52 protein-coding genes (1 of these 52 cut by a window edge) are annotated in these 56,350 nt (G+C 65.4%); 22 read left to right on the forward strand and 30 right to left on the reverse strand.

The window, feature by feature from the left end; translation table 11 throughout:
• Positions 1 to 126: 126 nt before the first annotated feature.
• Positions 127 to 2,880 carry a DNA polymerase I gene (gene polA / locus HAV22_RS23420; protein WP_166862338.1) on the reverse strand — a complete coding sequence of 918 codons (2,754 nt, stop codon included), beginning with the start codon at positions 2,878 to 2,880 and terminating at the stop codon, positions 127 to 129.
• Positions 2,881 to 3,053: 173 nt separating this feature from the next.
• On the opposite strand from polA, the gene HAV22_RS23425 reads away from it, so the two are divergent.
• The 3 genes from HAV22_RS23425 (at position 3,054) to HAV22_RS23435 (ending at position 5,283) form a co-directional block, all read left to right on the forward strand.
• The gene (locus HAV22_RS23425; RefSeq protein ID WP_166862340.1) at positions 3,054 to 3,497 is read left to right on the forward strand and encodes a DUF2782 domain-containing protein; all 444 of its coding nucleotides are present in this window, start codon (positions 3,054 to 3,056) and stop codon (positions 3,495 to 3,497) included.
• Positions 3,498 to 3,559: 62 nt separating this feature from the next.
• Positions 3,560 to 4,519 carry a homoserine kinase gene (locus tag HAV22_RS23430; protein ID WP_166862342.1) on the forward strand — a complete coding sequence of 320 codons (960 nt, stop codon included), beginning with the start codon at positions 3,560 to 3,562 and terminating at the stop codon, positions 4,517 to 4,519.
• Positions 4,516 to 5,283 carry a BPSS1780 family membrane protein gene (locus HAV22_RS23435; protein ID WP_166862344.1) on the forward strand — a complete coding sequence of 256 codons (768 nt, stop codon included), beginning with the start codon at positions 4,516 to 4,518 and terminating at the stop codon, positions 5,281 to 5,283. The genes HAV22_RS23430 and HAV22_RS23435 overlap by 4 nt, the downstream gene beginning before the upstream one ends.
• 116 nt (positions 5,284 to 5,399) lie before the next feature.
• Here HAV22_RS23435 and HAV22_RS23440 read toward each other — a convergent pair whose 3' ends face one another.
• On the reverse strand, positions 5,400 to 7,718 hold the full coding sequence (locus HAV22_RS23440) for a UvrD-helicase domain-containing protein (protein ID WP_166862346.1): 2,319 nt from the start codon (positions 7,716 to 7,718) through the stop codon (positions 5,400 to 5,402).
• A 291-nt stretch (positions 7,719 to 8,009) separates the two neighbouring features.
• Here HAV22_RS23440 and HAV22_RS23445 point away from each other — a divergent pair, with 291 nt between their 5' ends.
• Both HAV22_RS23445 and HAV22_RS23450 read left to right on the forward strand, forming a co-directional pair.
• Positions 8,010 to 8,552, forward strand: a complete 543-nt coding sequence (locus HAV22_RS23445; protein WP_166862348.1) for an SRPBCC family protein — start codon at positions 8,010 to 8,012, stop codon at positions 8,550 to 8,552.
• Positions 8,553 to 8,726: 174 nt separating this feature from the next.
• The gene (locus tag HAV22_RS23450; RefSeq protein WP_166862350.1) at positions 8,727 to 9,239 is read left to right on the forward strand and encodes a hemerythrin domain-containing protein; all 513 of its coding nucleotides are present in this window, start codon (positions 8,727 to 8,729) and stop codon (positions 9,237 to 9,239) included.
• A gap of 66 nt (positions 9,240 to 9,305) precedes the next feature.
• Here the strand turns inward: HAV22_RS23450 and HAV22_RS23455 are convergent, their stop codons facing one another.
• The 8 genes from HAV22_RS23455 to HAV22_RS23490 all read right to left on the reverse strand — a co-directional run bounded on the left by HAV22_RS23455 (position 9,306) and on the right by HAV22_RS23490 (position 16,784).
• Entirely contained in the window at positions 9,306 to 11,396 is a 2,091-nt protein-coding gene (locus HAV22_RS23455) for a M13 family metallopeptidase (RefSeq protein ID WP_229421388.1), read from the reverse strand.
• 99 nt (positions 11,397 to 11,495) lie between these two features.
• A complete protein-coding gene (locus tag HAV22_RS23460) occupies positions 11,496 to 12,284 on the reverse strand; it encodes a hypothetical protein (protein WP_166862352.1) in 789 nt (262 codons plus the stop codon).
• 23 nt (positions 12,285 to 12,307) lie between these two features.
• Positions 12,308 to 13,108: a hypothetical protein gene (locus HAV22_RS23465; protein ID WP_166862354.1), complete on the reverse strand. Its 801-nt coding sequence runs from the start codon at positions 13,106 to 13,108 to the stop codon at positions 12,308 to 12,310.
• Between the two features lie 34 nt (positions 13,109 to 13,142).
• Positions 13,143 to 13,643, reverse strand: coding sequence for a hypothetical protein (locus HAV22_RS23470; RefSeq protein ID WP_166862356.1), 501 nt, complete (start codon positions 13,641 to 13,643; stop codon positions 13,143 to 13,145).
• Positions 13,640 to 14,221 (reverse strand): RNA polymerase sigma factor, encoded by a 582-nt coding sequence (locus tag HAV22_RS23475; protein WP_166862358.1) that lies wholly within the window; start codon positions 14,219 to 14,221, stop codon positions 13,640 to 13,642. Before HAV22_RS23475 ends, HAV22_RS23470 begins: the two co-directional genes overlap by 4 nt.
• A gap of 120 nt (positions 14,222 to 14,341) precedes the next feature.
• Positions 14,342 to 14,854 (reverse strand): outer membrane beta-barrel protein, encoded by a 513-nt coding sequence (locus HAV22_RS23480; RefSeq protein ID WP_166862360.1) that lies wholly within the window; start codon positions 14,852 to 14,854, stop codon positions 14,342 to 14,344.
• 109 nt (positions 14,855 to 14,963) lie between these two features.
• Positions 14,964 to 16,070 carry an S-(hydroxymethyl)glutathione dehydrogenase/class III alcohol dehydrogenase gene (locus HAV22_RS23485; protein ID WP_166862362.1) on the reverse strand — a complete coding sequence of 369 codons (1,107 nt, stop codon included), beginning with the start codon at positions 16,068 to 16,070 and terminating at the stop codon, positions 14,964 to 14,966.
• A 75-nt stretch (positions 16,071 to 16,145) separates the two neighbouring features.
• Positions 16,146 to 16,784 carry an ANTAR domain-containing response regulator gene (locus tag HAV22_RS23490; protein ID WP_166862364.1) on the reverse strand — a complete coding sequence of 213 codons (639 nt, stop codon included), beginning with the start codon at positions 16,782 to 16,784 and terminating at the stop codon, positions 16,146 to 16,148.
• Positions 16,785 to 17,120: 336 nt separating this feature from the next.
• Between HAV22_RS23490 and HAV22_RS23495 the strand changes: the two genes are divergently transcribed.
• The 5 genes from HAV22_RS23495 to HAV22_RS23515 all read left to right on the forward strand — a co-directional run bounded on the left by HAV22_RS23495 (position 17,121) and on the right by HAV22_RS23515 (position 23,393).
• Complete coding sequence (locus tag HAV22_RS23495) at positions 17,121 to 18,695, forward strand: S8 family serine peptidase (protein WP_166862366.1); 1,575 nt, start codon at positions 17,121 to 17,123, stop codon at positions 18,693 to 18,695.
• A gap of 210 nt (positions 18,696 to 18,905) precedes the next feature.
• A complete protein-coding gene (locus HAV22_RS23500; RefSeq protein ID WP_166862368.1) occupies positions 18,906 to 21,704 on the forward strand; it encodes a valine--tRNA ligase in 2,799 nt (932 codons plus the stop codon).
• Positions 21,705 to 21,773: 69 nt separating this feature from the next.
• Entirely contained in the window at positions 21,774 to 22,310 is a 537-nt protein-coding gene (locus HAV22_RS23505; RefSeq protein WP_208296345.1) for a DinB family protein, read from the forward strand.
• A gap of 83 nt (positions 22,311 to 22,393) precedes the next feature.
• On the forward strand, positions 22,394 to 22,843 hold the full coding sequence (locus HAV22_RS23510) for a DUF2147 domain-containing protein (protein WP_166862372.1): 450 nt from the start codon (positions 22,394 to 22,396) through the stop codon (positions 22,841 to 22,843).
• A 142-nt stretch (positions 22,844 to 22,985) separates the two neighbouring features.
• Positions 22,986 to 23,393: a hypothetical protein gene (locus HAV22_RS23515; protein WP_166862374.1), complete on the forward strand. Its 408-nt coding sequence runs from the start codon at positions 22,986 to 22,988 to the stop codon at positions 23,391 to 23,393.
• A 42-nt stretch (positions 23,394 to 23,435) separates the two neighbouring features.
• Here HAV22_RS23515 and ruvB read toward each other — a convergent pair whose 3' ends face one another.
• The 10 genes from ruvB to tyrS form a co-directional block, all read right to left on the reverse strand.
• Positions 23,436 to 24,503, reverse strand: coding sequence for a Holliday junction branch migration DNA helicase RuvB (gene ruvB, locus HAV22_RS23520; RefSeq protein ID WP_166862376.1), 1,068 nt, complete (start codon positions 24,501 to 24,503; stop codon positions 23,436 to 23,438).
• A gap of 110 nt (positions 24,504 to 24,613) precedes the next feature.
• Positions 24,614 to 25,192, reverse strand: coding sequence for a Holliday junction branch migration protein RuvA (gene ruvA, locus HAV22_RS23525; protein ID WP_166862377.1), 579 nt, complete (start codon positions 25,190 to 25,192; stop codon positions 24,614 to 24,616).
• A 14-nt stretch (positions 25,193 to 25,206) separates the two neighbouring features.
• Positions 25,207 to 25,752 (reverse strand): crossover junction endodeoxyribonuclease RuvC, encoded by a 546-nt coding sequence (gene ruvC / locus HAV22_RS23530; RefSeq protein ID WP_166862379.1) that lies wholly within the window; start codon positions 25,750 to 25,752, stop codon positions 25,207 to 25,209.
• A 189-nt stretch (positions 25,753 to 25,941) separates the two neighbouring features.
• The gene (purH, locus tag HAV22_RS23535) at positions 25,942 to 27,528 is read right to left on the reverse strand and encodes a bifunctional phosphoribosylaminoimidazolecarboxamide formyltransferase/IMP cyclohydrolase (protein WP_166862381.1); all 1,587 of its coding nucleotides are present in this window, start codon (positions 27,526 to 27,528) and stop codon (positions 25,942 to 25,944) included.
• 95 nt (positions 27,529 to 27,623) lie between these two features.
• Positions 27,624 to 27,857 carry a helix-turn-helix domain-containing protein gene (locus HAV22_RS23540; RefSeq protein WP_056447956.1) on the reverse strand — a complete coding sequence of 78 codons (234 nt, stop codon included), beginning with the start codon at positions 27,855 to 27,857 and terminating at the stop codon, positions 27,624 to 27,626.
• A gap of 77 nt (positions 27,858 to 27,934) precedes the next feature.
• Positions 27,935 to 28,957, reverse strand: a complete 1,023-nt coding sequence (gene dusB, locus HAV22_RS23545; protein ID WP_166862383.1) for a tRNA dihydrouridine synthase DusB — start codon at positions 28,955 to 28,957, stop codon at positions 27,935 to 27,937.
• Between the two features lie 130 nt (positions 28,958 to 29,087).
• Positions 29,088 to 29,756 carry a histidine phosphatase family protein gene (locus tag HAV22_RS23550; protein WP_166862385.1) on the reverse strand — a complete coding sequence of 223 codons (669 nt, stop codon included), beginning with the start codon at positions 29,754 to 29,756 and terminating at the stop codon, positions 29,088 to 29,090.
• A 49-nt stretch (positions 29,757 to 29,805) separates the two neighbouring features.
• A complete protein-coding gene (locus HAV22_RS23555) occupies positions 29,806 to 30,480 on the reverse strand; it encodes a YbhB/YbcL family Raf kinase inhibitor-like protein (protein ID WP_166862387.1) in 675 nt (224 codons plus the stop codon).
• A gap of 61 nt (positions 30,481 to 30,541) precedes the next feature.
• On the reverse strand, positions 30,542 to 31,000 hold the full coding sequence (gene dtd / locus HAV22_RS23560; protein WP_166862389.1) for a D-aminoacyl-tRNA deacylase: 459 nt from the start codon (positions 30,998 to 31,000) through the stop codon (positions 30,542 to 30,544).
• Positions 30,997 to 32,271, reverse strand: coding sequence for a tyrosine--tRNA ligase (tyrS, locus tag HAV22_RS23565; protein ID WP_166862392.1), 1,275 nt, complete (start codon positions 32,269 to 32,271; stop codon positions 30,997 to 30,999). The genes dtd and tyrS overlap by 4 nt, the downstream gene beginning before the upstream one ends.
• Positions 32,272 to 32,431: 160 nt before the next feature.
• Between tyrS and HAV22_RS23570 the strand changes: the two genes are divergently transcribed.
• A complete protein-coding gene (locus tag HAV22_RS23570) occupies positions 32,432 to 33,790 on the forward strand; it encodes a peptidoglycan DD-metalloendopeptidase family protein (protein ID WP_166862394.1) in 1,359 nt (452 codons plus the stop codon).
• A gap of 75 nt (positions 33,791 to 33,865) precedes the next feature.
• Positions 33,866 to 34,957, forward strand: coding sequence for an anhydro-N-acetylmuramic acid kinase (locus HAV22_RS23575; RefSeq protein ID WP_166862396.1), 1,092 nt, complete (start codon positions 33,866 to 33,868; stop codon positions 34,955 to 34,957).
• A gap of 18 nt (positions 34,958 to 34,975) precedes the next feature.
• On the opposite strand, the gene HAV22_RS23580 is transcribed toward HAV22_RS23575, so the two are convergent.
• A complete protein-coding gene (locus HAV22_RS23580; protein ID WP_166862398.1) occupies positions 34,976 to 35,893 on the reverse strand; it encodes a LysR family transcriptional regulator in 918 nt (305 codons plus the stop codon).
• 97 nt (positions 35,894 to 35,990) lie between these two features.
• On the opposite strand from HAV22_RS23580, the gene HAV22_RS23585 reads away from it, so the two are divergent.
• From HAV22_RS23585 to HAV22_RS23595, 3 genes are all read left to right on the forward strand, one after another.
• Positions 35,991 to 36,626 (forward strand): NAD(P)H-dependent oxidoreductase, encoded by a 636-nt coding sequence (locus tag HAV22_RS23585; RefSeq protein WP_166862400.1) that lies wholly within the window; start codon positions 35,991 to 35,993, stop codon positions 36,624 to 36,626.
• A 101-nt stretch (positions 36,627 to 36,727) separates the two neighbouring features.
• Positions 36,728 to 37,195: a hypothetical protein gene (locus HAV22_RS23590; RefSeq protein ID WP_166862402.1), complete on the forward strand. Its 468-nt coding sequence runs from the start codon at positions 36,728 to 36,730 to the stop codon at positions 37,193 to 37,195.
• Positions 37,195 to 38,097, forward strand: coding sequence for a DUF2145 domain-containing protein (locus HAV22_RS23595; protein WP_166862404.1), 903 nt, complete (start codon positions 37,195 to 37,197; stop codon positions 38,095 to 38,097). The genes HAV22_RS23590 and HAV22_RS23595 overlap by 1 nt, the downstream gene beginning before the upstream one ends.
• Before the next feature lie 189 nt (positions 38,098 to 38,286).
• Here HAV22_RS23595 and HAV22_RS23600 read toward each other — a convergent pair whose 3' ends face one another.
• The 5 genes from HAV22_RS23600 to HAV22_RS23620 all read right to left on the reverse strand — a co-directional run bounded on the left by HAV22_RS23600 (position 38,287) and on the right by HAV22_RS23620 (position 42,993).
• On the reverse strand, positions 38,287 to 40,530 hold the full coding sequence (locus HAV22_RS23600; RefSeq protein ID WP_208296346.1) for a beta-glucosidase: 2,244 nt from the start codon (positions 40,528 to 40,530) through the stop codon (positions 38,287 to 38,289).
• 263 nt (positions 40,531 to 40,793) lie between these two features.
• The gene (gene erpA, locus HAV22_RS23605) at positions 40,794 to 41,165 is read right to left on the reverse strand and encodes an iron-sulfur cluster insertion protein ErpA (protein WP_166862406.1); all 372 of its coding nucleotides are present in this window, start codon (positions 41,163 to 41,165) and stop codon (positions 40,794 to 40,796) included.
• A gap of 54 nt (positions 41,166 to 41,219) precedes the next feature.
• Positions 41,220 to 41,636: a bactofilin family protein gene (locus HAV22_RS23610; protein WP_166862408.1), complete on the reverse strand. Its 417-nt coding sequence runs from the start codon at positions 41,634 to 41,636 to the stop codon at positions 41,220 to 41,222.
• Positions 41,637 to 41,764: 128 nt separating this feature from the next.
• The gene (gene argC, locus HAV22_RS23615; protein ID WP_166862410.1) at positions 41,765 to 42,802 is read right to left on the reverse strand and encodes an N-acetyl-gamma-glutamyl-phosphate reductase; all 1,038 of its coding nucleotides are present in this window, start codon (positions 42,800 to 42,802) and stop codon (positions 41,765 to 41,767) included.
• Positions 42,799 to 42,993 (reverse strand): hypothetical protein, encoded by a 195-nt coding sequence (locus HAV22_RS23620; RefSeq protein WP_166862412.1) that lies wholly within the window; start codon positions 42,991 to 42,993, stop codon positions 42,799 to 42,801. Before HAV22_RS23620 ends, argC begins: the two co-directional genes overlap by 4 nt.
• On the opposite strand from HAV22_RS23620, the gene HAV22_RS23625 reads away from it, so the two are divergent.
• Entirely contained in the window at positions 42,992 to 45,223 is a 2,232-nt protein-coding gene (locus tag HAV22_RS23625; RefSeq protein ID WP_166862414.1) for a TonB-dependent receptor, read from the forward strand. The genes HAV22_RS23620 and HAV22_RS23625 overlap by 2 nt on opposite strands.
• 276 nt (positions 45,224 to 45,499) lie before the next feature.
• Here the strand turns inward: HAV22_RS23625 and rpsI are convergent, their stop codons facing one another.
• Together rpsI and rplM are read right to left on the reverse strand one after the other, a co-directional pair.
• On the reverse strand, positions 45,500 to 45,892 hold the full coding sequence (gene rpsI, locus HAV22_RS23630; protein WP_028102305.1) for a 30S ribosomal protein S9: 393 nt from the start codon (positions 45,890 to 45,892) through the stop codon (positions 45,500 to 45,502).
• Positions 45,893 to 45,905: 13 nt separating this feature from the next.
• A complete protein-coding gene (gene rplM, locus HAV22_RS23635; protein WP_036235400.1) occupies positions 45,906 to 46,334 on the reverse strand; it encodes a 50S ribosomal protein L13 in 429 nt (142 codons plus the stop codon).
• 282 nt (positions 46,335 to 46,616) lie between these two features.
• Between rplM and HAV22_RS23640 the strand changes: the two genes are divergently transcribed.
• The 4 genes from HAV22_RS23640 (at position 46,617) to HAV22_RS23655 (ending at position 50,468) form a co-directional block, all read left to right on the forward strand.
• The gene (locus tag HAV22_RS23640; RefSeq protein WP_229421389.1) at positions 46,617 to 48,044 is read left to right on the forward strand and encodes an alpha/beta hydrolase; all 1,428 of its coding nucleotides are present in this window, start codon (positions 46,617 to 46,619) and stop codon (positions 48,042 to 48,044) included.
• Positions 48,045 to 48,058: 14 nt separating this feature from the next.
• Entirely contained in the window at positions 48,059 to 48,793 is a 735-nt protein-coding gene (locus HAV22_RS23645) for an ABC transporter ATP-binding protein (protein ID WP_166862416.1), read from the forward strand.
• Positions 48,790 to 49,971: an ABC transporter permease gene (locus HAV22_RS23650; RefSeq protein ID WP_166862418.1), complete on the forward strand. Its 1,182-nt coding sequence runs from the start codon at positions 48,790 to 48,792 to the stop codon at positions 49,969 to 49,971. Before HAV22_RS23645 ends, HAV22_RS23650 begins: the two co-directional genes overlap by 4 nt.
• A 74-nt stretch (positions 49,972 to 50,045) precedes the next feature.
• Positions 50,046 to 50,468, forward strand: a complete 423-nt coding sequence (locus HAV22_RS23655; RefSeq protein WP_166862420.1) for an OsmC family protein — start codon at positions 50,046 to 50,048, stop codon at positions 50,466 to 50,468.
• 94 nt (positions 50,469 to 50,562) lie between these two features.
• Here HAV22_RS23655 and coq7 read toward each other — a convergent pair whose 3' ends face one another.
• Entirely contained in the window at positions 50,563 to 51,210 is a 648-nt protein-coding gene (coq7, locus tag HAV22_RS23660; RefSeq protein WP_166862422.1) for a 2-polyprenyl-3-methyl-6-methoxy-1,4-benzoquinone monooxygenase, read from the reverse strand.
• A gap of 36 nt (positions 51,211 to 51,246) precedes the next feature.
• Entirely contained in the window at positions 51,247 to 51,699 is a 453-nt protein-coding gene (locus HAV22_RS23665) for a hypothetical protein (protein WP_166862425.1), read from the reverse strand.
• 237 nt (positions 51,700 to 51,936) lie between these two features.
• Between HAV22_RS23665 and HAV22_RS23670 the strand changes: the two genes are divergently transcribed.
• Positions 51,937 to 52,830 (forward strand): ABC transporter ATP-binding protein, encoded by an 894-nt coding sequence (locus HAV22_RS23670; protein WP_166862427.1) that lies wholly within the window; start codon positions 51,937 to 51,939, stop codon positions 52,828 to 52,830.
• A 3-nt stretch (positions 52,831 to 52,833) separates the two neighbouring features.
• Positions 52,834 to 56,350, forward strand: the 5' portion of a protein-coding gene (locus HAV22_RS23675) for a M1 family aminopeptidase (protein ID WP_166862429.1). It continues 65 nt past the right edge of the window; the window shows 3,517 of its 3,582 coding nt (coding positions 1-3,517); its start codon is at positions 52,834 to 52,836; its stop codon lies off the right edge, out of view.

Raw genomic sequence — 56,350 nt, forward strand, 5'->3', positions numbered from 1 at the left:
GATCAAGGCTCTCAAGAAATTCGGTCTGATCGACCAACCTGCCTGAGTCGCGAGCTGCACAATTTTTGATGGCCTACCCCGGCCAGGCATCCGCACGTCTTTTGGATACGTTCTTTCACGTTACGATTAGTGAGCTTCTTCCCAGTTGGCTCCCACACCCGTCTCCGCCACCAGCGGCACCTTCAGCGCGGCCACGCCACCCATCAGCTCCGGCAGCTTCCGCTTGACGAGTTCCAGCTCCGCTTCCGGCACTTCGAGGACCAGCTCGTCGTGCACCTGCATCACCATGCGCGTCGCCAGGGCCTCCTGCTCGATCCAGTCCTGCACGGCAATCATCGCGAGCTTGATCAGGTCCGCCGCGGTGCCCTGCATGGGCGCGTTGATCGCGGCGCGTTCGGCGCCGGCGCGGCGCGGGCCGTTCGGCGAGTTGATCTCGGGGAGCCACAGGCGGCGGCCGAACACGGTCTCCACATAGCCCCGCTCCTTCGCCAGCAGGCGCGTCTCGTCCATGTAACGCTTGACGCCGGCAAAGCGCTGGAAGTAGCGCTCGATGTAGTTGCTGGCGGCGCCTCGTTCGATGCCCAGGTTCTGCGCGAGGCCGAACGCGCTCATCCCGTAGATCAGGCCGAAGTTGATGACCTTCGCGTAGCGCCGCTGCTCGCTCTGCACCTCTTCCGGCGGCACGCCGAAGATCTCGGCCGCGGTGGCGCGGTGGATGTCCTCGCCGGCCGCGAACGCGCGCAGCATCGCCTCGTCTTCCGAGATGTGGGCCATGATGCGCAACTCGATCTGCGAATAGTCGGCCGAGACGATCACGCTGCCCTGCGGCGCGACGAACGCTTCGCGGATGCGCCGGCCCTCGGCCGTGCGCACGGGGATGTTCTGCAGGTTCGGATCGTTCGACGCGAGGCGGCCCGTGATCGCCACGGCCTGCGCGTAGTTCGTGTGCACGCGGCCCGTGTTCGGGTTGACCATCTTCGGCAGCTTGTCCGTGTACGTCGACTTCAGTTTCGAGAGGCCCCGGTGCTCCAGCAGGATCTTCGGCAGCGGGTAATCCTCCGCCAGCTTCTGCAGCACTTCCTCGTCCGTCGACGGAGCGCCGGTCGCCGTCTTCTTGATGACGGGGAGCTGCAGCTTGCCGAAGAAGATCTCGCCGATCTGCTTGGGCGAACCGAGGTTGAACGGGCCGCCGGCCAGTTCATACGCCTGCTGCTCCAGTGCCATGATGCGCGCCGCGAGCTCGTTCGACTGCGCGGACAGTTTATCCGCGTCGATCAGCACGCCGTTGCGCTCGATCTTCTGCAGCACGACCGACGTCGGCAGCTCGATCTTGCGGTAGATGTGGTCGAGGCCCGTGTCGCTTTCCACGTGGCCGATCATCGCGTGATGCAGGCGCAGGGTGATGTCGGAGTCCTCTGCGGCGTATTCCGTCGCGCGCGCGAGCTCGACCTGGTCGAAGCAGATCTGGTTCGCGCCCTTGCCGCACACGTCGACGAACGGAATCGTCGTGTAGCCCAGGTGGCGCAGCGCCATCGTGTCCATGTCGTGCGGCTTGTGCGACTCGAACACGTACGATTGCAGCAAGGTGTCGTGCACGATGCCGCGCAGCTTGACGCCGTGGTTCTCGAAGATGTGGCTGTCGTACTTGAGGTTCTGGCCCAGCTTCGGCTTGTCCGGATTTTCCAGCCACGGTTTCATGCGCGCGAGGACCTCCTCGCGGTTCAGCTGCTCGGGCACGCCCGCGTAGCGGTGCGCGAGCGGGATGTACGCGCCCTTGCCCGGTTCGACGGACAGCGAGATGCCGACCATCTCCGCCATCATCGGGTCGAGCGACGTCGTCTCCGTGTCGACCGACGTCAGCGCCGCCTTGTCGATCAGGTCCAGCCAGCGTGCGAACGCTTCCTCGGTGGTGACGGTCTCGTACTCGCCCTTGATGATCGGCATGCCGGGTTGCGTGCCGCCTTCCGGCGAATTCAGCGCGGGCGCCGGCGCGCCGGGCGTGCCGTACTTGGCCGCGTTGCCGGGGCCGATCTCGCGCAGCATCGTCTTGAAGCCGTAGCGCTGGAAGAAGTCGCGCAGCGCGTCCTTGTCTTCCGGACGGCCGATCAAGGTCTCTTCGATCGACACGACATGGCCCACGAGGTCGCAGTCCGTCTTCACGGTGATCAGTTCGCGGCCCTTCGGCAGCCATTCAAGCGCGGCGCGCAGGTTCTCGCCGACGGCGCCCGTGATCGTGTGGGCGTTCTCGATGACGCCGTCCAGCGAGCCGTGCAGGGCCAGCCATTTGACGGCCGTCTTCGGGCCGCACTTGGTGACGCCGGGGACGTTGTCGACCGTGTCGCCGATGAGGGTCAGGTAGTCGATGATGCGGTTCGGCGGCACGCCGAACTTCGCGAGCACGCCCGCCTCGTCGAGCTTTTCGTTGCTCATCGTGTTGATCAGCATGACCTTGTCGTTCACGAGCTGGGCGAGGTCCTTGTCGCCGGTCGAGACGACCGTGTTGAGGCCGCGCGCCGTCGCCTGCGCGGCCAGGGTGCCGATGACGTCGTCCGCCTCGACGCCTTCGACCATCAGGATCGGCCAGCCCATGTGGCGCACGACTTCGTGGATCGGCTCGATCTGCCTGGCCAGGTCTTCCGGCATCGATGCGCGCGTTGCCTTGTATTCCGGGTACAGGTCGTCGCGGAACGTCTTGCCCTTGGCGTCGAACACGCAGGCGATGTACGCGGCCGGGAAGTCGGCGCGCAGGCGGCGCAGCATGTTGACCATGCCGTGCATCGCACCGGTCGGGTGGCCGTCCGGGCTGCGCAGGTCGGGCAGCGCGTGGAAGGCGCGATAGAGGTAGCTGGAACCGTCGACGAGAAGCAGGGTATTGTCCATGGGGCAGAATCGAAAATGGGCCGCGGCGGCACGGCAAACGTCCGCCATTATCGCAGAATCGGGAGTGGAAACAGGATGGTCCGGCTATGTTATCCAGATGGGGACGAAGCCACACTTTTCACAGAGAAGTTGCGTGGTTTGTTACAATGAACTAAACGACAAAGGTGACCATCATGCCGCGTACCCCGATCCGCTTCGCCACTCTCGCGCTGTTCCTGGCCACGCAGGCCGGCCTGGCCGCGGCCCAGCAGCAGCCCGCGCAGCCGACTCCGAGCCCGGCGCCGCCGAAGCTGGAGCGCATCGAGCCGGGCAGCGACATTCCCGCGACCACGATCCCGCCGAAGCGCGGCACCGAGATCAAGGAAACGCGCGAAGGCGGCCAGGTCACCGAAGTCGAAGTCACCACGCCCGGTGGCAGCCATTACTACATGAAACCGAACGCCCAGCCCGGCAATGCGCAGACGAATTCGATCCGCGCACCGCAGTGGAAAGTGGGTGAGTTCGACCTGTCGGGCAAGCGGAAAGCCACGAGCGAATCCGGCACCAACGCCCCGACGACGGCCGACGCGCCGCCTCCTCCTCCCATGCCGGCTACCACCGCGCCCGAGAAGAAGTAACCGCCGTCAACAGGACCGGCCACCCGAACGTGGCCGCTACAGCGACTTTTCTTTCTTACACAATGGCAGTCTTCACCCCGGTCACGCTGGATGACCTCTCGCAGTGGATCAAGCAGTTTCCTCTTGGTAAAGCCGTCGCCCTGAAGGGCATCGCGAGCGGCATCGAAAACAGTAACTTCTTCCTGACGACGGAACGCGGCGAGTACGTCCTCACCATCTTCGAAAATCTCGACTTCGAGCAACTGCCGTTCTACGTGCAGCTGATGCGCCACCTGGCCGACCGCGGCATTCCCGTGCCCGCGCCCGTCGCCAACGATGCGGGCGAACTCGTCGTCGCATTGCACGGCAAGCCGGCCGCCATCGTCAGCAAGCTCGACGGCAGCTCGCAGATGGATCCGCAACCCGTCCACTGCGCCGAAGTCGGCGCGATGCTGGCGAAGATGCACCTGGCCGGCCGCAACTTCCCCCTGCACCAGCCGAATCTGCGCGGGCTGGACTGGTGGATCGAGACGGTGCCGAAGGTGCTGCCGTATCTCGACGCCGGCACGGCCACGCTGCTGCAGGCCGAACTGGCCTTCCAGCGCGACTTCGCCGCCGGCACGACGTATGCTGCACTCGAGCGCGGCCCCGTCCACGCCGACCTGTTCCGCAACAACGTGATGTTCGTCGGCGAACGCCTGTCCGGCTGCTTCGATTTTTACTTTGCCGGCTGGGACACGTGGCTGTTCGACCTGGCCGTCACCGTCAACGACTGGTGCATCGACCTCGACACGGGCCGCCTCGACGACGCGCGCGTCGTCGCGTTGACGCGCGCGTACCATGCGGTCCGGCCGTTCACGGCAGCGGACCACGCGGCCTGGCAGCCGATGCTGCGCGCCGCGGCGCTGCGCTTCTGGCTGTCGCGCCTGTATGATTTCCACCGTCCGCGCGCGGCCGAAATGCTGACCCCGCACGATCCCACCCACTTCGAAAGAGTCCTGCGCGAACGCATCGCGCACGGCGCCCCCGACCTCACAGCATGAACGATTTACCCGCACGTACCGGATGGGAGTGGCTGAAGCAAGGCATCGGCCTGTTCCGCAAGCAGCCCGCCGCGCTGATGACGCTCCTCTTCGCCAACATCCTGTTCAGCATCGGCCTGTCGGCCGTGCCGTTCCTGGGTTCGGTACTTGCGGTCGTGCTGATCCCGTCGTTCTCGATGGCCTTCATGCAGGCCTGCCTGATGATCGAGAACGGCGACCGCGTCACCCCGGCCGTGCTGCTGACGGGTTTCCGCCGGCCGGTGGTGGCGGCGCTGTGCAAGCTGGGGCTCGTGTACCTGGGTGTGTCGCTGTTGATGATGGTCGTCACGCGCCTGGCGATCCCGCCCGAGGTGCTCGTGCAGATGATGCCGCCGCCCGATGCCAAGACCCCACCCGACATCCAGACGTCGCACATGCTTGCGCTGTTCGGCGTGTTCCTGCTGGACGTCGCGGTGCTGGTGACCTTGTGCTTCGCCGCCCCGCTCACCTACTGGAAGCACATGGGGCCGGGCAAGGCCACGTTCTACAGCTTCTTCGCCGTCATCCGCACGGCACGGCCATTCCTCGTGCTGCTGGCGACGTGGTTTGGCATCTTCTTCGGCGTGTGCATCGTGGCTGCGCTGGTGTTCCGCGACGCCGCCATCGGAAGAGTCGTGCTCATGTGGCTGATCTTCCTGTTCGTGCTGCTGCTGCAGTGCGCGATGTACGCGGGCTATCGCACGATCTTCGGCAAGCCGGCCGACGAGACGCCGCAGCCGGTGTGACCCCCTCGCGAACGCCAACGTGACGCACGCGTCACGCGTGGGCACGGGGTGCCCACCCTACGATTGCTGCGATGCCGTAGGGTGGGCGGACGTTTGAACACCGACCCGACGACCGGTTATCGGCCAATCCGTTCGAGCTTGGCCACCGACAGGTCGAGCACCTTCATTCCCGCCGCGCCGAAATTGATCTGCGCACGCGCATTGGTGCCACCGCCTTCGATATTGACGATCACGCCCTCGCCGAACCGGGCGTGACTCACCGACTCGCCGATACGCCAGCCGGTGCCGTTGCCATTGCTCGACTTCTGCGTGATCTGCTTGGCGATCTGGTTGTCGACGCCCCCTTCGCGGAACGTAGTATCGTCCCAGGCGGTCGTCGACTTGCGGCCGGCGAACCAGTTCGTCTGCACGCGCGGCGTCAGCCATTTGAGCGCGTGTTCCGGCAGCTCGTCGAAGAAGCGCGACTTCATGTTGAAGCGCGTCTGGCCGTGCAGCATCCGCTGCTGCGTGAAACTCATGTACAGCCGCCGGCGCGCGCGCGTGATCGCCACGTACATCAGCCGGCGTTCCTCATCGACGCCATCCATTTCGCGCGCGCTGCTCTCGTGCGGGAACAGGCCTTCTTCCAGGCCCGTGATGAACACGGCGTCGAATTCCAGGCCCTTCGCGGAGTGCACCGTCATCAGCTGGATCGCTTCCTGGCCCGCCTGCGCCTGCGCGTCGCCCGCTTCCAGCGACGCGTGCGCGAGGAAGGCCGACAGCGGCGACATCACGGTGGACAGCGGCGCGTCCGCGTCGAGCACGTCGATACCGTCGCCGTCGACGATCGCCGTGCCGCTCGCGGCCAATGCCTGCGGCCCGAGGTGTGCCGGCGTCTGCGTGCCGAAGCCCTCTTCCTGCACGAACTGCGTGGCGGCGCCGACCATCTGCTGCAAGTTCTCGATCCGTTCCTGGCCTTCTTTCTCGTTGGCGTAGTGCGCCAGCAAGGTACTGCGCTCGAGCACCACGCGCACCATCTCCGGCAGCGGCAGTTGCTGGGTCTCGAAGCGCGCGCTCTCGATCAGTTTGACGAAGTTGCCGAGCGCCGTGCCGGCCTTGCCCGTCATGTACGGTACGGCGGCGTACAGCGACACGCGGTACGTCTCGGCCGCCATTTGCAGCTGCTCGATCGAGCGGGCGCCGATGCCGCGCGTGGGGAAGTTCACGACGCGCAGGAAGGCGGAGTCGTTGTGCGGGTTGTCCATCAGCTGCAGGTAGGCGATGGCGTGCTTGACCTCGGCGCGCTGGAAGTAGCGCAGGCCGCCGTACACGGTGTACGGCAGGCCGGCCGCGAACAGCGCGTGCTCGATCACGCGGCTCTGCGCGTTGGAGCGGTACAGCACGGCGATCTCGCTCTTGCTGACGCCTTCCGCCATCAGGCTCTTGGCTTCGTCGATGATCCACTGCGCCTCTTCCAGGTCGGACGACGCTTCGTAGATGCGCACCGGCTCGCCCAGCCCCGCGTCCGTGCGCAGGTTCTTGCCGAGGCGTTTCGCGTTGTTCGAGATGAGGTGGTTGGCGCTGTCGAGGATGTTGCCGTGCGAGCGGTAGTTCTGCTCCAGCTTGATCAGGTTCTTGACCTCGAAGTCGCGCTCGAACGCCTGCATGTTGCCGACGTTCGCGCCGCGGAACGCATAGATGCTCTGGTCGTCGTCGCCGACGGCGAACAGGGCGCCGCCGCGCTGCTCGCCGTGGCCGGCCAGCAGTTTCAACAGGTTGTACTGCAGGTCGTTCGTGTCCTGGAACTCGTCGACGAGGATGTGGCGGAAGCGCATCTGGTAATGCTGGCGCAGCGGGTGGTTCCGCTGCAGCAGTTCGTAGGCGCGCAGCAACAGCTCGGCGAAGTCGACGACGCCTTCGCGCTGGCACTGCTGGTCGTACAGGTCGTACAGCTCGGCCATGCGCTTCTGCACGTGGTCGTACGCCTCGACCTCGTGCGCGCGCTGGCCCCGGTCCTTCGCGTTGTTGATGAAGTACATCAGGTCCTTCGCCGGATACTTCTCGTCGTCCACGTTCAGCGCCTTCAGCATGCGCTTGATCATCGACAGCTGGTCCTGCGAGTCGAGGATCTGGAACGTCTGCGGCAGCGCCGCGTCGCGGTGGTGCGTGCGCAGCAGGCGGTTGCACAGGCCATGGAACGTGCCGATCCACATGCCGCGTGTATTCACCGGCAGCATGGCCGACAGGCGCGTGAGCATCTCCTTGGCGGCCTTGTTGGTGAAGGTCACGGCCATGATGCCGGCCGGGGACACCTGCCCGGTCTGGATCAGCCAGGCGATGCGGGTCGTCAGCACCCGCGTCTTGCCGGACCCGGCGCCCGCAAGAATGAGCGCGCTCTGGGACGGCAGCGTGACGGCCGCCAGTTGTTCGGGATTCAGGTTGTCGAGGAGATTCATGCGGGCATTATAACGTCGGGACCCGCCCTCGGCATCGCCATGGCGGCATTTTTACTGATGATATATACAGTATCACAACACCCGCATGCTGGCCCGGCGCAAGCCCGGTTGGTGAACTTTCCAAAGCGTCGCGCATCGTCACTTAATATTTCCACACGGCTCGCGGGCGCCATGTTGGCAGCTTTTCACGTAAGTTAAAGACAGATGAAGTTTTTCATCGGTCCAGCCTTTTTCAGGCCTGGACCACTTTTGTATTTTGCAACCGAACGCTCTTGGCATAAGGAGGTAAAAATGCTGAACCGTGTAGTGACGGTCGCCGCGCTGGCCGTCGGCGGCATGATGCTGTCGAAAAAACTCAAAGGCAATAAATCGGGCATGGGCTCGTCGATCATCGAAACCATCGAGGTCAACGTCCCCGTGCGTACCGCCTACAACCAGTGGACCCAGTTCGAGGACTTCCCGCAATTCATGGGCAGCGTCCATGAGGTGCGCCAGCTGGACGACAAGCGCCTGCACTGGAAAGCCAACGTGGCCGGCGAGGAGAAGGAATGGGATGCCGAGATCACGGAACAGATCCCCGACAAGCGCATCGCCTGGCGCAGCACGAGCGGCGTGCCGAACGGCGGCGTGGTGACCTTCCACAAGCTGTCCGACGACGTCACCCGCATCACCTTGCAGATGGATTACCAGCCCGAAGGCGCGGCCGAGAAGATCGGCGACGCATTGGGTGCCGTCCGGCTGGAAGCCCGCGGCAACCTGCAGAAGTTCAAGGACATGCTCGAGAAACGCGGCAAGGAAACGGGCGCCTGGCGCGGCAGCATCTCGCAGCACTGAACGCCGTTCTCCCGCACAAACGCCGCCCGCGAGGCGGCGTTTTTTTGGTCAGGCGGGCGTTGCAGTCACGTGCGTTGGGTGCGTTCGCGAACATGCGACATGGGTGAACGGGGCGTAGGATGAAACCCTGACGGCATATCGGAATATGCCGGGCAACCGTTGAGGAGATTTCCCATGGCAACCACAGACGCCCCGACAAGGCCGACATTACGCGACTCGTTTCCGGTCGACAATCCGGTCCAGGCCCTGCTGCGCGACCACGACATGGTCCGCAAGCTCGCCGAGAAATACGAGAACACGCACAGCGCCGACGTCAAGAAGCAGGCGGCGACGCAACTGATCCAGGCCATCCACATGCATTCGCGCCTCGAGGAAGGCGTGTTCTACCCGGGCGTGCGGCGCGTCGACCCGAACCTGATCGCCCGCTTCGAGGAAGACCACCTCGCCGTCGACGACCTGCTGGCCACGCTGCAAGGCATGTCGATGGACGACGCGCGCGCGGAACCGCTCGTGCGCGAGATGCTGGATGCCGTCCTCAGCCACATTCGCCAGGAAGAAGAGCAACTGTTCCCGGAACTGCGGCAGGCCAAGCTCGACCTGACGTCGATCGGCCTCGAGATGCAGGCCTTCGAGGCCAACCTCGTGCACCTGCAGGCACAGCTCAGCGACCGCGCGGCGCGGCCCTGAACGTACTGCGTGCCATCGATGACGCCACCCGCGGGGTGGCGTTTTCATGTCGATGGCCGATGCCGGTCACCACACCCGGCAGCGCTTCTCCTTCACCATCGGCTGCCCCGCCTTGCACTGGAACGCCTGCTGGAACTGCGGCATGTTCACCATCAGCCCGTTGACGCGGTAGCGGCCCGGCGAGTGCGGATTCGTCATCGCGCTCACACGCAGGTTTTCCGGCCGATCGTTTTCACAAGCCCATTGCGCGTAACCGATGAAGAAGCGCTGTTCGGGCGTGAAGCCGTCGCGCCCCGCTTCCAGCTGCGCCTTCTGCGGCATGGCGGCCATCTCCGTCTGCCACGCCATCCACCCGAGGATCAGGCCGCCGAGGTCGGCCACGTCCTCGCCCAACGTCAGCTTGCTGTTGATCTTGATGTCGTCCACGACCGTGTACTGCGCGTACTGGTCGACGATGCACTGCGCCCGCTCCTCGAACGCCTTGGCGTCCTTCTTCGTCCACCAGTCCTTCAGGTTGCCGTGCGCGTCGAACTGGCGGCCTTCGTCGTCGAACGCGTGCGTCAGCTCGTGGCCGATCGTGCCGCCCGTGTTGCCGTAGTTCGGCGCGTCGTCCATTCGCGGATCGAACAGCGGCGGTTGCAGCACACCGGCCGGGAAATTAATGTCGTTCATCTGCGGATCGAAGTACGCGTTCACGGTCGGCGGCGTCATCGACCATTCCGCGCGATCCAGCGGCTTGCCGATCTTCGCGAACTGGCGCTGCATCTCGAAGCGGTTGCCCCGCTCGACGTTGCCGGCGAAGTCGCCCGGCTTGACGACGTAGGCGCCATAGTCGCGCCATTTGTCCGGGTAGCCGATCTTGTTGACGATGGCGGCCAGCTTCGTCAACGCCTGCTGCTTCGTCTCCGCGCTCATCCAGTCGAGTTCCTCGATGTCGCGCTTCATCGCGTCCTCGATCTGGCGCGTCATGTGCAGCGCCTTCTCCTTCAGCTCGGGCGAGAACGCGCGGCTGACGAATTCCTGGCCCAGCGCTTCGCCCAGCTGGCGGTCGACGAGGCCCACGCAGCGCTTCCAGCGCGGTTGCTGCTGCTGGACGCCGCGCAGCGTCCTGCTGAAGAAATCGAAGTGCTCGTTGTCGAAGTTCGACGCCAGCACGGGCGACATCGTGCGCGCCACGTGCCAGCGCAGATAGGTGCGCGTGGCGTCGGCGTCGCTCGTCTTCCACATCTTGCCGAGCGCCTTGAAGAACGCGGGTTCCGTGACATTGAACGTGGTGAGACCGCCCTGCCCCAGCGCGGCCAGGTAGGCGTGCCAGTCGAAGCCCGGGGTCAGCGCCTGCAGGCCGCGCGCATCGACCTTGTGGAACAATTTATACGGATCGCGCTTGTCGACGGCCGCCAGCGACGCCTTCGCGAGCGTCGTCTCCATCTGCATCACGCGCGCCGCGTTGCGTTGCGCCAGCGCGGGCGCGTCGCCCAGCAGCCGGAACGTGTTCGCGATGTGCGCGACGTACTTGGCGCGGATCTCTTTCGACTTGGCGTCCGTCTTGAAATAGGCGTCGCGGTCCGGCAGGCCCAGGCCGCCCGCGTACGCGAACGCGATCACGCGCGACGAATCGGCGTAGTCCTGGCTCGACGTGAGGCCGAAGAACAGGCCCGGATCGTCCAGGCCCAGTTTCAGCCGGGCCAGCACGCGCGGCAGGTCGCGGTTCGAGCGCAAGGTCGCGATCTCGTCGAAGTAAGGCTGCAACGGCGCGGCGCCCCGTGCCTCGATGGCGCGCTCGTCCATGCAGGCGCCGAAGTAGTCGCCGATCTTTTGCTGGTTCGCGTTGCGGCCGTCCTGGCGCTTGGCCAGGTCTTCCAGGATGCCCCACAGGTAGCGGCGGTTGTCCAGCGCGAGCTTGCCGTACACCGACCAGCGTGCCTGGTCGGCCGGGATCGGGTTGTTCTTCATCCAGCCGCCGCAGGCGTACTGGTAAAAGTCGACGCAGGGGTCGGCATTGCGGTCCATCGAGCTGACGTCCAGGCCGGGCGTGTACGGGAACGACGTGGCGGGACGCTCGGTGGCCGGCGCCGATGCGGCCGGCGCCTGGGCGGCGGCCATGGTGGCGCATCCGGAAAGAAAGGCGCAGACGGCGAGTCGGATGGAGAATCTCATGAATAATCCTGTCAAATGGCTGGAAGACGGTGCCACCTCGTGGGTGGCTCGTCATGCTGCCATGCTGTGGTCATTCATGCAATGCCGACAGGATGAATGCTATTTCGTCTCGGGCACGATGTCGCGCATCGCATACCCTTCGGGCAAGGCGAACGTGGAGGCCGGAACGTCGCCGAACTTGAGGTTTTCGACCCGTGTGATCATGTCGCCGAATTCCGGCATGGACAAATGCATGTAGACGGGCGTTGCCAGTTCGGTGGAAAACCACATTTCCGTCGTGTGCACGAGCGGCCTGTCGTTGCCCTGGGCGCCAGCGGGAATGGTGGTTTCCGACTTGCTTCCACGGGCCTTGACGCCGCCGATTTCTTTCTCGCCGAGGTCGGTGCTTGCAGCGAGCGTGGCCGCGTCCGGCAGCTGCGCTGCCGCCAGCGAGCCCGGTTGCAATGCCGACGTCAGGCCCGTCATGCGCAGGATCTCCTTGCGTTCCGGGCAGATGAGGTAGGCGGTCTGCGTGGCCGGGTCGGCGATGGCGATGCGTTCCACGCCGGCCTGCGTCCACGCGGTGCGGGAGCGGCCGGTCTTGTCGAAGGCGTGCGACTCCCTGGTCTGGGATTTCGTCGCGTTGCCGCCGGCAAGCGCCATGGTCGTGTCCGTCACGATGTCGTACGTGTACGCCCGTGGTTTGCCGTCACGACTCTTGAGCTTGGCGACCGCATAGTTGTACTCATTGCGCAGGCGCACCGGACCGAACTGGTCCATGGCGGCTAGGCTCATCGCGGCCCCGACCGCATTAGTGTCGTCGCTCTCCTGTGCGGCAGCGGCGTGCATCGCGATCGGCAGCGCTTGGCAGGCGATCGCCAGGCTGAACAGCATCGAGAAAACTTTCATGGTCTTTCCTTTCCTGGTTTGGTTCAGCGGCGCGCGACGTCGCGCACCGTGTAGTCGGCCGGTACGGTGAACAGGGCCGTCGGGGGTTCGAGGCGCGAGATGTCCTGCAGGCGCGTCACGCTTTCACCCATGAACGGGTGGTCCATCTTGAGCAGGATCGGCACCCGCAGGTCACGCGCGATCCACGTCTCGACCGTGCTGACCATCGGCAGGACGTTGCCGATGGCGCCGGCCGGCGTGGTCGTCGTGGCCTGGGTGCCCTCGGCCGACATGCCGTCGATCTGCTTCGTGCCGAGCGAACGCATCTGCGTCGTGGCCGCCGCCATGCCGCCCGCCAGCGCGGGTGACAGTTGCCCGGCCACGCGGGTGGCGCCGGCCGCTGCGGCCGTCGAACCGGTCACCGCCGCGCCGGCTGCGGCGGGTGCCGGCGCCGCGATGGCCATCCGGTAGCCCGTCTTCGTGTCCGGATACAGGCGGTAGCTCATGCCCGCGACCGGATCCTGGATCTGCACGAGAGGCTTGCCCTTCCATTCCGACTCTTCCCGCGTGCGTCCGTCGGAATCGCGGTACAGCTTTTCCGTGTGGCGCTGCACGATCCGGTTGCCGTCGGCCAGCACCTTGACCGACTCCGTCACCCGCTGCGCGGAATAGGGCAGGCCGCGCACCGCGCACCCGTCGGCGCAGCGCGACGACGCGCTGATCTTCAACAGCATCACTTCCAGCGCATCGCTCGCCGGCACCGCCGCCGCACCGCCCTGCTGCGCATGGGCCACCGGGGCCAGTGCGAGCAAGGCGAGTCCCGCGGACAAGAATATCCGTCTCATCACCACCTCCATGGAAAACATCAAACGCGAAGAATCAGTTCACGGCCAGCCGTATCGCCAGCGGCTCGCCCGTGGCCGCCACCATCATCTCGGTGTGCACGAGTTCGTCCGGCACGTTCGCCACGATCGGGATCCCCATCTGCACGAGGGCCGCGCGCGGCAGGTCGGCCTGCTTCAGCTGCGGGTCCACCGCGGCTGCCATGCGTTCCGGCGGCACGAGCGACACGAACCCGTCGTCGGCCGCCGCCAGCGCCGGCACGATGCGTGCCGACGGCGCCCCGCCGGACAGCAGGCTCATGCCGACGATGGCCAGCGCGCATCCGACCGCACCGATGCCCGCCCACGACGCCAGGTCTTCCGCGCTCCAGCGGCGATACCACGGCAACGGTGCGTGATGCCTGGCGAACGCGCGCAGCAATGCCTGCTCCACGGCGTCCGGCGGGGCCGCGTGCGCCAGCGTGCGGCGTGCGGCATCCCATTCGGGGGCCCGGCCCTGCCCGTTTTCGCGGCCGTCGTCGAATTCGAACATGTTCATGCGATGTCCTTTGCAATGGCCCGGTACGGCGCGAGCGCCTTCGCCAGGGCGGCGCGACCGCGCGCCAGGCGCGACCGCACGGTGCCGATCTCCAGCTGGCAGATCTCGGCGATTTCCTGATACGACTTTTCCTGCAACTCGAACAGAATCAGCACGTCGCGATAATGCGGCGCCAGGGCCGCGAGCGCGCGCCGCAGATGCTCGGCCGCCTCGTCGTCGAGCAGCCTCGCCAGCGGGCCGGCTGCCGTGTCGACCTGGTCGAACGCATCGTCCTCGTCATCGTCCGCAATGGGCTGCACCCAGCGGCTGTTGCGCCGCGCATGGCCCAGCACGAGGTTGCGCGCCACGCCGTACAGGAAGTTGGCCAGCATGCCCTTCAACGGATCGAAGCCGTAGCTGTCGCCCAGCAGGCCCATGAAGACTTCCTGCACGACGTCCGCCGCGACGTCCGGCGCGCCGCTGTGCAGCAACGCGAAGCTGTACAGGCCGCTCCTGTGGCGCCGGTAAAGACTCTGGAATGCGCCCGCGTCGCCCTGTCGGATCGCGCGCAGCAGTTCGATATCGTCGGATTCGTTCACGTCGGGTCCGTTCGTTCTTTTCTTATATTTGAACGGCACCGCCGAAAAGTTCCCGGATATTTACAAGAAATAAATGGCGCTGGGGGAACAGCGCCGGAGGGATCGGTCAGTGACCGATGATCAGAACTTGACGACGACGCCGAGGCTGAAGTTCGTCGAATCGCTCGACGGCTTCTGGAATTCGACGCGGCCGGACACGGTCGGCGTGAAGTGGTAGGCCAGGCCCACGCCATACAGGGTGCCGCCTTTGCTATCCGGGTTATAGGTCCGGCCCCGCGCCGACCACTCGGTCGACAGGTCGTTGAAGCCGCCGCGGCCGAAGATGTCCAGCTGCGGCGTCAGCGGGTAAGAACCGACCACCGTCAGCTGTATCTGGTCGATTTTCACGGTGCCGCCGTCGAACCCGCCGCCGTAGACATCCCAGGTGCCCAGCCGGCGATAGCCGAATTCAAAGGCGACGTTCGGATTGACGCCATAGCCCATCAGGGCACCGAAACTGGTGCCATGGACGTTGACGTTGTCGACGTGGGTCGAACCGGCGTCCACGCCGCCATAAAAGCCCGTCGGACCCGCGGCAAACGCCGAAGACGCGATTGCGGCCAGTGCTGCCGCCACTGCAAATTTCTTGAACATGTTTTCCGATCTCTTTGTCATTGAACCGCGTGCGATGCAGGCGATTATTGCGAGTCGGAAATTATACAAGAAACAATAAATTAGTGCGATGACAACATTGTGACGGGTTTCAGTAGACGACGACGGAACGGATCGATTCGCCCTTCTTCATCAGGTCGAAGCCGTCGTTGATCCGGTCGAGCGGCAAGTGGTGCGTGATCAGGTCGTCGATGTTGATCTTGTTTTCCATATACCAGTCGACGATCTTCGGCACGTCCGTGCGCCCGCGCGCGCCGCCGAACGCGGAGCCTTTCCACACGCGCCCCGTGACGAGCTGGAACGGCCGCGTCGCGATCTCCTTGCCCGCGTCCGCCACGCCGATGATGATCGATTGCCCCCAGCCCTTGTGGCAGCACTCCAGCGCCTGGCGCATCGTCGTGACGTTGCCGATGCACTCGAACGAATAGTCGGCGCCGCCGTCCGTCAGCTGCACGATCGTGTCGACGACGTTCTCCACGTTCTTCGGATTGACGAAGTGCGTCATGCCGAATTTGCGGGCCATCTCTTCACGGCCCGGGTTGATGTCGACGCCGATGATCTTGTCCGCGCCGACCATCTTCGCGGCCTGGATCACGTTCAGGCCGATGCCGCCCAGGCCGAACACGACGACGTTCGCGCCCGCCTCGACCTTCGCCGTGAAGATGACAGCGCCGATGCCCGTCGTGACGCCGCAGCCGATATAGCAGATCTTGTCGAACGGCGCGTCCGACCGGACCTTCGCCAGCGCGATCTCCGGCACGACGATGTAGTTCGAAAAGGTGGACGTCCCCATGTAGTGGTAGATCGGCTTGCCGTCCAGCGAGAAGCGGCTCGTCGCATCCGGCATCAGGCCGCGGCCTTGCGTGGAGCGGATCGCCTGGCACAGGTTCGTCTTCTGCGACAGGCAGAATTTGCACTGGCGGCACTCCGGCGTGTACAGCGGGATGACGTGGTCGTCCTTGCGCAAGCTCGTCACGCCCGGGCCGACGTCGACGACGACGCCGGCGCCCTCATGGCCCAGGATCGCGGGGAAGATGCCTTCCGGGTCGGCGCCGGACAGCGTGTAGTAATCCGTATGGCAGATGCCCGTCGCCTTCACCTCGACGAGCACCTCGCCCGCCTTCGGTCCCTCGAGTTCAACCTCTTCGATCGTCAGCGGTTTCCCGGCCTGCCATGCAATCGCTGCCTTGGTTTTCATGTGTTCTGTCCTCGGAAAGTGGTGCAAGAAAGTTTGTCATGATAACCAAGCGGGGAAGTACGCGTAGCCCGCCTTCTATTTTCCCTTCAACCGTCCCGCGAACGCACCATGCAGGCTGTTGAGCAATTCCTCGGCCGCGACGAGCTGTTCGGCCACTTCGTTGACCTTGCGCCGGCTGGCGCGGGCGTGGTCGCGCAGCACTTCGAACGCTGTATTGCGGTCCGTCTGGAAGCGCGTCATCAGGAGGCCGACGGCGAGGCTCGTCTCGCGGCCCGCCGCCAGCGCGGCATTCAAATTCGCTTCCGTGCGGCGCAGCTGGCGGATTTCGTCGGCGCGCGCGAGCGCCGATTCCAACGCGGGCAGCAGGCGCGCGGCATCGACAGGCTTGACGACGAAACCGACGGCACCGTGGTTGGCGGCCTCGCGCGCCGTGTCGGCGTCGTCGACGGATGACAGGAACATGAAGGCAACCGACGTGTGCTCCTTCAGCCTGCGCGCCAGGTCGAGGCCGGACATGCCCGGCATATTGATGTCCAACAGCGCCAGCGCGATGTCGGCTTCGCGTTCGGCCACGCGCTGCAGCGCCTCGGGGGCGGACGCGGCCGGCAGGGTGTCGTGGCCGGCATGGCCCAGCACGGTAACGAGGTAGTCGAGGAACAGGGGGTCGTCGTCGACGAGCAGGATAAGACGGCGTGAAGGTGGTTGCGCGCTCATTGTCGTGGTTCTCGCAGCGGTGAGGAAAAACGCGTCCGCTGCACTGCAACGGGCCGGATGGCGCTGAGGCGCGCCAAAAATATATCACGTTGACAAGCGGCCAAGTCAAATGAATTCACGACATATGCGCTAGCGCAATGTGTTTTGCATCAGGCGTGCAACAGGGGGTGCGCACGATTGAAAACGAATTGCATATGCATAAGTTCTCAAAATAAACTGACCCGCGCTGCCCGATACGGGTGGCGAGATGTATCGGTTGTTTGAGGAGTCATACCAAAAGCATGCCGCCCACAAGGCGAGCTGCAATAACGATACCCAATCACGGAGAAAGCACCGATGAATCAGAAACACACTCGCGCATCGACAATCGTTCCGGCCCTCGGGCTGTGCGTTGCGGCACTCGCCGTCGCGTTCGCAGGCAGTGCGTCGGCCGCGCCCGACACCACCCGCGTGATCGTCGCCTTCAAGCCAGGAACGGCTGGCAATGTCAAATCCGCTGTCGCGGCCGCAAGGGGAGCGGTCAAGCAGGAAATCTTCAACATGAACGCGATGGCGGTCGAAGTGCCGACGGTCGCGCTGCAGGGCCTGCAGCACAATCCGAACGTCGAGTACGTCGAGGAGGACGTCATCCGCAAGCCGTTCTCACTGACGACGCCGTCCACCGGCGTGCCGTACACGAGCGGGCAACTGGTCCCGTACGGGATCAAGCTCGTGCAGGCCGACCAGCTGTCGGACGCGAATACGAGCAACCGCAAGATCTGCATCATCGACTCCGGCGTCGACTTCAGCCACGAAGACCTGAAGGACAACGGCGCCAACGTCACGGGCGAATACGATTCCGGCACCGGCTGGTGGTACACGGATGAAACCCACCACGGCACCCACGTGTTCGGCACGATCGCGGGCGTCAACAACGGCCTCGGCGTCGTCGGCGTGAACCCGAACAAGCAGCTCAAGCTGCACATCGTAAAAGTGTTCGGCAAGGACGGCGCCTGGACCTACTCGTCGACGCTGGCCAACGCCGCCAACAAGTGCGGCGCGGCGGGCGCCAACATCATCACCATGTCGCTGGGCGGCGGCGCGAAAAGCATGACCGAGCAGCGCGCCTTCGACAGCCTGCAGACCAAGGGCGTGCTGTCCATCGCGGCGGCCGGCAACGACGGCAATGCCACGACCTCCTACCCGGCCGGCTACGGCAGCGTGATGTCGGTGGCGGCCGTGGACGAAAACAAGGTCGTCGCCTCGTTCTCGCAGTACAACAGCGACGTCGAGATCGCCGGTCCGGGCGTGTCCGTGCTGTCGACGGTCCCGATGGGCACCGGCGTCGACACGGCGCTGACGGTCGGCACGACGAATTACGCGTCGTCCGCGATGGAAGGCTCGCCCGTCAAGACCGCCACCGCGCCGCTGGCCGACTTCGGCATCGGCGACGCCGTCAATACGGCCGTTTCCGGCAAGGTCTGCCTGATCCAGCGCGGCACCGTCGATTTCGCCACGAAGGTCAGCAACTGCCAGAACAGCGGCGGCGTGGGCGCCATCGTCTACAACAACGTTGCAGGCAGCTTCAGCGGCACGCTGGGCACGACCGTGACGACGATCCCGTCGCTGACGGCGTCCGACACGGATGGCGCCGCGATGAAGGCCCAGCTGGGCCAGAGCGCGACGGTGGCCGTGAAGGCATCGAACTACGCCTACTTCGACGGCACGTCGATGGCCACGCCGCACGTGTCGGCCGTCGCGGCACTGGTGTGGAGCTACTTCCCGACCTGCACGGGCGCCCAGATCCGTACGTCGCTGGACAACAGCGCGCTCGACCTGGGCACGGCCGGCCGCGACACCAAGTACGGCTACGGTCTCGTGCAGGCCAAGGCGGCGTACGATCGCATCAAGGCGCTGGGGTGCGGTAAATAACCCTCGACCGTCTCGTCGGACAAAGGGCGCTGCGGCGCCCTTTTTTCGTAGGGTGGGCACCCCGTGCCCGCGCGAACGGCGGCATGACGCATACGTTACGCGTGGGCACAGGGGTGCCCACCCTACGAATTCTCACCGTTCCTTCCGGCGCAGGCTCGACGCCGTCATCTATAATGGTCGTTTCGCAAATCCAGCCTATACAGCCACATCATGGAACTAGCCAAGTCTTTCGAGCCAGCCGACATCGAACAATTCTGGCGCACGGAATGGGAACAGCGCGGTTACTTCGCCGCCTCCATGGACGACGGCAAGCCGTCGTTCAGCATCCAGCTGCCGCCGCCGAACGTGACCGGCACCCTGCACATGGGGCACGCCTTCAACCAGACGGTCATGGACGGCCTGACCCGCTACTACCGCATGCGTGGCTTCAACACCGCGTGGATTCCGGGCACCGACCACGCCGGCATCGCCACGCAGATCGTCGTGGAGCGCCAGCTCGACGCGCAGAAGATCTCGCGCCACGACCTCGGCCGCGAAGCGTTCGTCGAGAAGGTGTGGGAGTGGAAGGAAAAATCGGGCAGCACGATCACGGGCCAGATGCGCCGCCTGGGCGCGTCGGCCGACTGGGCCCGCGAATACTTCACGATGGACGACCCGCGCAGCCAGACCGTCACCGAAGTCTTCGTGCGCCTGTTCGAACAAGGCCTGATCTACCGCGGCAAGCGCCTCGTCAACTGGGACCCGGTGCTGGGCACCGCCGTCTCCGACCTCGAGGTCGACTCGCAGGAAGAAGACGGCTCGATGTGGTACATCCAGTATCCGCTGGCGGACGGCAGCGGCCACCTGACGGTCGCGACGACGCGTCCCGAGACGATGCTGGGCGACGTCGCCGTCGCCGTCGATCCGACCGACGAACGCTACACGCACCTGCACGGCAAGATGCTCAAGCTGCCGCTGGTCGGCCGCGAGATCCCGATCATCGCCGACAGCTATGTGGACAAAGCATTCGGCACCGGCTGCGTGAAGATCACGCCGGCGCACGACTTCAATGACTACGCCGTCGGCCAGCGCCACAACCTGGCCATGCCGAGCATCATGACGCTCGACGCGAAAATCGTCGACGACGCGCCGGAAGCCTACCGCGGCCTCGATCGCTTCGTCGCGCGCAAGAAGATCGTCGCCGACCTGGAAGCGCAAGGCCTGCTGGAACAGGTCAAGCCGCACAAGCTGATGGTGCCGCGCGGCGACCGCACGGGCGTCGTCATCGAGCCGATGCTGACGGACCAGTGGTTCGTCGCGATGAGCAAGCCGGCGCCGGAAGGCACGCACAATCCGGGCAAGTCGATCACCGACGTGGCGCTGGAAAAGGTCGCGAGCGGCGAAATCAGGTTCGTCCCCGAGAACTGGACGACCACGTACAACCAGTGGCTGAACAACATCCAGGACTGGTGCATCTCGCGCCAGCTGTGGTGGGGCCACCGCATCCCGGCCTGGTACGGTCCGAACGGCGAAGTCGTCGTCGCCCGCAACGAGGAAGAGGCGCAGCAGAAGGCCAAGGCGGCCGGCATCACGGCCGAACTGAAACGCGACGACGACGTGCTGGACACGTGGTTCTCGTCCGCGCTCGTGCCGTTCTCCACGGTCGGCTGGCCGGAACAGACGAAGGACATGGACCTGTTCCTGCCCTCCTCCGTGCTCGTCACCGGCTTCGACATCATCTTCTTCTGGGTCGCGCGCATGGTCATGATGACGGCGCACTTCACCGGCAAGGTCCCGTTCAAGACCGTGTACGTGCACGGCCTCGTGCGCGATTCGTCGGGCCAGAAGATGTCGAAATCGAAGGGCAACACGCTCGACCCGATCGACCTGATCGACGGCATCAGCATCGACGCCCTCGTCGCCAAGCGCACGACGGGCCTGATGGACCCGCGCAGCGCGCCGAAGATCGAGAAGGCGACGCGCAAGGAATTCCCGGACGGGATTCCGGCATTCGGCACGGACGCCGTGCGCTTCACGATGGCGAGCTATGCCTCGCTGGGCCGCAACATCAACTTCGACCTGGGCCGCTGCGAAGGCTACCGCAACTTCTGCAACAAGCTGTGGAACGCCACGCGCTTCGTGCTGATGAACACGGAGGGTAAAGACTGCGGCAAGCCAAACGCCGCCGACTATTCGCCGGCCGACCGCTGGATCATCTCGCGCCTGAACCGCGTCGAACTGGACGTGGCGAAGGGCTTCGAGGACTACCGCTTCGACAATATCGCGAACAGCATCTACAGCTTCGTGTGGGACGAGTACTGCGACTGGTACCTGGAACTGGCGAAGGTGCAGGTCCAGCAGGGTACGGAAGCGCAGCAGCGCGCCACCCGCCACACGCTGCTGCGCGTGCTGGAAGTCGTGCTGCGCCTCGCGCATCCGATCATCCCGTTCGTCACGGAAGCCCTGTGGCAGGCCGTCGCGCCGCTGGCCGGCAAGACGGGCGACACCATCATGCTGCAGCCGTACCCGATCGCCGACGAATCGCTGATCGACGCGGATGCGGAAGCCTGGATGGAGCAGTTCAAGAAGGTCACCGACGCCACCCGCAACCTGCGCGGCGAAATGAAGCTGGCGCCGTCCGTGCGCGTGCCGCTGATCGTCGAGCCGGCGAACGACGCCGACCGCGCGAGTGCTGCCGGCTTCGCGCCGTACGTCGCACTGCTGGCCAAGCTGTCGGAAGTGCAGATCGTCGACGCGCTGCCCGATTCGCCGGCCGCCGTCGCCATCGTCGGCACGACGAAGCTGATGCTGAAGGTGGAGATCGACGTCGCGGCCGAGCGCGAGCGCCTGAAGAAGGAGATCGCCCGCATCGAAGGCGAGATCGCCAAGGCCAACGGCAAGCTGTCCAGCGAAAGCTTCGTCGCGCGCGCGCCCGCGGCCGTGGTCGCGCAGGAACGCGAGCGCCTCGACAACTTCAGCGCCACCCTGGCCAAGCTGAACGAGCAGTTCGCCAAGCTGCCGCCGGCCTGATGCCCTACGCCCTGTACTGAACGACGCGCCGGCTTTCTTCCGGCGCGTTTTTTTTATCGGATGACACGCATGACGACTTCCCACATCGCCCACCTTGCCACGTACAACGAATGGATGAACCGCAAGCTGTACGCCGCGGCCGCCGCACTGCCGGCGGAGCGCGTCCACGAAGACCGGGGCGCGTTCTTCGGTTCGATCTTCGGCACCTTGAGCCACCTCGTGATCGCGGACGTCATCTGGCTCAAGCGCATCGCCGCCGGCGTGCCCGGCCTCGCGTCGCTGCGCTGCCTGGACGACGTGCCCCGGCCGGCCTCGCTGGACCAGCGCCTGTGCGCGGACTTGCCCGAACTGGACGCGCTGCGCGTGAAGCTGGACGCGGCCATCCTCGCCTTCAGCGCCGAGGTGACACCCGCCCAGCTGGACGGCCCCCTCGCGTGGACGTCGATGAAGGGCGTCGCCAGCACGAAGCGCCTGGGCGACGTCCTGCTGCACGTGTTCAACCACCAGACGCACCACCGGGGCCAGGCGACGACGTTGTTCTCGCAACTGGGCGTCGACGTGGGCCCGACGGACATCCTGTTGTTGCTGCCCGACGTGGCCTCATAAGCCATACCTTGGCTTACCGAACGATCGTGCGATTTGCTACACTGGCAGAGCAGCCCCGACATATAAACCAACAAGGAGACTCCATGCGACTCGTCACCACCGCCGCCCTCTTCGCGCTCGCCATCCTCGCCGTCCCGTTCGCCCAAGCCAGCGACGCCTCGCCCGTCGGCTTGTGGAAAGCCATCGACGACACAACCGGGAAACCGAGCGCCCTCATCCGCATCACCGAAGAGCGCGGCGAACTGCGGGGCAAGATCGAGCAGCTGTTCCGTGCGCCGGGCGAAGATCCGAACCCGAAATGCACGCTGTGCAGCGACGCACGCAAGGACCAGCCGATCCTTGGCATGACGATCGTGTCCGGCCTCAAGAAGGATGGCGACGAGTACAAGGACGGCGAGATCCTCGACCCGAACAACGGCAAGATCTACAAGAGCAAACTGAGCGTCCACGACGGCGGCAAGAAGGTCGAAGTGCGCGGCTATGTCGGCGTGCCGATGTTCGGCCGCTCGCAGGTCTGGCTGCGCCAGGAATAGCGATATTTGTAAATACGATGTTTGCGCGTCGTGCGCGCCATGACTGGATGCGTTATGCTAACGTGGTGAACAAGTTCATCCATCCAACATGGCGTCGCATGACCTTCCGACACGCTGACTCGAACCGCAAGGAGACATTCACATGATTTTCCTTCGGTTGCTTTCCTTCTTCATCGCGATCGCCATCCCGATGATCCCGCCTCTCGTCTTGTCGGACGTCAGCACCGCCGGCATGCCCGGCTGGCCCGTGCTCTACACCCTGTTCGGCATCTGCCTGCTTTCCGGCAGCTTCCTGTACATCGCCCTGCTGGCGCCGCGCATGCGCCGCTCCATCCCGCTGCGCATCCTGGGCGGCGTCTTGCTGATGCTGCCCGCGGCGCTGAGCCTGGTCGCCCTGTGGTCCAGCAGCGAAGAAGAAATGCTGTGGTGCGGCGGCCTGCTGCTCGCGGCGACCGTGCTGATGTTCATCAGCTTCGTCTTCCCCGCCACGCCTGAGCGCCGCCAGCGCCCCATGCGCGAGCGCGAGCGCCAGGAACCGGCGCTGCCCTGACGGCGCCCGCCGCCACGGCCGGTCACATCGTCACATTTTTCGCTACACGGGGGGCAGGTTATCCCACAAGTCGCCGGTCGGGCTGATGCGCGGCGCGGCGATGCCGAAATGGCGGTACGCGAGCGGCGTCGCGATGCGCCCGCGCGGCGTTCGCTGCAGATAGCCCTGCTGGATCAGGAAGGGTTCCAGCACGTCCTCGATGGTGTCCGCCGCTTCGCCGATGGCGGCGGCCAGGTTGCCGATGCCGACCGGCCCGCCGGCGAACTTGAACAGCACGGCTTCCAGCAGCTTCCTGTCCATCACGTCGAACCCGACCGTGTCCACGTCCAGCATGCGCAGCGCGCGATCGGCCATGTCCTTCGTGATGTCGCCGTTGCCCTTCACTTCCGCATAATCGCGCACGCGGCGGAGCAGGCGGTTGGCGATGCGGGGCGTCCCGCGCGCGCGCTGGGCCACTTCGCGCGCGCCCTCCTCGTTGATCGGCGCCTCCAGCAGCGCGGCGCTGCGCGCGACGATCTTCGTCAGCTCGTCGACGTTATAGAACTCCAGCCGCGCGACGATGCCAAAGCGGTCGCGCAGCGGATTCGTCAGCATCCCGGCGCGCGTCGTGGCGCCGACGAGGGTGAACGGCTGCAGGTCGAGCTTCACGGAGCGCGCGGCCGGGCCTTCGCCGATCATGATGTCGATCTGGTAGTCTTCCAGCGCCGGGTACAGGATCTCCTCGACGACCGGCGACAGGCGATGGATCTCGTCGATGAACAATACGTCGTTCGCCTCGAGGTTCGTCAGCAGCGCGGCGAGGTCGCCGGGACGTTCCAGCACGGGGCCGGACGTCTGGCGCAGATTGACGCCCATTTCGCGCGCGATGATGTGCGCGAGCGTCGTCTTGCCGAGGCCCGGCGGACCGAACAGCAGCGTATGGTCGAGCGCCTCGCGGCGCTTCCTGGCCGCGTGGATGAAGATTTCGAGCTGGTCGCGGATCTTTTCCTGGCCGACGTATTCGTCCAGATGCTTGGGGCGCAGCGCGCGCTCGATCGCTTCCTCGTTGGGCGAGGCGGGCGCGGCGTCGATGATGCGCTGCTCGGTGAAATTGTCGGTCTGGATGCTCATAACGTTATCTTAAATCGCGGCTGTTCATGGTGGGCTCTGGGAGCCCACCCTACGTGTCGATGCGTAGGGTGGGCACCCTGTGCCCACCATGACGTACCGTAACCGCACAATCATGCTTTGGAGAGCGCCTTCAACGCCAGCTTGATGCCGTCGGATACGCTGGTCCCGGCCGGCATGTTCTTGATCGCGATCAGGGCTTCCTTGTCAGAATACCCCAAAGCCAGCAGCGCATTGAGCACGTCTGCCTGCGCATCGTCGTGCGGCGTACCGGCCGCGACGCCGATGTCGGCGCCCAGCTTGCCCTTCAATTCCAGCAGCAGGCGCTCGGCCGTCTTCTTGCCGATGCCCGGCACCTTGATCAGGCGCCCCGCTTCCTGCAACGTCACGGCCTGGGCAAGGTCGTTCACCGTCATGCCGGACAGGATGGACAACGCCGTGCGCGCGCCGACGCCCGTGATCTTGATCAGCTGGCGGAACACGGCGCGCTCGTTCGCCGACCCGAAGCCGAACAGCAGATGCGCATCCTCGCGCACGACGTAGTGCGTGAACAAGGTGACGCGCTCGCCCGTGTGCGGCAGGTTGTAGAACGTGCTCATCGGCACGTCGACTTCATAACCGACACCCTGGCAATCGACGAGCACTTGGGGCGGGTTCTTTTCCAGCAGGACTCCGGAGAGACGACCGATCATGGTGACCTTTCAAATTAGACGAGGCGGCCGCGCTTCATGTGCAGCGTCGGCTTCTTCGGATTGGCCGGCGCGAGCGCGCCCATCAATGCCAACGCATCATGGCTGTTGGCATGGCAGATGGCAATGCCGAGCGCATCGGCCGCATCCGAGCCCGGCAGGCCTGGCAGCTTCAGGAGGCGCGCGACCATGTCCTGCACCTGCGCCTTGACGGCCTTGCCCGTGCCGACGACGGCCTGTTTGACTTGCGTGGGCGTGTATTCCGCCACGTCGAGGTCGGCGCCGACGAGTGCCGTGATCGCGGCGCCGCGCGCCTGGCCGAGCAGCAACGTGGATTGCGGGTTGACGTTGACGAAGACTTTTTCGATCGCAGCGCAGGCCGGCCGGTAGGTGGCGACGATTTCGCTGACGCCCGTCAGAATGACTTTCAGCCGCGGCGGCAACGCACCCTCGCTGCCCGTCTTGATGGTGCCGGACGCGATGTAGCGCAACCGGTTGCCTTGCTTTTCAATGACCCCGAACCCTGTCGTGCGCAGGCCCGGGTCGATGCCGAGAATAATCATTATCGAATGTTATACCGGCGCGGGTGTTTCAGGGGGAAAATACTGTGCAAAAACACAGGTCGATGGCAAAGTCACCACGTCGCTGACACGCATGGTGGGCACGGAGTGCCCACCCTACGATTGTTCACGGGCCGTAGGGTGGGCTCCCCGAGCCCACGCGAACGTCGACGAAACGCGAACGCGCGCCGATTAATGGCGGAAGTGACGCGTACCAGTATAGAGCATGACCACGCCGCGTTCATCCGCGGCATCAATCACTTCCTGGTCGCGCATCGAGCCACCCGGATGGATGACGCAGGTCGCGCCCGCGTCGACGACAACGTCGAGGCCGTCGCGGAACGGGAAAAACGCATCGGACGCCACGGCCGAGCCGACCAGCGACAGGCCGGCGTTCTGCGCCTTGATCGACGCGATGCGTGCGGAATCGATGCGGCTCATCTGGCCGGCGCCGACGCCCAGGGTCATGCCGCCGGCACAGAACACGATCGCGTTCGATTTCACGTACTTCGCGACGCGCCATGCGAACATCAGGTCTTGCAGCTGCTGCTGGGTCGGCTGCATCTTCGTCACGACGCGCAGGTCGCCGAGGCCGACGTCCTTCGCATCCGGCGATTGCACGAGCAGGCCGCCGCCGACGCGCTTGACGTCGTAGACGTTCTGACCGTCGCCGAGGGCGATTTCCAGCAGGCGCACGTTCTGCTTCGCGGACATGATCTGCAGGGCTTCCGCCGTGAACGCCGGCGCGATCAGCACTTCCACGAACAGCTTGGCGATGGCTTCCGCGGCCGGGCCGTCGACCGGCACGTTGAAGGCGATGATGCCGCCGAAGGCCGACGTCGGGTCCGTCTTCAGGGCGCGCTGGTAGGCATCCAGCGCGTCGGCGCCGATCGCCACGCCGCACGGGTTCGCGTGCTTGATGATCACGCAGCCGGCCGGCATGTTAAAACCTTTCATCGACTTGACGCATTCCCATGCGGCATCCGCGTCAGCGATATTGTTGTACGACAGTTCCTTGCCCTGCAGTTGGCGGTAGTTCGCCAGGCTGCCGGCGGCCGGCACGAGGTCGCGGTAGAACGCGGCCGTCTGGTGCGGGTTTTCGCCGTAGCGCATGTCCTGGACTTTTTCGAAGTGCAGGTTCAGCGTCTGCGGATAGGCGGCGCGGTTCGTGTGGTCCTTGTCCGGGCCGAGGCTCGTCAGGTAGTTCGTGATGGCGGCATCGTACTGCGCCGTGTGCGCGAAGACTTTCTTGGCCAGGCGGAATTTCGTGTCGTAACCAATGCTGCCGGCCGTCTCACCGGTGCCTTTCATCTCCGCCAGCACCAGGCCGTAGTCGGCCGGGTCGACGATGACGACGACGTCGCGGTGGTTCTTCGCCGCCGAGCGCAGCATGGTCGGGCCGCCGATGTCGATGTTCTCGATCGCGTCTTCCAGCGAGCATTGCTCCTTGGCCACGGTCGCCTGGAACGGATACAGGTTCACCACCACCATGTCGATCTCCGGGATGCCGTGCTCTTCCAGCTTGGCGACGTGCTCCGGAAAATCGCGGCGGGCCAGGATGCCGCCGTGCACTTTCGGATGCAGCGTCTTGACGCGGCCATCGAGCATTTCCGGGAAGCCCGTGTAGTCGGCGACTTCAGTGACCGGCACGCCATTGTCCTGCAGCAGTTTGGCGGTGCCGCCGGTGGACAGGATGTTCACGCCGAGGGCGGACAGCGCGCGCGCGAAATCGAGGACGCCGGTTTTATCGGAAACGGAGATGAGTGCTTGTTTGATCATGGGAGTGGCCTGTTGAAAAAAATCTGGACGGGCTCGCGCGCGCCGGACAAAGGGCCCGACGCACACCTGCACGCCCCGGCCCCTCCGCCGGTGGCTTACAGCAGCCCGTGCTCCTGCAACTTCTTGCGCAATGTATTTCGATTAATGCCCAGCATCTGGGCCGCATGCGACTGATTGCCTTCCGCCCGCGTCATCACCACTTGCAGGATCGGCTTTTCGACGGTCAGCAGCATCATGTCGTAGATGTTCGACGGTTTTTGCTCGCCCAGGTCGTTGAAATAGTCTTCGAGGCTTTTCTGAACGACTTCCTGGATACTTTCTTTGCTCATGGTTTACAGCTTCATCCTGGTTAAATGCTGCTTATGGCAGCGTTTGTCTCCGACGTTCTTGTTATTTTGACTATCTTTTAGGCGGCAATCGCGGTATCGGCATGCGCGGGCCGGTATTGTAACCGCTCGCCGTACCGATGTTGTGATTTAAAAAACTCATCGACCGCCGCCAATTGTTCGGCCGTCGATTCCAGTCGGTTCATGCGCTGGCGGAATTCCTCGCCTCCCGGCAAGTCTTCGACGTACCAGCCGATGTGCTTGCGCGCCGTGCGCACGCCCAGGTATTCGCCGTAGAACGCATAGTGGGCCGGCAGGTGTTCGTTCATCAGCGCGCGCACCTCGTCGACGAGCGGCGCCGGCAGGTACTCGCCCGTGCGCAGGTAGTAATCGATTTCGCGACAGATCCACGGACGGCCCTGGGCGGCGCGGCCGATCATCACGGCGTCGGCGCCCGTATAGTCCAGCACGAACTTCGCCTTGTCGGGCGTCGTGATGTCGCCGTTGGCCACGACGGGGATGTTCACGGCCGCCTTGACGGCCGCGATGGTGTCGTACTCCGCGTCGCCCTTGTAGCCGTCCGCGCGGGTGCGGCCGTGCAGGGTCAGCATGGCGATACCGGCGTCCTCGGCCATGCGGGCGATCGTCAGCGCGTTCTTGTTTTGGCGGTCCCAGCCGGTGCGGAATTTCAGGGTGACGGGCACGTCGACGGCGTTCACGACGGCATCCAGGATGCGCTGGACGAGGTCCTCGTGCTGCAGCAGGGCCGAGCCGCACCAGTTGTTGCACACCTTCTTGACGGGGCAGCCCATGTTGATGTCGATGATCTGGGCGCCCCGCTCGACGTTGAACTTTGCGCATTCGGCCAGGTCATGCGGGTCGGCGCCCGCGATCTGCACGGCTTTCGGCTCCATCTCGCCCGCGTGGTCGGTGCGCCGCGAACTCTTTTCGCTGGCCCACAGGCGCGGATTCGACGCCGCCATCTCCGACACCGCGTAGCCGGCGCCCAGCTTCTTGCACAGCTGGCGGAACGGACGGTCGGTCACCCCGGCCATCGGGGCGACGAAGACATTATTGCGCAGCGTATATGGACCAATTTGCACGGCAGAAAATCATGGGAAGCGTCGGGAACTCGCTATTTTACCCGAAGCGCTGCTCAATTTATCAGCAGATTTTTTTACTTAATTGTTGCGCACGCGCCAGAAAACGCTTGCCAATTCCACCAGCATGCCGTCAAGGCAGTTCGTCCAGCACGGCCGGACGCAAATGGTCGACCTCGCCCCAGCTGCGCAACGCGAGCGTCCGGGTGGCGGGATCGAAGCGGAAACGGTTGACGCTCGCGTTGTAGACCTTGAAGTCGCGCGGCGTTTCCAGCGGCAGCCCCAACGCCAGCCGGTACGCGCATTCGAGCACGCCGCCATGCGCGACGAGCGCGATCGTCTGGCCCGGGTGGGCCGCCGCCAGCGCAAGGATGGCGCCCGTGGCGCGGTCGAAGAAAGCGCGGAAGCTCTCACCCACGTTGCGGCCTGGCGGCAGCTGGGCGTCGACGTCGCGCGCCTGCCATGCGGCGAACTCGCGCGGGAAGCGCTGCTCGATCTCGCTGTACAGCAAGCCCTCGAAGCCGCCATAGCCGCGCTCGCGCAGCGCCGGCTCGATCGCCAGCGCCAGGCCGCGCCGGTCGGCCACAGCCTGCGCGGTCTGGCGCGCCCGTTTCAGATCGCTCGCGACGAGCACGTCGATGGGTTCCGCCGCCAGCGCACCGGCCAGCAGCGCGGCCTGGCGTTCGCCCTCGTCGTTCAGCGGAATGTCCAGGTGGCCTTGCAGGCGGCGTTCGGCGTTCCACGCCGTCTCGCCGTGGCGGATCAAAAGGATGTCGGTGGGGGCTGCGTTCGTTGTCGTCATGCGGATGCGCCGCCCCGGCGTACGGAGCGGTCGGTATAAGATAAACCGGTCAGGATGGCTGACCGATCAGATTGCCCGCCACGTCGGGATTGAGCGTGTACACGCCGAAGATCTTCGCCTCGTCCAGGATGTGCCCCGTGATGGCCAGGCGCGCTTCCTTGCCGGTGAAGCGGCCTTCCAGCGGCAGCCGGGGAATGTCGAGGGCGTACAGCGTGAAGATGTAAGTATGCACGCGCTCGTCGTTCCACGGTGGGCACGGGCCGTCGTAGCCATAGTATTCGCCGGCCATGTCGGGATCGTTCGCGAACCAGCCCGTGTAGTCGTTGATGCCGTGGCGCAACTGGTGCTCGGTACCGTTCTTGATCGTGAACGGCACGAGCGGACCGTTCTTGCCGCCCGGCGTGACCATATCGGAAAACTTGCCCTCGGCGAAAGACTTCAGGCAGACGGGGATGTCGACGAGCGTCCAGTGATAGAAATCCGTGCGCGGCAGCGCGTCGGGCACTGTCCGCCCTTCCTGGTTGACGTCGCTGCCGTCGGACGGGACGTCGAGGTCGTGCATGAACAGCACGAGCGACTGCGTGCCGGCCGGCACGTCGTCCCATGCGATGTGCGGGCTGCGGTTGCTCGACAGCTTGATGTGGCTGCCGGGATCCATCTCGGCGAACGCGCACCTGGGCGGAATCATGTCGCCCTCGATAAAGGAATCGCTCCAGATCTTCATGTCGTCTCTCCCTGCCATCCACTACCCGTAAGACTGCCGCTGCGGCGCACGGTTTCGCGTTTCACGCTGCAATACGGGGTGGATCAATACGAAGCCAGAATGTGACCGGTCCGTCGTTGGTCAGCGCCACCTGCATGTCGGCGCCGAAACGACCCGTTTCGACGATACCGTGACGTTCGCGCGCCTGGCGCACGACATGGTCGAACAGCCGGCGCCCGTCGTCGGGCGCGGCGGCCGGCGAGAACGACGGCCGGGTGCCGGACCGCGTGTCGGCCGCCAAGGTGAACTGCGGTACGAGCAGCAGGCCGCCCGCCACGTCCGTCACGCTGCGGTTCATCTTGCCGGCGTCGTCGGAAAACACGCGGTAGGTCAAGAGCTTCGCGAGCAGCGCGTCGGCTTCCCGTTCCGTGTCGCCCTTTTCCGCACACACGAGCACCATCAACCCGCGGCCGATGCAACCGACGACTTCGCCGTCGACCGTCACGCTGGCCTCGCTGACCCGCTGCAGCAGGCCAATCATGCGGAAAGCGTGATGCGGGCGAACTTGCGCTTGCCCACTTGCAACACGAACGTGCCGGCCTGGATCTGCAGCGCCTTGTCGGACACGACGATACCGTCGATGCGCACGCCGCCCTGGTCGACCATGCGCATGGCTTCCGAGCTGGATGCGCACAGGCCGGCCTGGCGCAGCAGTTGCGGCAGGCCCAGCGGCGCGCCGGACACGGCCACTTCCGGCACGTCGTCCGGGATGCCGCCCTTGGAACGGTTGACGAAATCGGCCAGCGCATCCTCGGCCGCCTGCTGCGAGTGGAAGCGGGCGACGATTTCCTGGGCCAGCGCAACCTTCGCGTCGCGCGGGTTGCGGCCGCCTTCCACCTCCGCCTTCAACGCGGCCAGGTCCTGGATCGAGCGGAACGACAGCAGCTCGTAATACTTCCACATCATGACGTCCGAGATGCTCATCAGCTTGCCGAACATCGTGTTCGCCGGTTCCGTGATGCCGATGTAGTTGTTCTTGGACTTCGACATCTTCTCGACGCCGTCCAGGCCTTCCAGCAGCGGCATCGTCAGGATGCACTGCGGCTCTTGCCCGTAGTCCTTTTGCAGTTCGCGGCCGACCAGCAGGTTGAATTTCTGGTCCGTTCCACCCAGCTCAAGGTCTGCTTTCAAAGCGACGGAATCGTAGCCCTGCATCAAAGGATAAAGGAACTCATGCACCGAGATCGGGGTCCCACTCTTGTAGCGCTTGGTGAAGTCGTCGCGCTCCATCATGCGGGCCACCGTGTAGCGCGAGGCCAGCTGGATCATGCCGCGGGCGCCCAGCGCGTCGCACCACTCGGAGTTGTAGCGGATTTCCGTGCGTGCCGGGTCGAGCACGAGCGACGCCTGCTTGAAGTAAGTCGTCGCGTTCGCTTCGATCTGTTCGCGGGTCAGCGGCGGACGGGTGGCGTTGCGGCCCGACGGGTCGCCGATCATCGACGTGAAGTCGCCGATGAGGAAGATCACCTGGTGGCCCAGGTCCTGCAGCTGGCGCAGCTTGTTCAGGACGACGGTGTGCCCCAGGTGCAGGTCGGGCGCCGTCGGGTCCAGGCCCAGCTTGATGCGCAGCGGCGTGCCGCTCTGTTCGGAACGCGCCAGTTTCTGGGCAAATTCGCTTTCGATCAGCAGCTCGTCCACACCGCGTTTCGTGATGGCGAGGGCTTCCTGGACGGCGTCGCTCAGAGGGAGGAGTGCCGGGCCGGCTGCTGGTGTTGCTGTTTTTGCATTACCAGAAATTTCTGGAGAAGTCATAAAAATTTTGTAGGAAAAGGACTAAAGCGGTTGTAAGACCCGGTATTTTGATATAATTCGCGATCCCGTCAATCTTGCCGCACGAAAAGTTTCAACGACAACACTAATAAAAACCACAAATAGTCTTGGGCTGTTCAAGCGGTAAATTTTAACTGATTGCATGAACCCATTACAGAAAATCACCGGCAAGCGCTGGTTTGGCCTGGCTGAAACGAGCCGCAAAACCCGCATCGTCGCCGGCGGTACCGCAGCCCTGGCACTGTGCGCATTCGGCGCCACCGCCGTCGCGCCGATCGCGCCGGACGCCAGCGACATGCCGGTCAAGTCCGTTGCTCAAGACCTGCAACTGCCGAACCTGGCAGACCAGATCGCGGCCCTCCAGCAAGACCAGCAGCAATTCATCCACGAAGAACGCATCCGCCCTGGCGACTCGCTGGGCGCCGTGTTCAACCGCCTGGGCATCGCAGACCAGCAGGCGCAAGCCTTCGTCCGCAACGACAAGGTCGCCCGCTCCATCCTCTCGCTCAAGACGGGCAAGCGCATCCAGGCCGAGACGGACGAGAACGGCCAGCTGCTGAGCCTGCACGCGACGATCGCCGACAAGGACGAGTTCAAGACCATCACCGTCACCCGCAAGGGCGATAAATTCGTGTCGAACGCGGCCCCGGCCAAGCTCGAGCGCCGTGTCGAGATGCACTCGCGCAACATCACGAGCTCGCTGTACGCAGCCACCGACGACACCAGCGACGGCGGCCAGATCCCCGATTCCATCGTCAACCAGATCGTCGAGATGTTCTCGACGAGCATCGACTTCCGCGGCGACCTGAAGCGCGGCGACCGTTTCAACGTCGTCTACGAAACCTATTGGCTGGACGGCGAGATGGTACGCACGGGCCGCATCCTGGCCGGCGAATTCGTCAACCGCGGCGTGGCTTACCAGTCCGTCTGGTACGAAGACCCCATCAGCCACCAGGGCGGCTACTACAGCCTGGACGGCAAGGCGCTGAAGAAGGCGTTCCTGAAGTCGCCGGTGGCGTTCAACCGCATCTCGTCGGGCTTCTCGATGCGCGTGCACCCCGTGTTCGGCGTCTGGAAGAAGCATGAAGGCGTCGACTTCGCGGCACCGCTGGGCACCCCGATCAAGGCGTCGGGCGATGGCGTCGTCGACTTCGTCGGCACGCAGAACGGCTACGGCAACGTCGTCGTGCTCAAGCACTGGTCCAACTACAGCACCGCGTACGGCCACATGAGCCGCTTCGCCGGCGGCCTGCGCCGCGGCCAGAAAGTGGCGCAAGGCGACGTGATCGGCTACGTCGGCGCGACGGGCTGGGCAACGGGCCCGCACCTGCACTACGAATTCCGCATCGGCGGCCACGCCACCGACCCGATGGCGCTGAAGAACCTGCAGCAGCAGCCGCTGACGCCGGGCGAGATGAACCGCTTCAAGATGGCGGCCGCCGAGATGTCGCACCGCTTCTCGCTGCTGTCGCCGGCAGGCAACGCGATGGCCGCACGCTGATCCGTCAGCTTCGGTAGATGAACGCCTTGCACGGCATGCCGGCAAGGCGTTTTGCTTTTTAGGACTGGAACCGACATGGCATCGACTCTTTACATTGGCTTGATGTCCGGCACGAGCCTGGACGGCGTCGACGGCGTGCTGGCCGATTTTTCCGGACGCGGCATGCGCACCCTGGACGCCGCGTTCACGCCGTTCCCCGCCGAGTTGCGCGCCGAGCTGATGGCCCTGCAGGCCGCCAGCGCCAACGAACTGGAACGCGAGGCGCTGGCCGCGAACGCGCTGGCGCGCTGCTACGCCGAGTGCGTGCAGGCGCTGGCCGCGAACGCGCCGGGCCCCTTGCGTGCCATCGCCGTGCACGGGCAGACGATCCGCCACCGCCCCGAACTGGGCTTTACGCGCCAGACCAACAACCCCGCCCTGCTGGCCGAGCTCACCGGCATTGACGTCATTGCGGACTTCCGCAGCCGCGACGTCGCCGCCGGCGGCCAGGGCGCCCCGCTCGTGCCCGCGTTCCATGAGGCGCGCTTCGGCAAGCGGGGGCAGGTGCGCGTCGTCGTCAACATCGGCGGCATCGGCAACATCAGCGTGCTGCACGGCGACGGCCGCGTGACGGGCTACGACACGGGCCCCGGCAACGTGCTGATGGACTTGTGGATCGCGCGCCACAACGGCTTGCCGTACGACCAGGACGGCGCCTGGGCCGCGACGGGCACGGTCGACCCGGCGCTGCTCGACCTGCTGCTGGACGAGGCCTATTTCCGCCAGCCGCCGCCCAAGAGCACGGGCCGCGACCTGTTCCACGCGGACTGGCTGGCCAGGAAGCTGGCGCAGCGGCCCGGCGTGTCCCCGGCCGACGTGCAGGCGACGTTGACGCGGCTGACGGCCGTGTCGATCGCGCGCGCGATCCAGGCGGAAGCGAGCCCGCAGGCGGTCTACGTATGCGGCGGCGGTGCGTACAATGGCGTGCTGCTGCGCGACCTCGCCGATGCCCTGGGCGGACGGACGCCGGTCGCATCGACGGACACGCTGGGCGTCGCGCCGAATCGTGTGGAAGCCCTCGCGTTCGCGTGGCTGGGCTACCGCTTCCTGCGGCGCCAGCCGGGCAACCTGCCCGCGGTGACCGGCGCCGCCGGAACGCGCATCCTCGGCGCGCTTTATCCGGCTTGATCCGCCCCGCCTGAACCGTCAGGCGGCGCCTGCCTGGGCGTGGCCCGCCACCAGCATGTCGATCAGCGCGCGCGACGCGGCCGACAGGCTCCGGTGCGCCGGGTAAACCAGGGAAAACGTGCGCGTACGCCCGCCCAGGCCGGGCAACACCTCGGCCAGGCGGCCGGCGGCCAGGCTCTCCTCGACGAACAGGCGCGGGCACAGCGCGATGCCCATTCCCTGCTCCGCCAGCCACACGACGCCCATGACATCGGTCGCCACGGTGACGGCCGCCGGGGGCATCCAGTCGATGTCGCGCCCGTCATCGCGCAAATGCCAGGGAATCACGCGGCCCGTACTGGGACGGATGAACGCGATGCAGCGCTGGCGCGCCAGGTCGGCCAGGCCGCCCAGCGGTCCCGCCGCCTCAAGGTAATCCGGCGCGGCGACGAGGCACAGCGGCGATACCTCGAGCGGACGCGCCACCATGCTGCTGCTCGGGATCGGGCCGGACCGGATGGCGAGGTCGAACCCTTCCGCGACCAAATCGACGTTGCGGTTGCTGATGTCCACCTCGAGCTCGACCAGCGGAAAGGTGCGCGCATAGGCGGCCAGCAGCGGCGGCAGGCGTTGCTGGCCGTAGCTCGTGGGCACGCTCATGCGCACTTTGCCGCTCAATTGCACCGTCGTGCTGCGGATCGTGCGCTCCGCCTGCTCGATCTGGGCGAACGCGGCGCGCACCTCGTCGGCGTAGCGGCGGCCGGCGTCGGTGAGGCTCAGGCTGCGCGTACTGCGCCGTAGCAGTTGAGCACCCAGGCGGTGTTCGAGCCGCGAGATGGCGCGGCTCAGCACGGAAGCCGTCGTCGACAGCACCACGGCCGCCGCGCTGAACGACCCATGTTCGATCACGCTGAGCAATACCTCGACATCCGACAAGTGATCGAATTTGCGTGCCATCTTCACCTTTCACGAACAAATGATTTGCTGAGCACCTAGTTTATTGCACGGTGAGGAGCAAATACAATGCAGGGATTCATCATTCATAAGGTACCCCGTGGAATTACTCAATAAACTGCAATGGCGCTACGCCACCAAGGCAATGGATCCGACCCGCCCGGTCGCACAGGACAAGGTCGACCGCATCATCGAAGCCGCCCGCCTCGCGCCGACGTCGTCCGGCCTGCAGCCGTACGAGATCCTGGTCGTGAAAAATCCTGCGCTGCGCGCGCAAATCCGCGAAGTGGCGTGGAACCAGGCGCAGGTCACGGATGCGTCGCACCTGCTGGTATTCGCCGCCTGGGACGACTACACGCCCGAACGCATCAATCACATGTTCGACCTGACCAATGAAGTGCGCGGCTTTCGCAACGAAGGGTGGGAAGCCTACCGCCAGCAACTGCTGTCGACCTATCCGGGCCGCGGCGCGCAGGTGAACTTCGAGCATGCCGCCCGCCAGGCTTACATCGGCTTCGGCGCGGCCGTGATCGCGGCGGCGTTCGAGCAAGTCGACGCGACGCCGATGGAAGGCTTCGACCCGGCCGCCGTCGACGCCATCCTGAACCTGCGCGAACAGCACCTGCGCAGCGTCGTCATGCTGCCGCTGGGCTACCGCCAGGCCGATCAGGACTGGCTCGTCAACCTGCCGAAGGTGCGGCGCCCGCTCGAGCAGTTCGTCACCGAAGTGAACTGACCGCGGCAAGCGCGGTTGGCGGCAAAACCACGCGCGCCTTCTCAGCGGCGCGCTACACTTGTACCATTGCGTCATCCACTACGCTTAAGAAAGATGCCGCAATGACCTTCACGACCTTTACCCGCGCCGTCGCCCTCGCGCTGGCAGCCGCCGCCTGCACCCTGCCCGCCCACGCCGACAGCGTCGCGTCGTCCGCATCCAGCGCCGGCTCGGCCTCGTCGGCCAGCATCTCCGATTCGATCGGGGGCTCCAGCAACAGCTCGAGCGGCGACCGCCGCCGCGTGACGACGGGCCCGTACCGCGTGATCGACATCGCCCAGGCGCCGGCCAAGGCGGACACCACGCGCGTCACCCTGCGCGCCGTCGCGGGCGATGCCGCCACCGAGTTCTGGGTCGACGTCCCCGACCGCGCGCTGGCCGACCGCCGTATCGCCAAGGATGAAGTCGTGCAGGTGAACGAGCGGGTGTACGGCTACGAATTCGCGTACGGCGACACGAAGAAGGCGTTCTTCCTCGCGCTGCAGGACGACTGGTACCGCGAGCTTGCGTCGCGCAAGGTCACGATCTGATGCTGTTCCGCCGGCTCTTCGGGGCCGCGTTGCTGTCCTGCCTGAGCCCGGGCGCGTGGGCCGGCATCCCGACGTTCTGCGAGCGCCCGCACCAGGTCACGGCCGCCGAGCAGGACCGCGTGCTGCGCTTCGCGGCCGCCGTCAAGGATGAACTGGCACGCTCCGGCGGCAAGGTCGCGCTCGTGGCGCGCGCCGGGCTCGATCTCTCCCGCTTCGACCTGCTGTACTCGCACGCCGGCATCGCCCTGAAGGACAATCCCGGCGGGCCATGGGCCGTGCGCCAGCTGTACTACGCCTGCGACGAAGCGCGTCCGCGCCTGTTCGACCAGGGCATGTCCGGCTTCGTGCTGGGCGCCGACACGCCGGGGAGCGGCCACGTGACGCTGCTGTTCCCGTCGACCGAACAAGGCGCGCAGCTCGAACGGGCCGCGCTCGACAAGCCGCTTGCCCTCGCGCTGCTGGGCGACCAGTACAGCGCGAACGCGTACGCTTTCGGCACGCGCTACCAGAACTGCAACCAGTGGGTGGCGGAGCTGATCGCGTTCGCGTGGGGACACCTCGACCCGGCCGATCCCGCCCGCGCCCGCGCGCAGGCGTGGCTGCGCGCGCAAGGCTATGCGGCCACGCCCGTCCGCATCCCGTCGCATTGGATGGTGTTCGCCGGCCAGTTCGTGCCCCTCGTGCACGTGAACGACCATCCGCTCGACGACGTGTACGCGCTGGCGCTGCACATCAGCGTGCCGACGACGATCGAGGACTTCGTGCACAAGGCCTCCCCGCAGACGCGCCGCGTGGAGCTGTGCCACGACGAACACCGCATCGTCGTGCACCGCGGCTGGGAACCGCTGGGCGCGCAGTGCGAGCCGCTGCCGGGCGACGACGTAATCGCGCTGGCGCCCTGACGGCGGGTCGCGCCGACGCCGCCAGATTAGGCACCTTCGTAGGGTGGGCGGCCCCCCGCCCACGCGGACGCTTGCCATTCGCTGCCGTCCGCGTGGGCACGGGGCGCCCACCCTACGCAATGACGACACATCAGCCAGATCACGCACCTTCGTAGGGCGAGCGGACGTTTGCGAGCCGCCGGCATCCGCTCACTCCTTGTGGACGGCGCTCCACGTCATGTCGGGCAAGGTCACCTCCACGGACACGGGCAGATCGTCCGCCGCCTGACCGAACAGCACGCGATACGTGCCGGCGCGCACGTGCCAGCTGTCGTCCGCGACCTCGTAGGTGGCCAGCAGGCGCGGATCGACGGCCTGCGTGAACGCGTGTGAACCTCCCGGCTGCAGGTCGAGCTTGTGGAACGCGACGAGGCGCTTCGGTGCTTCCCAGCCGGACGCCTTCACGTCGGCTGGCGCCACGTACACCTGCACGACGCCCTTGCCGGCCAGCTTGCCCGTATTGCGCAGCGCGGCACTGACGGTGAGCCGGCCGTCGGCCACGCTCGCCTTCGGCTCGGCGACGGCGAAGCGCGTGTAACTGAGGCCGTGGCCGAACGCGAATAACGGTTTAACCCCTTTCGCGTCGTACCACTTGTAGCCGATCGCGGCGCCTTCGTCGTACGTGATGTGGACGGGGATGCCGTCCGGCTTGCCGAAGCCGGGAATCTCCGCGTGCGCCAGCTGCGCGTTCGATGCGGGGAAGCTGATCGGCAGGTGGCCGGACGGATTCACTTTACCCGTCAGGATGCGCGCGATCGCCTCGCCGCCGCGCATGCCGGGATAGAACGCTTCCAGCACCGCGGGCACGTGCGCGAGCCACGGCATCAGGATCGCACCGCCCGATTCCACGACAACGACCGTCTTCGGGTTCGCGCGCGCGACGGCCGCGACGAGCGCATCCTGGTTGCCGTCCAGTTCCAGCTTGCCGTCGAAGCCCTCGCCGAGCCACTGCGTCACGAACACGACGGCCACGTCGGACTGCTTCGCCAGCGCGATGGCCGCGTCGATGTCCGCGCCGCTCGCATACGCTATCTTCGCCTTCGGCAGCTCCGTCTTCAGCGCGGCGAGCGGCGACGACGGCATGTAGACGACAGGCCCCGGCCACGACTTCGGCGCGAGGTCGGGTACGGCATTGCCGCCGACGGGTGTCACGCCGGACGAGCCGCCGCCCGCCAGCACGCCCTTGTCCGCGTGGCCGCCGATGACGGCGAGCGACTTCGCGTTCGCCAGCGGCAGCAGGTTGTTCTCGTTCTTCAGCAGCACCAGGGATTCCTCGGCGGCGCGCTGCGCCACGGCGGCGTGGGCGGCGAAGTCTATTTTGCCCACCTTGGGCGGATCATCGAACGCACCTGTCTGGAACAGCGGCCACAGGATGCGCTGCGCCATGTCGTCCAGGCGGTGCATGGAGACTTCACCCTTGTTCATCGCCTCCTTGAAATTCTTGGCCGAGTAGAACGGGCCGTGGTGGTTGCAGCACGGATAGCCCGTGAACTGGTCGAGGCCGAAGTTCGCGGCGTCCGCCGTCGAGTGCACGGCGCCCCAGTCGGCCATCACATAGCCCTTGAATTTCCAGTCCTGCTTCAGCGTCTTGTTCAGCAGGTATTCGTTCTCGCACGCCCAGCGGCCATTCACGAGGTTGTACGAGCACATGACGGAACCCGGCTTCGCGAGTTCGTCGAGGATCTCGAACGCGAGCAGGTCCGACTGGCGCATCGCTTCGGGCGAGATGGTGACGTCGACCGTCGTGCGCTGGCTTTCCTGGTCGTTGACGGCGAAGTGCTTCATCGTCGACACCATGTGGCGCGACTGGATGCCGTTCACGAGGCCTGCCGCCATGCGCCCTGCCAGCAGCGGATCCTCGCCCACGTATTCGAAGTTGCGGCCGTTGCGCGGCTCGCGTGCCAGGTTCGCGCCGCCGGCCAGGAAGGTGTTGAAGCCGGATGCGCGCGCCTCGTCGGCAATCATGCGGCCGCCCGCTTCCGACACGGCCGGATCGAAGCTGGCCGCCGTCGCCAGCGACGATGGCAGCGCCGTGCGCTCCATGCCCGTCACGCGCACGCCGATCGATGCGTCGGTCTGCCATTGCGCCGGGATGCCGAGGCGCGGAATGCCCGGCACATAGCCGGCCGAGCCCTCGATGTGGTGTGCCGCGATATCGGCCTTGAGCGCCGGCGGGATGATGTCGTCCGGCTGCTTCGCCACGTCTTTCTTGTCCGTGTAGCTGACGATCAGCTGCAGTTTTTCGTCGAGCGTCATCGCGGCGACGGCGGCGCGGGCGCGCTCGTCGGCGGACTTCGATTTGTCGAGCCAGGCGCGCTCCTGCGCGTGCGCGCCCATCGCGGCGCAGGCCAGCAGGACCGCGAGTGCAGTCTGCTTTCGTGCTTGCTTCGTCATGCTTGTCTCCTCGTTATGTCGGGTCCGGCGATGGCGTAGGCCGACCCGGAAATGATAGCGATAACATTATCAGGCCTGTGACGTGATCCCTTTTGTCCCTTGCCTGTATTTATGTCTCGTTGCTACCACATCCGCGCTTGGCGGACATGCCTGCAGCGCCTCAGTGTACTACGCGAAATTGCTTGTTAGCCATTGTTAGCGAAGGCAAAAAAAAGCCGCCCCGGCATGCCGGGGCGGCTTTTCACATTCGGTACGCGCGTGGCTTACATCGAGAACGAGGAACCGCAGCCGCAGGTCGACTGGGCATTCGGGTTCTTGATGACGAACTGGGCGCCTTCGAGGTCGTCCTTGTAGTCGATCTCGGCGCCGACCAGGTACTGGTAGCTCATCGAGTCGATCAGCAGCATGACGCCGTTCTTTTCCATCGTCGTGTCGTCTTCGTTCACGATCTCGTCGAAGGTGAAGCCGTACTGGAAGCCCGAGCAACCGCCGCCCTGCACGAACACGCGCAGTTTCAGGTCAGGATTGCCTTCTTCCTCGATCAGCTGGGCAACTTTCTGAGCAGCGCTGTCGGTGAAGTTGATGGGCGCGGGGATCGTGTCTTGTGCGTTTTGCACTTCGGCGACTGCATTCATGGATAAACTCCTGATTGGATTCGGATTTCGTCCATTATAGACCGTTGGCGCCAGTCATGCTGAAGCCCCTTCGGCCGCCACGCCAAGGTGAAACACGGGTTCGGGGGCGCTCATGGCCAGGTCCGGCTCGTGCGTCAGCTTGCCGGTGACGAGGGCGCCGCCGTGCATTTCCAGCAGGCGGTAATGGACATCCCCATGTATGCGGCCTTTCGGCTGCAATTCAAGGAGGTCGGACGAATAAACGGTCCCCGCGATGTAGCCATTGACGACCAGGTTGGCGCAGCGCACCTCGCCCTCGATGCGCGCGTGCTCGGAGACGATCAGCACGCTGTCGTTGCCGTCCGCGGCGACCACGTTGCCGTGGACCTCGCCGTCGATGCGCAGCCCGCCGGTGAACACGAGATCCCCCTCGATGCGTGCGGAAATGCCGATCAGGCTATCGATTTCGCTTTTTGCGTTACGACCGAACATGATTGTCCCCTGTGCTAGGCGTTGGTTCTGTCCAACGGTCAATGTACCGTCGCCAACACAGGTCGCCTTGATCTGTGTCTTGTGACCAAGCCTTGCCAGAAGACGCGGCCCCGCCGGGCCGCGACGCATTACGGCAGCAGCGCGATCTGCTTCAGGCCCATGCTTTCCGGCAGGCCGAACATGAGGTTCATGCACTGCACGGCCTGGCCGGACGCGCCCTTCACGAGGTTGTCCTGCACGACGAGGATGACGACCGTGTTGCCGTTGTCCGGACGGTGCAGCGCGATGCGCAGCATGTTCGAGCCGCGCGTCGACCGGGTTTCCGGATGCGAGCCGAACGGCATCACGTCGACGAATTCCGCGTCCTTGTACTGCTCTTCGAACAGCGCCTGCAGCGCTTCGTTCGTGATGTCCTGCGTCAGGCGTGCGTACAACGTGGAATGCATGCCGCGGATCATCGGCACGAGGTGCGGCGTGAAGATGAGGCCGACCTTCTGGTCCGTGTAGCGCTGCAGCTGGGCCGACGTTTCCGGCGTGTGACGGTGGCCGTGCACGCCATAGGCCTTGAAGTTGTCGCTGGATTCCGAGAACAGCGTACCGATCTCGGCCTTGCGGCCCGCGCCGGACACGCCCGACTTGGCGTCCGCGATCAGGTTGCCGGCGTCAATGATGCCCGCTTTCAGCAGCGGATAGAAGCCCAGCTGCATCGTGGTCGGATAGCAGCCCGGGTTGGCGATCAGGCGCGCCTTTTTGATGTCGTCGCGGTTCAGCTCGGGCAGGCCATACACGGCCTCTTCCAGCAGGTCGGGCGCGCTGTGCGGGATCTTGTACCACTTCTCGAACGTGGCCTGGTCTTTCAGGCGGAAATCGGCCGCCAGGTCGATCACCTTCACACCTGCGGCGATCAGCTCGGGCGCCTGGGCCATGGCGACGCCGTGCGGGGTCGCGAAGAACACGACGTCGCACTGCTTCAGGTCGGCCTTGTCCGGGCTCGAGAACGCGATGTCGACGTGACCGCGCAGCGAGGGAAACATGTCGGCGACGGGCAGGCCGTCTTCCTTGCGCGACGTGATCGCGGTCAGCTGTGCCTCGGGATGGGCTGCGAGCAGGCGCAGCAATTCCACGCCCGTGTAACCGGTGCCGCCAACGATGCCAACTTTGATCATGTCTGTTTCCCCTTGATAAATAGATACGTTCCGTACGAGCCCGCAATTTTAGCAGGGTGCCACGGCGTCTGCTGCATGGCCGCATGGACGCGGCGGACGGCCGTCATCAGGCCGTCATAACCGTTACTTACCATCCGCATGGCTTTTTGCCACTGTTGCACGTTTGCAATCACAACCTCTGGAAAATCCATGCCTACGACGTTACGCCTGAAGCTGATCGCGCTCGCTGCCCTCGAACTGACCGCATGCGCCGCCCGTGCCGCCGAACCCGCCCTCCCCGACCCTGCCCCGGAAGGCGCGCCCGCACCGATGCAGATCGTCGAGGTGACGGGACGGGGCCAGACGCGCCAGGTGCAAAACATCACCCGCGCCGACCTGGCCGAGGCCGTGCCCGGCACGAGCCCGCTGAAAGTGCTCGACAAGCTGCCCGGCGTCAGCTTCCAGTCGGCCGATCCGTTCGGTGCCTACGAATGGTCGACGCGCATCTCGATCCGCGGCTTCAGCCAGGGCCAGCTGGGCTTCACCCTGGACGGCATCCCGCTCGGCGACATGAGCTACGGCAACAACAATGGCCTCCACATCAGCCGCGCGATCTCGGCGGAAAACCTCGGGCGCATCGAAGTGTCGCAGGGCGCGGGCGCGCTGGGCACGGCATCGACGAGCAACCTCGGCGGCACGGTCCAGTTCTTCACCCTCGACCCGACCGAGACGCGGGGCGCCACATTCACCCAGACGTTCGGAAGCGAGTCGACATCGCGCACGTTCGTACGCGTGGACAGCGGCCGCTTCGACGGCGGCACCAAGTTCTACCTGAGCGGCACGCGCCAGCGCGCGGACAAGTGGAAGGGGCAAGGCGACCAGAACCAGGACCAGTTCAACAGCAAGTTCGTGCACGACTTCGGCGACAACACGCTGTCCGGCTTCCTGAATTATTCGAAGCGCGTGGAGATCGATTACCAGGATCTGTCGCTGGACATGATCCGCCGCCTCGGCATGGACTGGGACAATTACGCGCCCGACTGGCAGCGCGCCGTGAACGCGGCCAAGGGCCAGTTCAGCGGCGGCGTCAACAACATGGACGACGCGTATTACCAGGCCAGCGGCCTGCGCCGCGACTGGCTGGGCGGCGTCGCGCTCGACGTCGCGCTCACCTCGTCCGCGCGCCTGAAGACCACCGTCTACCATCACGAGAACGAAGGCCAGGGCCACTGGTACACGCCGTACACGCCGACGTCGGCCACGATGCCCATCTCGATCCGCACGACGGAATACAAGATCAACCGCGACGGCGTGCTGGCCGACTGGCGCTGGGAAGGCAGTGGCCATACGGTGGCGGCCGGCTTCTGGGCCGAGCGCAACCTGCACACGCTGACGCGCAATTTCTATGCGGTCGACGGCCCGGCGGACACGAACCGCTTCCTCGACAATCCGATGACGACGGGCTTCAAGCAGGACTTCACGACGACCACGACGCAGTTCTACGTGCAGGACACGATCGCGCTGCGGGACCGCCTGACCTTGTCCGCCGGCTTCAAGAGCCCGAAAGTGCACATCGACGCCGTCGACCGCGTGGGCGCGCGCGCGCAAGGCGACATCACGGCCGAGAAATCGTTCCTGCCGCAGGTCGGCCTGAACTACAAGGCGTCCGATGGCCTGGAAGCGTTTGCCTCGATCTCGCGCAATATGCGGGCGTATCAACCGGGCGTGTCGGGCCCGTTCTCGCAGACCCAGCAGGCATTCGATCTCGGCACGCCGAACCTGAAACCGGAGACGTCGACGACGGCCGACGTCGGCCTGCGCTTCCGCCAGGACGCGCTGCAAGGCTCTGTGGCCGTGTATCACGCCGACTTCAAGGACCGCCTGATGAGCGTGGCCACCTGCGCCGGCATCGTCGGCTGCCCCAGCACGTTCGTGAACGTGGGCAAGGTCGAGACGAAGGGTGTGGAAGCGATCGCCGTCTGGAAATTCGCGCGCGAGCTGGCATGGTTCAACTCGTTCACGTACAACGATTCGCGTTACAAATCGAACTACACGGACAACGGCCAACTCGTGCAGATCTACGGAAAACGCGTGACAGACACGCCGCGCACGATGTTCGCGACGGAACTCGGGTACGAAGGCGGTGCGTGGTTCGCGCGGCTGGGCGCCAAGTACACGGACAAGCGTTACTACACGTACACGAACGACGCGGGTGTGCCGTCGTTCTGGCTGGCGAACCTGTCGGCAGGTTGGCGCATGAAGTCGTTCGGCATGCTGAAGGAGCTGACCTTGCAAGCCAACGTGAGCAATCTGTTCGACAAAAAATACCTGAGCACGATCGGCTCGAACGGCTTCGCCGCGAGCGATCCGAACGGCACCTTCGCCACCCTGCTGGCGGGCGCGCCGCGCCAGGTCTTCGTCACCTTGACCGGCAAGCTGTGACGATTCGCAATTCGGGGTCAGAGCACGACTTCGGGGTCGGAGCACATTTTTGAGAAATTGCTCCCGCGCGAACCGATACACGGCTCCTGAAGGCTAACGTTGTACTCGCGCGCGGCGCAAGCAACGGTGTTTCGCGGTCGGAAAAGAACGGTGCTCTGACCCCGAATTTAGAGCAAAAGTGCTCTGACCCCGAATTCGGGCAACAAAAAAACCGCCGGCTTCGCAGCGGGCGGTTTTTTGTCTTGGCAGCAGCGCGCAAGGCGCTGCAGATCCAAATTAACGCTTCGAGAATTGCTTTGCGCGACGTGCTTTGCGCAGACCAACTTTCTTACGCTCGACTTCACGGGCGTCACGGGTGACGAAACCGGCACGTGCCAGGTCGCCCTTCAGGCCTGCGTCGTAGTCGATCAGTGCGCGGGTGATGCCGTGGCGCACTGCACCTGCCTGGCCGGACTCGCCGCCGCCATGCACGTTGACCTTGATGTCGAAACGCTCGACGTTGCCGGTCAGTTCCAGCGGTTGACGGATGACCATCAGGCCGGTTTCGCGCGAGAAGTATTCGGCGGCCGGTTTGCCGTTCACGATGATCTGGCCGGTGCCAGCTTTGATGAACACACGGGCCACTGCACTCTTGCGACGGCCGGTGCCGTAGTTGTAGTTACCGATCATGTCAGTTCCTTACTTAGATTTCGAGTGCTTTGGGTTGCTGGGCTGCGTGCGGGTGCGTGGCTTCCGCATACACTTTCAGCTTCTTGATCATTGCGTAGCCCAGCGGGCCCTTCGGCAGCATGCCTTTGACGGCTTTTTCCAGGGCGCGGCCCGGGAAACGCTGTTGCATTTTCAGGAAGTTGGTTTCGTAGATACCGCCCGGGTAGCCCGAGTGACGGTAGTACTTCTTGTCGTTGGCTTTCGTGCCGGTCACGCGCAGTTTGCCTGCGTTGACGACGACGATGAAATCACCGGTGTCGACGTGCGGAGTAAATTCCGGCTTGTGTTTGCCGCGCAGTCGGAGTGCCACTTCGCTGGCAACACGTCCGAGGACTTTGTCCGTCGCGTCAATCACGTACCAATCGCGCTGGACTTCATGGCCCTTAGCGGAAAAAGTTTTCATGTTGACTTCCTAATATAGGGTAGTAATGCTCGAATGGTGGTTCCGCGGGCGATGCTACATCGCGGACTCTGCCTTATTGTCTTTTCCCGAGCAAATGGAAAGCCCACGACTATAGCCGATTCCATACCCGACAGTCAAGCCGGCCACGGCGCGCACGGGGCTGGAGCCAGCGCAAAACCATCCACGTCCGATCATGCAATTTTGCAACTTCTTATTTGCTAGAAAATATTGACCCCGAAATCGATGACAAACTAGTATGACCGGCATCAAAGAGGAGACCGCTTGTTGAAATCCATCCTGCTCCTGGGCGCACTGCTGGCGGCCAATCCCCTGGCCATGGCAGCAAGCCCGACGCCGCCGGTGCAGACGCGCAGCTGCCACCTGCCCGGCGTCGAGGAAGCCCTGCGCTGCCTGACCCTGCCCGTGCCGCTCGAACCGGGCAAGCCCGCCACCCTGAACCTGCACGTGACGATCGCACCCGCCCTGCGCCAGGGCGCGCGGCCCGATCCCGTGTTCGTGCTGGCCGGCGGCCCCGGCGAAGCGGGCAGCGACGTACTGACCCTGCTCGCCACCGCTTTCAAGCGCGTGCGCCCCACGCGCGACATCGTCTTCATCGACCAGCGCGGCACGGGGCTGTCCGGCAAGCTCGATTGCGCATCCGAGGTCGACGAGGACGCGAAGCTCGACGACGCGCAGATCGACGCCGCCCTGCGCCGCTGCATCGCGGCCAGCAAGGTGCCATTCGCCGCGTACACGACGGCCGCCGCCGCGCGCGACATCGACGCCGCGCGCCGCGCGCTGGGTTACGACAAGGTCAACCTGTGGGGCGGCTCGTACGGCACCCGTCTCGCGCAGGCGTACGCACGCGCGTACCCGGCCGCCGTGCGCACGCTCACCCTGGACGCCGTCGCCGCGCCCGACCAGGTGATCCCGGCAGGCGGACGCGACGCCCAGGCCGCCCTCGACCGGCTGTTCGCCCAATGCGCGAAGGACGCCGCCTGCGCGCGCGCCTACCCGAACCTGCGCCGCGAATTCGACGCCCTCGTCGCGAAGCTGGACGGCGGCCCGCTGACACTGAACCTGCCCGACCCGCGCACGGCGCGCCAGGTCGACGTCACGATGACGAGCGAGCGCCTGCTCGACACCGTGCGCAACATGCTGTATTCGCCGGCCGACGCGCGCCGCCTGCCGTTCCTCGTGCACAGCGCCAGCGAAGGCCGCTGGCAGCCGTTCGTCGCGCGCCGCAACCTGGCCGCCGATTTTTCGCCCGACGGCGCGCCCGCCACGTTGCTGCACCTGGCCGTCGTCTGCGCCGAGGACATGCCCCGCTTCACGCCCGCGCTGGCCGCAAGCGACGCGAGCCCGCTCACGCGCACGCTGGGCGAGCGCCTGCGCGGCCTGTGCCGCACGATGAACGTGCCGGCCGTGCCGGAGGCGCCGCCCACGCGCATCGCGGCGCCCGCGCTGCTGCTGTCCGGCGCGCTCGACCCCGTGACGCCGCCGCGCCGCGCCCGGGATGCCGCCCGCTTCATGGCTCATGCCCAGTTGCTGACGGCGCCCAATGTGGGGCATGGCGTGTCGCAGCTGGGCTGCGCGCCGCGCCTGCTGCGCGCCTTCCTCGACCAGCCGACCGCCAAAGTCGACGGCGCCTGCCTGAACGAGATCCCGGCCCCGACCTTCCAGCTCGGCAGCGCCGGGCCGCAACCCTGACGAGCGCCACGACCATGATCGAAGCACACGAAGTCCGTAAACAATTCGGCGCCGTCCAGGCACTGGGAGGCGTCAGCTTCACGGCGCGCGACGGCCAGATCACCGCGCTGCTGGGCCCCAACGGCGCCGGCAAGACCACGCTGCTGCGCACCCTCGTCGGCATGCTCAGGCGCGACCACGGCACCATCGCCATCGACGGCGTCGACCCGGAACGCGATCCGCTCGCCGTGCGCGCCAACATCGGCTTCCTGACCGACCAGTTCGGGCTGTACGAGCGCCTGTCCACACGCGAATACCTCACCTACTTCGGCGAGTTGAACGGCATGGAAAAGCCCGCACTCGCCGCGCGCATCGACGAGGTGTCGGAAATGCTCGCAATGGACGACATCCTGGAACGCCGCAGCAAGGGCTTTTCGCAGGGCCAGCGCATCAAGGTCGCCCTCGCGCGCGCGCTGCTGCACCGCCCACGCCATTTGCTGCTCGACGAACCCACGCGCGGACTGGACGTGATGAGCACGCGCGCCGTACGCCACGCGCTGTCCGCGCTGCGCGGGCAAGGCTGCTGCGTCGTGATGGCCACGCACGTGATGCAGGAGGTCAGCCATCTGTGCGACGACGTGATCGTCATCGCCAAGGGCCATACGGTGGCGCAGGGCACGCCGGCCGACCTGTGCCGCCGCACCGGCATCGCCAACCTGGAAGACGCGTTCGTGCGTCTGGTCGGCACCGACGAAGGGATCGTCGCATGAGTGCCAAATTCCTCGTCGTTTTCAAGAAAGAGTTCCGCGAATCGCTGCGCGACAAACGGTCGCTGGGCCTCCTCGCCCTGTTCACGCTGATGTATCCCGTGCTGCTGGGGATCCTGCTGCACCAGTGGATCGACCGCGCCACGAAGCCCGAGCGGGAAGGCATCGTGCTCGCCGTGATCGGCGGCGCGCAGGCGCCCACGTTGATGGCCCAGTTGAAGCAGAAGAACGTCACCATCCACGACACGCCACCGCTCGGCGAGGCCGCGATCGGCGAGCTGCTGCGCGCCCGCAAGGCCGCCGCCGTGCTGCGCCTGCCCGGCAAGTACGCGACCGACTATGCGGCGATGCGGCCCGCGCGCATCGAACTGTGGTACGACTCGTCGACGGAACAGGACGGCCGGCGCGACATCGAGGAAGTGCTGAATGCCTACGCCACCAACATCGCGAGCGCGCGCCTGCTGGCGCACGGCGTGTCGCCCGCGGCGCTGTCGCCGGTGCAGGTGCAGCGCTACGACACGGGGACGACGGCCGCGCGCTCGGCCGGCATCATCGGCGGCATCCTCGGCTTCCTGTTCTTCCCCGCGTTCATCTGCGGGTTGTCGGCCGCGGTCGATTCCACGGCGGGCGAGCGCGAACGGCGTTCGCTCGAGGTGCTGATGGCGCAGCCCGTGCGCACGTGGGAACTCGTCACGGGCAAATGGCTTGCGGCCGCGTCCCTCGCCATCGTCGGCATCACGTTCGAACTGATGCTGGCGCACGCGATCCTGTCGTGGATGCCGCTGGAAGAAATCGGCATGACGTGGCGCGTGAGCTGGGGCCGGCTGCTGCTCGTGTGCGTGGCCTCCGTGCCGCTGTCGCTGTTCGCTGCCGGCATGCAGATCGCAGTGGCGATGAACGCGCGCTCGTTCAAGGAAGCGCAGAGCGTGCTGTCGATCGTGATGCTCGTGCCGATGCTGCCGGGGCTCGCCGTCTCGATGCTGGAACTGAAGACGGCGTCATGGATGTACCTCGTGCCCATGCTGTCGAACCAGACCTTGCTGCGCGAGACCGCGAAGGGCGGCGACATCGGCGTGCTGCCGTTCGTGCTGACGTTCCTGTGCTCGGCGCTGGCGGCGTGGGCGGCCGTCGCGTTCGCCGCGTGGCGCATGAAGAGCGAGCGCTACGTGCTGGCCGTCTGAGGCCGAGCCAGCACGCCGCGCCGCGCTGGCTTAGAATGGATGCCCTCGTCAAACATACTCAAGCGGAGAAATCGATGGAAGTCAAAGTCAGCTGGAACGGACCGTCCGGGATGAGTTTCCGGGCCGAGACCGGCTCCGGCCACCTGGTCAACATGGATGGCGCCCCCGAGGGCGGCGGCCACAACCTGGCACCGCGCCCGATGGAAATGGTGCTGCTGGGGACCGGCGGCTGCACCGCCTACGACGTCGTGCTGATCCTGAAGCGCAGCCGCGAAGACGTGCGCGGTTGCGACGTCACGTTGAAGGCCGAACGCGCCGAGACCGATCCGAAGGTGTTCACCAAGATCCACTTCCACTTCATCGTCACGGGCCGCAACCTGAAGCCGGCGACCGTCGAACGCGCCGTCAACCTGTCGCACGACAAATACTGTTCGGCGTCGATCATGCTGGCCAAGACGGCCGAGATCACGCACTCGTTCGAAATTATCGAAGGCTGATTTCGCGGCAGCGCATGGCGGGCTCGGGGAGCCCACCCTACGTATCACTTTGCCGTAGGGTGAGCACCCCGTGCCCACCGCGCGCACCTACGCATCAGATGTAATACGCCGTCGTGGTCATCACTTTGGCCATGGCGCGCATCGCGGCCTTCACGGGCAACGGCATCTCGGCGGCCCCCATCGCCTCGGCCTTGGCACCGTGCTCGATCTCGTCGTCGCGCATCTGCGTGACGATGGCGCGCGATTTCGCATCGTGCGGCGGCAGCTCGTCGAGGTGGCTGTTCAAGTGGGCCTCCACCTGGCGCTCCGTCTCGACGACGAAGCCGAGGCTGACGGCATCGCCCAGGCGCGACGCGACGGTGCCCAGTGCATAGGCGCCCGCATACCACACCGGATTCAGCAGGCTCGGCTGCGAGCCCAGCTCGGCCAGGCGTTCGGCCGTCCAGGCCAGGTGGTCTTCTTCCTCGCGGCCCGATTGCGCGAACTGCGCGCGCATGGCTTGCGTCGACGCGCGCCGGCCCTGCGCGTCGTACAGCGCCTGCGCGCACACTTCGCCCACGTGGTTTACGCGCATCAGGCCGGCGCTGTGGCGGTGTTCCTGCGCGTTCAGTTCGCAGTCCGGCGCGGAGACGCCCGGATTCGGCCTCCCGGCCTTCGCCACGCCGCCCACGACGCGCAACGCCTTGTCGAAGCCGACGATCAGGTGGTCGAGAGGAGAGATGATGCGGGATGCCGTTGTCATGGATTGCCTTTTCAGCCTGTTATGCGATAGGCAGAATTATATGCCCTCGGCCGCATCCCCTCCGCTACCTGTCTTCTGCGCAACTTTCTGCGCCTGCAGCCAATCGTGCAGCGGCCCGTCGACTTCCAGCTTCGAGATGTTCTTCGCCACGCCCAGGTTCAATTCGAGCAGGAACGGGATCGACTCCGGCGGCACCTCCGTGCAGCTCGCGCCGAACGCGGCCATGAAACGCTCGGATTGCACGATCGACAAGACCCGGCGCCCGCTCATGAATTGCAGGATGCTCGTGATCGTGTGACCCGCGCCGATCGTGTGATAGATGAATCGGTTGTATTCACGGTCGACGGTCTTGAAATCGATGGTTTCCGTCGTCATCAGCCCGGCCAGGTAGTACAGGCCGATGGCGACGCGGAACCAGTCGGTCGACTCGGCCCGGGTACGGCCCTGGCGCGTGACGGCCAGGATCTTGTCCTTGATGAGGGTATCCATGGAGACATTATGCCCGTTTTGTCCTGCGCGATATCATCGATGATGTTGCCAAAGTAGACAGAAACCGTTCCTCGCCGTATGCTGGAGCCCCGTTTTCCCTGCATCCTGCTCCCGGTTTTGTGCACTCTGGACTTGTGAAAACGCCGTGTATCGCACGGCTGCTGCCTCTTCAGCTCCTTTTTAATACAATGCAACAGTCATGAAATACGTGCATTGTCACGCGCAACGGGAGTGTCCATGAAATTACAGATCCGCAATTTGTCCAAGACCTATGCCAACGGCGTGGTCGCGCTGGACAGGGTCTCGCTGAGCATCCCGCCCGGGATGTTCGGCCTGCTGGGGCCGAACGGCGCCGGCAAGTCGACCCTGATGCGGATCCTCGCCACCTTGCAGGAATGCGACAGCGGCTCCGTCTTCCTGGACGATATCGACGTGCTCGACGAAAAAGACGAGGTGCGCCGCCTGCTGGGTTACCTGCCGCAGGACTTCGGCGTGTATCCCAAAGTGAGCGCCTACGAACTGCTCGACCATTTCGCGCAACTGAAAGGCCTGTCGCAGCGCCACCGCCGGCGCGAAGTCGTCGACGCCCTGCTGCAGCAAACGAATCTGTTCGAGGTGCGCAACCAGAAGCTGGGCACCTTTTCCGGCGGCATGCGCCAGCGCTTCGGCATCGCCCAGGCGCTGCTCGGCGACCCGCAACTGATCATCGTCGACGAGCCGACGGCCGGCCTCGACCCGCAGGAACGGGTGCGCTTCCACAACCTGCTGTCCGACATCGGCGAGGACAAGACCGTGATCCTGTCCACGCACATCGTGTCCGACGTGGCCGACTTGTGCGCCAACATGGCGATCATCAACAAGGGCAACGTGCTGCTGTGTGGCGAGCCGGCCCGCCTCATCGAAGGCATCGAAGGCAAGATCTGGGCTCGGGTCGTCGCCAAGCACGACCTGCCCGACTTCCACAAGCGCCACACCGTCATCTCCACGCGCCTGCTATCCGGCCGCACCCTGATCCACGTGGTTGCCGACCGCTACCCCGGCGACGACTTCGAACCGATCCACCCCACGCTGGACGACGTCTATTTCGCCACCATCGCGGGTCGCCACAACGACGCCGCCGGGAATTGTTGATCCATGCGCGCCCTGCTCGCCATCGCCGGCTTCGAAACCCGGCAGCGCCTGAAGCTGCTGTCGACCTGGGTGTATTTCCTCGCCTTCTTCGCGCTGGCCCTGCTGTGGATGGCCGCCGCCGGCGGCGTGTTCAAGGAAGCCTTCGTCTCGTTCGGCGGCCGCGTGCTGATCAACGCGCCGCGCCAGGTCGCGCTGAGCGTCGCGTTCCTCGGCTGCCTCGGCATCATCGTCGTCGCCGCGATGATGGGGCGCTCGGTCCAGCAGGACTTCGAGTACGAGATGCACCATTTCTTCTTCAGCGCGCCGATCCCGAAATACGCGTACGTGTTCGGCCGCTTCCTCGGCGCGCTGGCCACCCTGGTCGTCGTGTTCTCGGCGATCCTGTTCGGCACCCTGCTGGGGACGGCGCTGCCGGGCATCGACCCGTCGCGCGTAGGGCCGTACTCGGTGGTCGGCTATCTGCTGCCGCTGGTCTTCACGCTGCTGCCCAACCTGTTCATCTTCGGGGCGATCTTCTTCGTGCTGGCGGCGCTCACGCGGCGCATGCTGGCGGTGTACGTGGCGAGCGTCGTGATGCTGATCGGTTACATCGTCGCCCCGTCGCTCGCGCGTGACCTCGACTACAAGACGCTCGCCGCGCTGATCGACCCGTTCGGCACGACGGCGCTGATCCGCCTCACCGAATACTGGAGCCTCACGGAACGCAACACACTGCAGATCCCGCTCTCCGGCGTCTACCTCGTCAACCGCGTGCTCTGGTCGCTGTTCTCGCTCGTCGTGCTGGCGCTGGGCTACTGGCGCTTCAGCTTCGTCTCCACGCCGGCCGGCCGGCGCGGCCAGCCGCGGACCGAGGCGGAAAGCGCGCCGGCCAAGGCGCCATCGGCCGCCGACCTGCACGAGAAGCCCGACTTCGCCGCGCGCAGCCTCGCCGTGCTGCTGGCGAAATCGAGCTGGCTCGCGCTGCGCGAATGCGCCAAGAACGTCTACTTCGCGGTGATCGTCCTCGCGGGCATGCTGACGCTCATCGTCAGCTCGCTCGACATGGGCGCCATGTACGGCACGAAGACGTATCCCGTCACGTACATGGTGCTGGAACTGGTCCGCGACGTGTTCGGACTGTTCGTGCTGATCGTGACGACGTTCTATGCCGGCGACATGGTGTGGCGCGAGCGCGAGGCGCGCATGGCGCAGATGGTGGACGCGCTCCCGGTGCCCAGCTGGCTGCCGCTCGCGGCCAAGACCATCGCCCTCGTCGTGCTGCAGGTCGTGCTGCTGCTGGCCGCCATGGTGTGCGGGATGGGCATCCAGCTGGCGCACGGCTACCTCACGCTGGAACCGGGCCTGTACCTGACGACGCTGTTCGGCATCCTGCTGCCCCGCTACGTGCTGCTGGCCGTGCTGGCGATGGCCGCCCAGTCCATCCTGAACCACAAATACCTCGCCTACTTCGCACTGGTGACGTATTACGTGGCCACGCTGTTCCTCGGCGGCTTCGGCCTCGACCATCCGCTGCTCGTGTACGGCGCGCTGCCGGACGTGACGTATTCGGCGCTGAACGGCTTCGGCCACTACCTGCCGCTGCAGCGCGCGCTGCAAGTCTACTGGGGCGGCGCCGCGATCGTCCTGTTCACGATCGCGCTCGTGCTGTGGCCGCGCGGCGTGAGCGACAGTTTTTCCGAACGCCTGCAGCTGGCGCGCCGGCGCCTGACGCCGGGCGTGCTGGGCGCGTTCGTTGCCGGCATCCTCGTGTTCGTCGTCAGCGGCGGCCTGCTGTGGTACAACCTCGTGCACCTGGGCGCGTACCAGACGGCCTGGCACAAGGAACGCGTGCGCGCCGACTACGAACTGCGCTACAAGCGCTATGCGGCGCTGCCGCAGCCGCGCGTCACGGACGTCGACCTGCAGGTCGACATCCATCCCGACACCCGCACGCTGAAAGTCCACGGCTTCTACCAGCTGGAGAACCGCACCGGTGTCGCCGTGCGCGACGTCGTCCTGTTCCAGAAGCCCGGCCCCGAGCTGCGCCCCCGCTTTTCCCAACCGGCGCGGCTGCTGCGCGCCGATCCTGAGCACGGCATCTATCGCTACGTGCTGGCGTCCCCGCTGCAGCCGGGCGCGCGCATGGCGCTGGAATTCGACCTGTTCGATGCGCCCGGCGGCATCCTGGGCCTGGGCCGCGACACGGCCGTCGTCGGCAACGGCACGTTCTTCAGCAACGAAGTGCTGCCGCACGTGGGCTACCAGCGCGTGTTCGAACTGGAGGACGACCGCGACCGCAAGCGCCATGGCCTCGCGCCGCGCGAGCGCATGGCCGCGCGCGAGGACGAGCGCGCGCGCGCGAACAACTACATCGCCAACGACGCCGACTGGATCCGCTTCGACGCCGTCGTCAGCACGAGCCCGGACCAGATCGTCGTCGCGCCGGGCACCCTGGAACAGGAGTGGATGAGCGGCGGCCGGCGCTGGTTCCATTACAAGGCCGACAAGCCCGTGCTGAACTTTTATACGTTCCAGTCGGCCCGCTACGAGGTGCGCCACGACCGCTGGCAGGACGTCACCATCGACGTGTACTACCAGCCGGGCCACGACTTCAACGTCGACCGCATGATCCGCGGCGCCAAGGCGGCCCTCGAATACGGCACGAAGCACTTCAGTCCCTACCAGAACCGCGAGCTGCGCATCGCGGAATTCCCCCGCTACGCCTCGTACGCGCAGGCGGCGCCGGGCACGATCCCATTCTCGGAAAGCGTGGGCTTCATCGCCAAGGTCGACCCGGACTCGCGCAAGGACATCGACTATCCGTACTACGTCAGCGCGCACGAGGTGGGCCACCAGTGGTGGGCGCACCAGATCGTCGGTGCCGACATGCGCGGCGCGACCGTGCTGTCGGAAAGCCTGGCCGAATATACGGCGCTGATGACGATGAAGACGACGCTGGGTTCGAGCAAGATGCGGCGCTTCCTGCGCTACGACCTCGAGGAATACCTGATGGGCCGAGCCCGCGAGAACAAGAAGGAGCTGCCGCTGGCGCAGAACGAAAACCAGGGCTATATCCACTACCACAAGGGCAGCCTCGCGCTGTACCTGCTGCAGGACCTCGTGGGCGAGGATGCCGTCAACGGCGTGCTGCACGGCCTGCTGGCGGAGTATGCGTACAAGGGACCGCCCTACCCGACCGTGAGCACGCTGGTCGACCGGCTGCGCGCGATCACCCCGCCGGACAAGGCCTACCTGATCGACGACCTGTTCGAAGCGATCGTGCTGTACGAAAACCACGCCGATGGCGCGACGGCCAAGCGCCGGCCGGACGGCAAGTACGAGGTCGAGATCCGCGCCACCGCCGGCAAGGTGCGCGCGGGCGAACACGGCGAGGAGAAGCCCGTGCCCCTGCACGACTACATCGAATTCGGCGTCGACGACCAGGACGGCAACCCGCTCGCGCGCGAGCGCCGCCTAGTGACGCAGGGCGACCAGCGCGTCGTGCTCGTCGCCGCCGGACGCCCCGCGCGCGCGGGCATCG

The sequence above is a fragment of the Telluria antibiotica genome, assembly GCF_011682055.1.
Lineage (GTDB): Bacteria > Pseudomonadota > Gammaproteobacteria > Burkholderiales > Burkholderiaceae_D > Telluria > Telluria antibiotica.

Excerpts from the sequence above, each read along its gene's own strand:
- ruvA (WP_166862377.1), bottom strand. The coding sequence starts at position 25,192 with ATGATCGGTCGTCTCTCCGGAGTCCTGCTGGAAAAGAACCCGCCCCAA.
- HAV22_RS23590 (WP_166862402.1), top strand. The coding sequence starts at position 36,728 with ATGACCTTCACGACCTTTACCCGCGCCGTCGCCCTCGCGCTGGCAGCC.
- HAV22_RS23625 (WP_166862414.1), top strand. The coding sequence starts at position 42,992 with ATGCCTACGACGTTACGCCTGAAGCTGATCGCGCTCGCTGCCCTCGAA.
- HAV22_RS23495 (WP_166862366.1), top strand. The coding sequence starts at position 17,121 with ATGAATCAGAAACACACTCGCGCATCGACAATCGTTCCGGCCCTCGGG.
- HAV22_RS23650 (WP_166862418.1), top strand. The coding sequence starts at position 48,790 with ATGAGTGCCAAATTCCTCGTCGTTTTCAAGAAAGAGTTCCGCGAATCG.
- argC (WP_166862410.1), bottom strand. The coding sequence starts at position 42,802 with ATGATCAAAGTTGGCATCGTTGGCGGCACCGGTTACACGGGCGTGGAA.
- polA (WP_166862338.1), bottom strand. The coding sequence starts at position 2,880 with ATGGACAATACCCTGCTTCTCGTCGACGGTTCCAGCTACCTCTATCGC.
- HAV22_RS23550 (WP_166862385.1), bottom strand. The coding sequence starts at position 29,756 with ATGACGACAACGAACGCAGCCCCCACCGACATCCTTTTGATCCGCCAC.
- HAV22_RS23485 (WP_166862362.1), bottom strand. The coding sequence starts at position 16,070 with ATGAAAACCAAGGCAGCGATTGCATGGCAGGCCGGGAAACCGCTGACG.
- HAV22_RS23570 (WP_166862394.1), top strand. The coding sequence starts at position 32,432 with ATGAACCCATTACAGAAAATCACCGGCAAGCGCTGGTTTGGCCTGGCT.
- HAV22_RS23555 (WP_166862387.1), bottom strand. The coding sequence starts at position 30,480 with ATGAAGATCTGGAGCGATTCCTTTATCGAGGGCGACATGATTCCGCCC.
- coq7 (WP_166862422.1), bottom strand. The coding sequence starts at position 51,210 with ATGACAACGGCATCCCGCATCATCTCTCCTCTCGACCACCTGATCGTC.
- HAV22_RS23425 (WP_166862340.1), top strand. The coding sequence starts at position 3,054 with ATGCCGCGTACCCCGATCCGCTTCGCCACTCTCGCGCTGTTCCTGGCC.
- rplM (WP_036235400.1), bottom strand. The coding sequence starts at position 46,334 with ATGAAAACTTTTTCCGCTAAGGGCCATGAAGTCCAGCGCGATTGGTAC.
- HAV22_RS23540 (WP_056447956.1), bottom strand. The coding sequence starts at position 27,857 with ATGAGCAAAGAAAGTATCCAGGAAGTCGTTCAGAAAAGCCTCGAAGAC.
- HAV22_RS23600 (WP_208296346.1), bottom strand. The coding sequence starts at position 40,530 with ATGACGAAGCAAGCACGAAAGCAGACTGCACTCGCGGTCCTGCTGGCC.
- HAV22_RS23490 (WP_166862364.1), bottom strand. The coding sequence starts at position 16,784 with ATGAGCGCGCAACCACCTTCACGCCGTCTTATCCTGCTCGTCGACGAC.
- HAV22_RS23515 (WP_166862374.1), top strand. The coding sequence starts at position 22,986 with ATGATTTTCCTTCGGTTGCTTTCCTTCTTCATCGCGATCGCCATCCCG.
- HAV22_RS23645 (WP_166862416.1), top strand. The coding sequence starts at position 48,059 with ATGATCGAAGCACACGAAGTCCGTAAACAATTCGGCGCCGTCCAGGCA.
- HAV22_RS23445 (WP_166862348.1), top strand. The coding sequence starts at position 8,010 with ATGCTGAACCGTGTAGTGACGGTCGCCGCGCTGGCCGTCGGCGGCATG.
- HAV22_RS23610 (WP_166862408.1), bottom strand. The coding sequence starts at position 41,636 with ATGTTCGGTCGTAACGCAAAAAGCGAAATCGATAGCCTGATCGGCATT.
- rpsI (WP_028102305.1), bottom strand. The coding sequence starts at position 45,892 with ATGATCGGTAACTACAACTACGGCACCGGCCGTCGCAAGAGTGCAGTG.
- HAV22_RS23505 (WP_208296345.1), top strand. The coding sequence starts at position 21,774 with ATGACGACTTCCCACATCGCCCACCTTGCCACGTACAACGAATGGATG.
- HAV22_RS23460 (WP_166862352.1), bottom strand. The coding sequence starts at position 12,284 with ATGAAAGTTTTCTCGATGCTGTTCAGCCTGGCGATCGCCTGCCAAGCG.
- HAV22_RS23620 (WP_166862412.1), bottom strand. The coding sequence starts at position 42,993 with ATGGATTTTCCAGAGGTTGTGATTGCAAACGTGCAACAGTGGCAAAAA.
- HAV22_RS23580 (WP_166862398.1), bottom strand. The coding sequence starts at position 35,893 with ATGGCACGCAAATTCGATCACTTGTCGGATGTCGAGGTATTGCTCAGC.
- HAV22_RS23450 (WP_166862350.1), top strand. The coding sequence starts at position 8,727 with ATGGCAACCACAGACGCCCCGACAAGGCCGACATTACGCGACTCGTTT.
- dtd (WP_166862389.1), bottom strand. The coding sequence starts at position 31,000 with ATGATTGGCCTGCTGCAGCGGGTCAGCGAGGCCAGCGTGACGGTCGAC.
- HAV22_RS23665 (WP_166862425.1), bottom strand. The coding sequence starts at position 51,699 with ATGGATACCCTCATCAAGGACAAGATCCTGGCCGTCACGCGCCAGGGC.
- HAV22_RS23440 (WP_166862346.1), bottom strand. The coding sequence starts at position 7,718 with ATGAATCTCCTCGACAACCTGAATCCCGAACAACTGGCGGCCGTCACG.
- HAV22_RS23465 (WP_166862354.1), bottom strand. The coding sequence starts at position 13,108 with ATGAGACGGATATTCTTGTCCGCGGGACTCGCCTTGCTCGCACTGGCC.
- HAV22_RS23455 (WP_229421388.1), bottom strand. The coding sequence starts at position 11,396 with ATGAGATTCTCCATCCGACTCGCCGTCTGCGCCTTTCTTTCCGGATGC.
- HAV22_RS23480 (WP_166862360.1), bottom strand. The coding sequence starts at position 14,854 with ATGTTCAAGAAATTTGCAGTGGCGGCAGCACTGGCCGCAATCGCGTCT.
- HAV22_RS23430 (WP_166862342.1), top strand. The coding sequence starts at position 3,560 with ATGGCAGTCTTCACCCCGGTCACGCTGGATGACCTCTCGCAGTGGATC.
- HAV22_RS23500 (WP_166862368.1), top strand. The coding sequence starts at position 18,906 with ATGGAACTAGCCAAGTCTTTCGAGCCAGCCGACATCGAACAATTCTGG.
- HAV22_RS23595 (WP_166862404.1), top strand. The coding sequence starts at position 37,195 with ATGCTGTTCCGCCGGCTCTTCGGGGCCGCGTTGCTGTCCTGCCTGAGC.
- HAV22_RS23575 (WP_166862396.1), top strand. The coding sequence starts at position 33,866 with ATGGCATCGACTCTTTACATTGGCTTGATGTCCGGCACGAGCCTGGAC.
- ruvC (WP_166862379.1), bottom strand. The coding sequence starts at position 25,752 with ATGATTATTCTCGGCATCGACCCGGGCCTGCGCACGACAGGGTTCGGG.
- purH (WP_166862381.1), bottom strand. The coding sequence starts at position 27,528 with ATGATCAAACAAGCACTCATCTCCGTTTCCGATAAAACCGGCGTCCTC.
- HAV22_RS23670 (WP_166862427.1), top strand. The coding sequence starts at position 51,937 with ATGAAATTACAGATCCGCAATTTGTCCAAGACCTATGCCAACGGCGTG.
- HAV22_RS23470 (WP_166862356.1), bottom strand. The coding sequence starts at position 13,643 with ATGAACATGTTCGAATTCGACGACGGCCGCGAAAACGGGCAGGGCCGG.
- erpA (WP_166862406.1), bottom strand. The coding sequence starts at position 41,165 with ATGAATGCAGTCGCCGAAGTGCAAAACGCACAAGACACGATCCCCGCG.
- HAV22_RS23510 (WP_166862372.1), top strand. The coding sequence starts at position 22,394 with ATGCGACTCGTCACCACCGCCGCCCTCTTCGCGCTCGCCATCCTCGCC.
- HAV22_RS23655 (WP_166862420.1), top strand. The coding sequence starts at position 50,046 with ATGGAAGTCAAAGTCAGCTGGAACGGACCGTCCGGGATGAGTTTCCGG.
- tyrS (WP_166862392.1), bottom strand. The coding sequence starts at position 32,271 with ATGACTTCTCCAGAAATTTCTGGTAATGCAAAAACAGCAACACCAGCA.
- HAV22_RS23435 (WP_166862344.1), top strand. The coding sequence starts at position 4,516 with ATGAACGATTTACCCGCACGTACCGGATGGGAGTGGCTGAAGCAAGGC.
- ruvB (WP_166862376.1), bottom strand. The coding sequence starts at position 24,503 with ATGAGCATCCAGACCGACAATTTCACCGAGCAGCGCATCATCGACGCC.